We start from the raw sequence: 57,671 nt of genomic DNA, 5'->3' as shown, positions 1-57,671 counted from the left end.
GCCGCCGCTGAGGATCTGGAGGACGGGCCCCGGGAGCACGGTCAGCACATCGGGAAGAGGAGGTGTCAGGGACCAGGCGGAGTCCGGGCCGGCCGCCGGAGGCCGTACCCACAGTCCGCCGGTGTCGTCCTGGACGGCGATCAGGAGCAGTCCGTAGTCGAAGGGGGTGCCGATACCGCGCCCCGCGTCCGAGCCCATCGTGGAGGGGAAGCGCAGCAGCCGCATATGGTGCCAGCCGTCATCGGTGAGGGTGGTGAGGGCGAGGGGGTCCTCCAGGCCCAGCCCGAGCGCGGTGAGTGCCAGGATCCGTCCGCCCAGTGACTCCAGCTCCGCCAGCAGCGCCCGGACACAGGTCCGGTAGGCGGGGTCCGGCCAGGGAACCGGCCCGTGGCAGGGCCAGCGGGAGAGGGTGCGCTGATCGTCGGCGGGAACGTCCTTGCAGACGGCGAAGGCCTCGGGCAGCGCGCGCCCGTGCGCCGGGCCCGTCTCGCCGGAGCCGGTGTATCCGCTGTAGGTGAGGTCGTTGCGGTGCCGCTGCTTGTGGGCGAGGGGCTGATGGAAGAACCGCCTGCTCTCCCGCAGGGCCGCCGCCATGAGATCCCGCTGTGCCCTGCGGGTGGCCAGCTGGATGATCCCCCGGGTGCGCCAGATGTCGATCAGGGTGGCACCGAGCGCCCGATCGGCGGCCGAACCGGTGACGGTCTCCGGAAGTTCTAGGACGGATAATACGGACATTCGGCTCTCTCCTCGGCGGCGTGCGGGCCGCTCGGTGACCGGGTGTGGGCCCGGGGCGGCCCCGGGTAACCGTTTCCACGGGCGCCGGAGGCGTTCGGGTCAACGCGGGGCGGCCGACTGCCCGTGAGGCGCGGCCGGCTCCCCGCGAGGCGTGGCCGGTCGGGCCGGAGTGCTCCGGGCGTGCGCCCGCGCGCCCGCGTCGACCGGTTCGGGGTGCGGGGAGTTGCCCCGTACACCTTAATTGGTATTTCAGATTCGCATTAAGCTACGGTGGGACCGTGCGACTGACCAAAGGCACCGATCTGGCGCTGCGCATCGCGATGCGACTCGCGGTGCTCGGCGACGAACCCGCCCCGACCACCCGCGAGGTGGCCGACGCCGTCGGCGTTCCCTACACCCACGCGGCGAAGGTCGTCACCCGCCTCCAGCACCTCGGTGCGGTCGAGGCGCGGCGCGGACGCGGCGGCGGGCTGGCGCTCACCACCGCCGGGCGCACCGGCTCGATCGGTCGGCTCGTGCGGGAGCTGGAGGGGACCGGCGATGTCGTCGGCTGCGAGGACGACCCGCCCTGCCCCCTGCGCTCCGCCTGCCGGCTCCGTTCCGTACTGCGCACCGCGCAGGAGGCGTTCTACGCGGTCCTCGACCCGTACACCGTCGACGACCTCGTGACCTCGCCCACCGGCCCGGTCCTCCTCGGTCTGCCGCTGGGTCCGCCAGGGCCCCGGAGCTGACACCCCCCGCCGTACCGGCCCCGCGCCGGTGCGGGTGGACCGGGTGTCCGGCGCGCACATCCCCGTACCCCTATCTCGGGAGTCCGACGATGCTGTCAGAGAAGTCCGCCGGGACGATCCGCGCCACGCTGCCCGCCGTGGGCGGCGCCATCGGCGAGATCACCAGGACGTTCTACGACCGGCTCTTCACCGCCCACCCCGCCCTGCTGCGGGACCTGTTCAACCGGGGCAACCAGGCCAGCGGCGAGCAGCAGCAGGCGCTCGCCGGCTCCATCGCGGCCTTCGCCACCGCGCTCCTCGACCACCCCGACACCCGGCCGGACGCGATGCTCGCCCGGATCGCCCACAAGCACGCCTCCCTCGGGGTCACCCGCGACCAGTACGCGATCGTGCACACCCATCTCTTCGCCGCCATCGCCGAAGTCCTCGGCGACGCCGTCACCGACGAGGTCGCCGCCGCCTGGGACGAGGTCTACTGGCTGATGGCGAACGCCCTGGTCGCCCTGGAGGCCCGGCTCTACGCGGAGGCGGGGGCCGACCCCGGCGCCACCCTGCGCGACCATGTGGTGATCGCCCGCCGGGAGGAGACCGACGAGGTCACCACCTTCCTGGTCCGCCCCGCCGACGGCGCCCCCGTGCCCGCCTTCCGGCCCGGTCAGTATGTCTCCGTCCAGGTCGAACTCCCCGACGGCGCCCACCAGATACGTCAGTACTCGCTCTCCGGTGCCCCCGCCGACGCCTTGCAGTTCAGCGTCAAACGGGTCCTCGGCACCCCGGCCCAGGGACCCGACGGCGAGGTCTCCCACCACCTCCACGACCGGGTGCGGGAGGGCGACACCCTCCGGGTCGCCACCCCCTTCGGGGATGTCACCCTCGCGGACGGCGACGGGCCGGTGCTGCTGGCCTCCGCCGGGATCGGCTGCACCCCCATGGCCGCCATGGTGGAGCATCTCGCCGCCACCGGCTCCAAACGCCCGGTCACCGTCGTCCACGCCGACCGTACCCAGCGCACCCATGCCTTCCGCGCCGAGCTGCTGCGGCAGCTGGCCGTGCTCCCCGACGCCACCGCCCACCTCTGGTACGAGGCCCCCGAGGGCGACTGGCCCGCCGACCGCACCGGACGTGCCGATCTCACCGCCGTCCCGCTGGCCCCGGGCACCACCGCCTATCTCTGCGGCCCGCTGCCCTTCCTGCGCACCGCCCGCACCCAGCTCCTTGAGCGCGGGGTGCCCGCCGCCGACATCCACTACGAGGTCTTCGGCCCCGACCTCTGGCTCGGGCAGGACTGACCCGGCGGACCGCCGTAGGGGCCGCCCGATGTTCCGGGCGGCCCCTACGGGGAGTCAGGGGGAGTTCAGGGGAGTCGGCGACCGGAACCGCGTTCGGCCCGGCGGCCGGACCGCGTTCTACCCCGGCAGCCGGAACTGCGTGGCGAGCACCGCCGCCTGGATCCGGCGCTCCACACCCAGCTTGGCCAGCAGCCGCGAGATGTGGTTCTTCACCGTCTTCTCCGCCAGATAGAGCCGCTTGCCGATCTGGCGGTTGGTCAGCCCCTCCCCGATCAGCTCCAGGATCTGCCGCTCCCGCTCCGTCAGCTCGCTCAGCCGCTCCGCCTCCGGATCGGGCTCCTGGGGCGCCCGCAGACTGTTCATCAGCCGGGCGGTGGTCGTCGCGTCCAGCATCGACTGGCCGGAGGCCACCGTACGGACCGCCGCCACCAGGTCCGACCCCTTGATCTGCTTGAGCACATAGCCCGAGGCGCCCGCCATGATGGCGTCCAGCAGTGCGTCGTCGTCATCGAACGAGGTCAGCATCAGACAGGCCAGCCCCGGCATCCGCGACCGCAGCTCCCGGCAGACGGTGATCCCGTCCCCGTCCGGCAGCCGGATGTCCAGCACCGCCACATCGGGGCGCAGCGCCGGGCCCCGGACCAGGGCCTGTTCACCGGAGCCCGCCTCCCCGGTCACCTCGATGTCCGGCTCGGCGTCGAGCAGATCGCGCACCCCCCGCCGGACGACCTCGTGATCGTCCAGAAGGAAGACCCGGATCGGGCGCTGCGGGCTGAAGGCGGGTGTCGAGGTCACGTCGAAGGCTCCCTGGTTCTCGGTGGTTCCCCTTCGAGGGTGCCGGGGGGACGATCCCGGCGACAGGGGCCGAACGTCCCCATCCTGCCCGGCCGCCCCCGCGGGTGCCCCGCCGGTCCCGACCCGGCGCTGTCCCCGTCCGGCGCTATCCCCGGACGCCGGTGACGCGCGGCGCGGCGTACAGATCGAGCAGCCGGGTCCGCGCCGCCTGGAGCCGGCGCGCCAGCACCGACCCCACCCACATCCCCACCTCCTGGCCGAACCAGGGGTCCGCCTCGCAGAGCCGCCGGGCCTCGGCCGCGTCGAACTCCAGCGCCCGTACCGGGGTCATCGCCTCCGCGCCCATCTGCCAGGGCGACGGCGGGAACAGCCAGGACCAGCCGACCAGCTCACCGTGGGAGAGCGACTCGATCACCCTCGGACGGCGCCCGGGAACCCGGAGGTCCAGGGTCACCAGACCCGTGCGCACGATCCAGAACGAGTCCGCGGGCCCGCCCTCCTCGAAGAGTCTGGTGCCCTGGTCGAAGGAGACCTCCCGTGCGATGTGCGTCAGCCGGCCCCGGTGCTCCGTCGACAGCGTGCTCAGCGTCCTCATCCGGCCCACCCTCCCCTTCCCGCCCGTCCTCACCGGGTCCATCACGGCCCGTACGAGAAGGATCCGCCGCGCCGCCCCGGGAGCGGAGGGGCCGGGCGGGGACGGACCCCGCGCCGAACGGCCCTGCCGGACGGGTGTGTTCCGTCGGACGGTACGGTGAACCGGCCCCGGGAACGGGCCGAACGGGCGGGCGGACGAGCACGGAGGGTCGATGGGCGGGGACGAGCGGGCCATGGGCCCCCGGAGCGGGGAACGCCTCCCCAGACTGCGGCTCGACGAGCTGATCGACGAGTTGCAGTCCCGCATCGACGAGGTGCGCGGCAGCCGGGACCGGCTCAACGGACTCCTCACCGCCGTCCTCTCCGTCGGGCGGGAACTCGATCTGCCGCAGGTGCTGCGCGGCATCGTGGAGGCCGCGGTCGTCCTGGTCGACGCGGAGTACGGCGCCCTCGGCGTCATCGGCGACGAGCAGCGGCTCGCCCAGTTCCTCCCGGTCGGGATCGACGACGACACCCGGCACCGGATCGGCGAACCGCCCTCGGGCCACGGGCTGCTCGGGGAGCTGATCCGCCACCCCGAGGCGCTGCGCCTGGCCGATCTGGCCCAGCACCCCTCCTCCTCGGGCTTCCCGGCGCACCACCCGCCGATGAACTCCTTCCTCGGGGTGCCGATCCGGGTCCGTGACGCGGTCTTCGGCAATCTCTATCTGACCGAGAAACGCGGGGGCGGCGAGTTCGACGCGGAGGACGAGGCGGTGCTCGCGACCCTGGCGGTGGCCGCCGGGATCGCCATCGAGAACGCGCGCCTCTTCGAGACGGTACGGCTGCGGGAGCGCTGGCTGACGGCGAGCGCGGACTTCACCAGCGCACTGCTGTCGGGGGCCTCGGAGATCCAGGTCCTGGAGATGATGACCGACCGGGCCCGCCGGATCACCGCCAGCGGACTCGGTGTGGTCTACCGGGTGGAACGCGGGGGCGCGCTGCGCGAGGCGCTGGCGCTCGGCGAGGACGCGGAGGTCCACCGGGGCTCCGCGCCCTCCGTGGGCGGCACCCTCGCGGCGGCGGCGCTGGAGCGGGGCGCGCCGGTCACCGTCGCCGACATCGCCCGGGACGAGCGGTCCGCCCCGGAGGCGGAGCGCTGGCGGGGGTACGGGCCCGCGGTCGCCGTCCCGGTGGGGCGCACCGGCCAGGCGCGCGGGGTGCTGGTGCTGGCCCGCGCGGCGGGCAGTACGCCCTTCACCGACGCCGAGACCGCGCCGCTCTCCGGCTTCGCGGGACAGGCGGCGCTCGCCCTGGAACTGGCGGACCGGCGGCGCGACGCGGAACAGATGGCGCTGCTCGCGGACCGCGACCGGATCGCCCGCGACCTCCATGACCTGGCGATCCAGCGGCTCTTCGCGACCGGGATGACCCTCCAGAGCGCCCGGCGCTTCGTGGAGCACCCGGAGGCCACCGAACGGCTGGTGCGGGCCATCGACGACCTGGACGACACGATCAAGATCATCCGATCGACCATCTTCGGGCTGCGGGAGCGCGAGACCGCCACGGCGGCGCCGGGGCTGCGGGTCCGTACGGTACGCGCCCTGGAGGACGCGGCCCGCACCCTGGGCTTCGCGCCCGCGCTGCGGATGGAGGGGCTGATCGACACGGCCGTCCCCGGTCCCGTCGCCGACGAGGTCGTCGCCGTCCTCGGCGAGGCCCTGACCAATGTGGCCCGGCACGCCGCCGCCGCCCGGACCGAGGTCGCCCTGCTGGTGCGCTCGGGCACCCTCACCGTCCAGGTCACCGACGACGGCAGGGGCCTCGACACGGCCACGGTCACCCGCCGCAGCGGTCTGCGCAACCTCACCGAACGCGCCACCCGCCTCGGCGGCACCCTCACCGTCACCCCCGCCCCGCCCGGCGGCACCCGTCTGGTGTGGACGGTCCCCCTGGACCCCGGCGACTGACGGCCGGGGCGCGCCGGTACGGGCGGTAGAGGCGATACGGACGGTACGGGTCCGGCGGTACGGGCGGTAGGCGGTACGGGTCCGGCGGCGCGGAGCGGGTCAGCCGGTGACGGTCGCCGGGTCGCTCACCCCCGGGGTGCCGTTCTCCACATGCCCGGCGAACCGCCGCAGAAAGCGGGTGTCCCCCCGGGAGACCACCGTCACGTCGTACCAGCGCCGCCGCCCCCGCAGCCGCACGGTGTGCCGTACCGTCGCCCCCGGCCGTACGGCGAGGGTGCGCCGGCCGCCCCCGTAGGCCTCGGAGAGGGTGAGCAGGCGGGTCGTCCCGGTGGGGTTGGTGAAGGTCAGCTCCAGCCCCCGGGAGGCCCGGTGGCGGGCCGTCACCTCGGGCCCCGGCGTCGTGTTCCGCCCCCGGAAGGTCCGGAGAAAGCCGTTGGGACCGTACACGGTGAGGTCGTACCCGTCCTGCGGGTGGACCGGGTTCCAGGTGTCGGAGATCCGTCCCCCGGCGGCCGTGGTGTAGGTCCACGGACCGTCGTCGCGGTCGGCGGCGGTGACGATGAAGCACGCCCCCGCGCCCGGCCCTCCGCTGAAGGTCAGGGTGAACCGCCCGGTGTCCGGTGCCGACTCCCCGTCGACCAGCGGCGCGTACGGCAGCGGCCTGGCCGGCCGGTGGCCCCGCTCCTGTACGGGCATCGCCGGGTCGGCCGGCGGCACCGGCACATAGTCCGGGTGCCGCTCGCGGTCCGGCGGCTCATAGGCGTCGGTGTCCGGCAGCCGCACCGGTCGGGGCCTGCGCAGCGAGAAGTCGAACGCCGAGGTCAGATCGCCGCAGACGGCCCGGCGCCAGGGCGAGATCTGCGGCTCGGCCACCCCGAACCTCGCCTCCATGAACCGGATCAGCGAGGTGTGGTCGAAGGTCTCCGAGCAGACATACCCCCCGGTGCTCCAGGGCGAGATCGCCAGCGTGGGCACCCGGGGGCCCAGCCCGTAGGGGCCCGCGCCGTACTTCCCGCCGCCCGGGAAGTTCTCCAGGGCGGCGTCCACCCCGGAGCGGCCCTGCGCGGCGGAGGCCGGGGCGAAGGGCGGCGGCACATGGTCGAAGTAGCCGTCGTTCTCGTCGTAGGTGACGAAGAGCGCGGTCCGCCCCCACACCTCGGGGTTCGCGGTCAGCGCGTCCAGGACCCGTGCGATGTACCAGGCGCCGTAGTTCACCGGCCAGTTCGGATGCTCCGAGAACGCCTCGGGCGCGATGATCCAGGAGATCCGCGGCAGGGTGTCCGCCAGGACATCCGCCTCCAGCCGGTCGAAGTACCCCTCGCCCCGGCGGGCGTCCGTCCCCGTCCGCGCCCTGTCGTACAGGGGGCTGCCGGGGCGCGCGGTGCGGTACTGGTTGAAGTAGAGCAGTGAGTTGTCGCCGTAGTTGCCCCGGTAGGCGTCCTTGATCCAGCCCCAGCGCCCGGCGGCGTCCAGACCGTCCCCGATGTCCTGGTAGATCCTCCAGGAGATCCCGGCCCGCTCCAGCCGCTCGGGATAGGTGGTCCAGTCGTACCCCACCTCCTCGTTCCCGAGGACGGGCCCGCCGCCCCGGCCGTCGTTGCCGGTATGTCCCGACCACAGGTAGTAGCGATTGGGGTCGGTGGCACCGATGAAGGAGCAGTGGTACGCGTCGCAGACGGTGAAGGCGTCCGCGAGGGCGTAGTGGAACGGGATGTCCTCGCGGGTGAGATGGGCCATCGTCCGGACGGACTTCCCCGGGATCCACCGGTCGCAGCGGCCGTTGTTCCGGGCGAGCTGGCCGTCCGGCCAGTTGTGGGCGAGGCCCGCGATGAACCGCATCCCGAGGTCGTCGCTGTCCGGGCGGAACGGCAGCACCTCCCGGGCTCCGTCCGGCTGGTGCCAGACGGGCTTCCCGGAGCCGAGGACGAACGGCCGGGGGTCGCCGAAGCCGCGGACTCCCCTCAGCGCGCCGAAGTAGTGATCGAAGGAACGATTCTCCTGCATCAGGACGACGATGTGCCCGACATCCTCGATGGTGCCGTGACGGCCCTGCGCCGGAAGGGCGGCGGCCCGCTCGATGCTCCCGGAGAGCGCGGTGAAGGCCGCGGTCGCTCCGGCTGTCCGAAGAAACCGGCGGCGATTGACATCTGCCATGGGATCGCTCCTCAGGGGTTTCGGTCCGGGGGAGTTGGAGCACGCCGATGGAGTGTCCGTGAGGAGCGAACGCGGCGGAAGGGGACGCGGGACGACCGCCTCACGACATGGCGCGGTCCGCACGCCGGACGCGCCACCGTGCGATCTCCCCGGCGATCGGGGGGCGATGGGGCCCGCGGGTTCCTTGAGCACGCGGGCGGTCGGTCGGCGCGCCCGGAGTGCCCGGGCGGCCGGGGCGGCCGGTGGATTCACACCGGACAGGGCGTGAGCCTCCGGGTGGCCCATTCGTGATACCGCCGGTCCTCGTCGGTCGGGATCCAGAAGGCGCGGCACCCGGAGCAGTACCACCGCCATCGGTCCGGGTGCGCCCAGGTGGCCGTGCTGGTGTCCCGCCACAGCAGGGGCATGGGAGGGCAGGTGGGGCAGCAGGGGTGGATGTACTCGTACTGACCGGACGTCATTCCCCGACGGTATCGGGATGATCCATGACCAAGGGGAAATATCCATCGATCGGGTGACAGGACCGGGCAGCACCGGGCAGCACCGCGCAGGGCCGGGCCCGGGCAGGGCGGTGGACCGGTGTCCTGCGGGGGCGGCGCCCGTACCGTCAGGGGAAGTACTGCCGGGGCGTCAGGCCCACGATCCGGTGGAAGGCGGCGACAAAGGAGCTGGCGGAGCCGTAGCCCACCCGGCGGGCCACCGCCTCGATCGGCAGATCGCTCGCGAGCAGCGGCATCGCCGCCTGCATCCGCAGCCGTTCCCGCCACTGGCCGAAGGTCAGGCCGGTCTCCGCGATGAACAGCCGGGCCAGGGTGCGCGCGCTGGCGCCCACCTCGCGGCCCCAGGCGGCCAGGCCCCGGCTGTCCTTGGGGTCGAGGGCGAGCCCCCGGGCCACCGCACGGGCCCGGGGGTCGCGGGGCTCACCCGCGGAGACCGCTATCACCGGCAGGGGTTCCAGGACATCGAGGACGACCGCCTCCGCCCGACGGCGGGCCTCGGGCGGCGGCCCGGCGCCGTCCAGATGGTCGATGAGCGCGCCGAGCAGCGGCCCCACCCGGACCGGTGTCGGCTCGGACCAGCTCCCGGGACCGGCCGCCGGATCGATCGCGGGCATCCGGACCGGCGCGGCGGGATCCGTCAGAACGGCGGTCGCGTGCGGCACTCCGGCGGGGATCCACAGCGCCGTCGACGGCGGCAGCAGCCAGGCGCCCGCTCCCGTCCGGACCGCGAGCAGCCCGTCGGGCACCCGCGCCAGCCGGTGGTCCGGGCGCCGGTGGGCCGACTGCCAGATGTCCGGCGGCAGGGTGAACGCACCGACGACGATCGCGGCCCCCGGACCGTCCTCGCGCGGCAACGGACGGCCGTTCTGCGACATGGGTCGCCAGCGTAGCCCCACCGGGCCTGCTGTGGACCCCACTTGCCGACCGCTTATGCCCAGGGCATCTCCGGGGGCAGGGTCAGGGGCAGGGGAGGGGGCCAGGGGCTCGGCATCGATGAACCGCACGCCGTCAGCGGCGCACCGCCCATGGCCCCGCGCGGAGTCCTCCCGTACCGGCCGGCCGGCGGGAAACCCTCCCGGACCGCCCGGGCACCCGCCCGGTGCCGCTCAGCGGTGGTCGGGGGAGGGCGGGGCGGTGACCGGCGCCGGGGAGACCGCGAGGGAGAAGGAGTGGCCCGCCGGGTCGGAGTAGCGGCGGACCTCGCGCGGGCCGCCTCTCTCACCGGTCTCCACCGGGCGCGCCCCCAGCCCCACCACCTCCCGCTCCGCCTCGTCCAGATCGTCCCGGCCCACCAGGATGCGGAGATGGGACTGGAGCGAGTCCTCGGGGCGGGGCCAGCTCGGCGGGGCGTGGCCGAGGTCCCTGCGGATGGCGAGATGGACCCCGCGATGGCCGATGATCTCCACAAAGTCGGGGTCGTCGCCCCGGTGGATCTCCGCCCCGAGCAGGGCGGCGTAGAACTCGGCCAGTTCCAGGGGTTCCGCGCAGTCCAGTACGAGCACACTTGTCTTCGCGACCGTCATGTCCGGGCGCCTACCCCCGGTTCCCCCGGCCACTCCCCGTACCGGATGCGGGTGCCGGCGGGTGAGACGGTGTCAGGTCCCGGGCGCCCCACCGGTGTCAGGGCCGGGGTGCCCCGCCCGGCCCCGTGCTCCCGGTCCAGGCGAGCAGCTCCCCGGCGCTCCAGGTGTTGATCACCCGTTCCGGCGGTACCCCGGCCCGTTCCGCCCGGTCGCAGCCGAGGATCTGCCAGTCGAGCTGGCCCGGCGCGTGCGCGTCGGTGTCCACCGCGAAGTGGACCCCCGCCGCGACGGCCACCGCCAGCAGCCGCATGGGCGGATCCAGCCGCTCCGGCCTGCTGTTGATCTCCACGGCCGTGCCATGGGCGGCACATGCCCCGAAGACCTGCTCCGCGTCGAACCGTGACTCCGGCCGGGGTTCGGCGGTCCTCGGCCGGCCCCGCCCGGTCGTCCGGCGCCCGATGAGCAGCCGGCCGGTGCAGTGCCCGAGCACATCCACCCGGGGGTCGGCCACCGCCGTCACCATCCGCCGGGTCATCCTCGCGGGCTCCATCCGCAGCTCCGAGTGGACGGAGGCGACCACCACGTCGAGCCGGTCCAGCAGGGCGGGTTCCTGGTCGAGCGAGCCGTCCGCCAGGATGTCGACCTCGATCCCGGTCAGCAGCCGGAACGGCGCCCAGCCCTCGTTCAGCTCCGCCACCACATCGAGCTGGTGCCGCAGCCGCTCCGCCGTCAGCCCCCGGGCGACCGTCAGCCTCGGCGAGTGATCGGTGAGGACCGCCCACTCATGGCCCAGCGCCCGTGCCGTGCGGCCCATCTCCTCGATCGGGCTGCCGCCGTCCGACCAGTCCGAGTGGAGATGGCAGTCGCCGCGCAGCAGGGCCCGCAGCGCCTGTCCGCCCGCCGCGCCCGGCCATGACTCCAGCGCCTCCCGCTCCAGCCCCCGCAGATACTCCGGCACCTCGCCCGCGACCGCCTCGCGCACCACGGCGGCCGTCTTCGGGCCGATGCCCTTGATCCGTTCCAGCGCCCCGGAGGCCGCCCGGTCGGCGATCTCATCGGCGGTCAGCCCGGCGAGCGCCGCCGACGCGGTACGGAAGGCCCGTACCCGATAGGTCTCGGCCAGGGAGCGCTCCAGCAGGAACGCGATCCGGTCCAGCGCCTCCACCGGCTCCATGCCGCTCCTTCCCGGCGCGTACCCCGCCCGTAACGCCCCCGCCCGTATCCGAGCCGTGCCGCTCGTACCGGAGCCGGGTCCCTCGCGGTGGCGCCGTACCGCCCGTGCCCCTCCCACTCTCGCCCGCCCCGCCCCGGGCGGCACCCCGGCGACCCGACCCGCCCGCGTACGGGGAGCGTGCGGAGCGCCCGGCGGGAAACCCGGCCCGCGCACGGGGAGCACCCCGGCGGGAACGGGCTTAGGCTGATGCCGCCGGAGACCGGGAAGGCGGCCGTCCCGGGCCGCCCGCACCCCCATCCGGCCCTGGGACCTGTCCGGAGACAGACGGGGGCGGCGGTGGCCGAGACACGACATCCGGCCCGCGCCGCGTCGGCCGGACCGCTCAGGCGGTACCTCCATGAGCCCGCGGTCGTCCAGACCCTGCGCGCGACCGCCGCCGCGACCCTCGCCTATGCCGCCGCCCTCTGGCTCAGCGATGAACCGGCCCCGCTCACCGCACCCCTCACCGCCCTGCTCGTGGTCCAGGTGACCCTCTACTCCACCCTCACCACCAGCGTCCGGCGGGTGAACTCCGTGGTGGCGGGCGTCCTCATCGCCAGCGCCTTCAGCCTGCTGGTGGGGCTCTCCTGGTGGAGCCTGGGACTGATCATCCTGGCCTCCCTGGTGGTGGGATATCTGGTCCGGGTGGGCGAGTTCGTCCCCGAGGTCGCCATCAGCGCCATGCTGGTCCTCGGCGTCACCCGGGTGGCGGACACCGCCTGGGACCGGGTCCTGGAGACCCTGATCGGCGCGGCCGTCGGACTCCTCTTCAATGTGCTGCTTCCCCCCGTCTGGGTGGGCAGCGCCGGGGAGTCCATCGGCGGTCTCTCCCGGCGGATGCGCCGGCTGCTCCTGGACATGGGGGAGGGCCTGAGCGCCCCCGGACCCCCGGCGGCGGGGACGGTCGTCCGGTACGAGCAGCGGCTGTACGAGGCCCGCCGGCTCGACAACGACATCGCGGAGGTCGACGCGTCGCTGCGGCAGGCCGAGGACAGTCTGCGGCTCAACCCCCGGGTCCGTGAGGGGCTGCTCAACCGGGTGGTGCTGCGGACCGGCCTGGACACCCTGGAGATCTGCGCGGTGGTGCTGCGGGTGATGGCCCGTACCCTCACCGACCTGGCCAAGGGGCGCGGTGGTGAACGGCTCTTCGACGACGAGGTGGCCCGGGCCTTCGAGGAGCTGTTCTCCCGGACGGGGGACGCCCTGGTGAGCTTTGCCGCGCTGGTCACCAGCCAGGTCAGCGAACGGGCCGAGGAGGCGGAGCGACGGCTGACCGAGGGGCTCGCCGGGGCCGTCGCCGCCCGGGAGCGGGTGGCCGGACCGCTGCTGGAGGGCATCCGCCGGGACCCGCGCCACTGGCAGCTGGCGGGCGCGCTGCTGGCCGAGGCCGACCGGATCCTCGCCGAACTGGACCCCGAGCACCGCAGCCGCCGCCTCCTGGAGGAGCTGGACCGCAGCGCCCGGGAGCAGCGGGAGAAGCACCCCCGCCTCGCCGCGGTGCGCCAGTGGGCGCGGGGCGAGCGGCGCGGGCGCTCCCGGCGCCGGAAGCGCTCCGCCGCTCCGTGACGCCTTTGCGCGCCGCGCCCGTCCGCGCCGGATCACGCGCCGGGGCGTTTGACCCGCGCGGGGGCGGGCACCGTCGGGACATGCGGTCCTCCCGGGCGGTCCGGCCCCCGCTGGCGCGGGTTCTCGCGCCCTGTCACGCTCGACAGAGCGCGGCGGGCGGGAGCGAAGGAGCACCGGGAGCGGTCACGGCGGAGGAACGGATGGGCACTGGCCTCCGGAGGCAGAGCCAGACACGGCGGCTGACGCTGTCCGGTGTCCGGGGCACGGTCGCCCGCTCGCGCGACTTCACCGCGCGCGCTCTCGCCGACTGGGGCTGGGCGAGCGTCGGCCGTGAGCCCTGCGACGATGTCCTGCTGATCGTCTCCGAGCTGGTCACCAACGCCTGTCTGCACGCGGACGGGCCGACCGGTCTGGTGCTGCGGCATACGCCCGAGGCGCTGCGGATCGAGGTCGCGGACACCGGCTCCGAGCCGCCCCGGGTCCGGCCCAGCGCGGTCACCCTGCCCGGCGGCCACGGTCTGGTGATCCTGGAACGGCTCGCCCGGAGCTGGGGGTCCACTCCGCTGGAGGGCGGCGGCAAGGTGGTGTGGGCGGAGGTCGCACCCCCCGAGGCGCCCACCGCACCAGGGACCCCGACCCCGCCCGCGACACCCACCGCACCCGGACCGCCCGACCCGGACCCGGGCGCGGACCCCGAAACCGGCGCGGACCCGGAGCCGCGTCCGTAGCGCGCGCGGCGCTTCACCGGTGGCGCTTCACCAGCCGGCGACCGCCTCCGCCACCACGGACACCGCGCCGACCACCGCCCCGTACCCGGGGATCATCAGCAGGGGCCACGGGACCGGCCGAGGGGTCAGGACCTTCCAGTGGAATCCGTAGTCGCGGTACTCGGCCATCCCCTCCGTGCCCGGCAGCACCATGAACCGGGGCCGTACGGTGCAGAAGAGCCACCAGTCCAGGACCACCAGGTCCACCAGGGTCAGGGTGAGGAAGCCGATCGCCCCCAGGGCGAACGGGGGCCAGAAACCCAGGGTGCCCCCGGTGCGGCCGTGCAGATCCAGGACGCCCAGGACCGGTACGCCGATCATCGCCGCGGTGTTGAGCAGCCCCATCACCCCGGCGGTGCGTCTGCCCCGGGGGCTCTGCGGGCCGTGGCGCTCCCGGATGGCAGGTGGACAGTCATGGAGCAGGGAGTCCGGCGCGACCATCAGTCCGCCGATCACGATCGCCATGAACAGCGTTGTCAGCAGTAATGCGTACCCCGTGCCGACCGTTGCCACTTCCGTCCAGTCCATGACAATACAGGGTAGTCGCAAAGATCGGCCGGAAATGATCAACGTCCCGGCGTGTAAGGGGCGTTCAGCGGCTGATCAGGGTGAAGAGAGCGCCGTCGGGGTCGCTGACGGCCACCTCGTCCCGGCCGTTCGCCGTCCGGTGCCGGCCCAGCACCGTGCCGCCGCGGTCCTCGGCCGCACGTGCCGTCAGATCCACGTCGTCCACCGGGAAGTGGACGTCCCAGCGGGGGCGGTCCATCGGGTCGGGGGCGGCACCGCGGGCTCCCGAGCCCAGCCGGGCCAGTACATGACCCCGGTTCAACAGGACGACCTCCTCGTTCTCATAGGTCACCTCGCAGCCACCGGGCCCATCGCTCGCCCAGTCCAGCACTTCTCCGTAGAAGATCGCGGCGTCGAAGGCGTTGCGGGTCCGCAGCAGCAGCCACGCGGGCGCGTCCTTGTGCCCCGACTGCCAGTCGGGGATGAGCGCCCCCTCCCAGATGCCGAAGACCGCCCCGTCCCGGTCGGCCGCCAGCGCGCCCCGGCCCAGGGTGAAGGCGAGCGGCCCGACCGCGACCGTGCCGCTGCGCTCCCGGATCCGCGAGGCCGCCACATCGGCGTCCGGGGTGGCGAAGTACGGCGTCCAGGCCACGGCGACCTGGAGGGTACGGGCCAGCGCGCCGATGCCCGCCACCGGCGACCCGTCGAGCAGCGCGACACTGAAACCGTCACCCAGCTCACCCGGGCGGAAGTCCCACCCCAGCACCGCTCCGTAGAAGTCCTGCGACGCGGTGAGGTCCCGGGCCATGAGACTCACCCAGCAGGGAGCCCCGGCCTTCGCGGCACTGGATGTCATCCCCGGCGCCGTGGCCGGGTCGGTGGTCTCGTTCATCGCCCTCATGTCCTGGAGGTGGTCCGGGGGTGTCGTGCGGCGCCGACCGGGGGACAGGGGCGCCGTACCCCGGTCGGCGCCGGGGGCGGCGGCCGCTCCACGGTGACCACGGGACCCGGCCCCATCCTGCCCCCGCCGACGCCGCCCCGCGACTCACGCACCGCCCCGCGACGCACCCGGCCGGTCGGCGCCGCGCCCGGGGCGGCCCGCCCCGGGTTGCGCGGTGCCCCGGGGACGGGCCGGATGGTGCGCAACCGAGCGGGTACCCGCCCAGGCGTCGGGAACACCCGCACGGAACACCGGCACGGAAGGCGCACCGAAGGCGCACGGAACGCGCACGGAAGGAGAACGGCCGCCATGACGGAGCCCGATAACCAGCACCGGGGCGTCGACGCCGCTCGCCTCAAGGAGCATGAACTGATCAAGGAACTGGAGAACATCCACCGCAGCCGGCACGACACCCTGCTGCACGCCTCCCCGGCCGCGCTCGCCGCGCACACCACCCGGATGGCGGAGCTGGAGGAGGAATATCTGCGCCGCCATCCGGAGCGCCCGGTCTCCTCGGGCCGGACCCGCAGCGGCGCCCGTGCGCGTACCCCGAGGGAGTGACGGGCCGCGTCCTGACGGGTGCGCCCGCGCACTCCCCGTAACCCCCGGTCCCGTAACCCCGCCCCGTAACCCCCGGTCCCGGTGTCCCCGGCCCGTGCCCCGGGGGGTTGTGCCCCGGGGGTGTGCTCACGCCCCGTGGTGGGCCGGGCGCCGGACGAACTCCTCGGTGACCGTCGCCGAGAACAGCGGCAGATCCGCCGGCTTCCTGCTGGTGATCAGGGTGTTGGGGCCGTCCCGGCAGATCCGTACCGCCTCGTCCACCCAGACACCGCCCGCGTTGCGGATGTCCGTCCGCAGACTGGGCCAGGAGGTGAGCCGCCGCCCCCGCACCACATCCGCCTCGATCAGGGTCCACGGCGCATGACAGATCGCCGCCACCGGACGGCCCGTGTCGAAGAACTCCCGGACGAACGCGACCGCCTTCGCGTCCATCCGCAGCGCGTCGGGGTTGGCCACCCCGCCCGGCAGCACCAGACCGCTGAAGCCGTCGGCGGAGACGGCGCCCACGGTCTCGTCCACCGGGAAGGTGTCCGCGCGGTCCAGATGGTCGTACGCCTGGACCCGCCCCGGCCGGGTGGAGACCAGTGCCGGTATCCCCCCGCTGTCCAGGACCGCCCGCCAGGGGTGGGTCAGCTCCACCTGCTCGATGCCCTCGGGGGCGACCAGAAAGGCGACTCTCATCCCGTCTCACTCCTTCGGCTCCGCTCACTCCCCGGGCCGGGGCACCGGCGCCCCGGCCCGGCCGGTCCGTACCACCGCCCGGGTACCCCGGGGGCGCCGTCCCATCCGGCCCCGGCCGCCCCCGCCGCCCCGGCCCCGGCCGCCCCCGCCGCCCCGGCCCGGCCGCCCCCGACGGCCCGGTCCGCTGCGGAGGCGGGGGACAACCAGCAGAATGGAGACAGCAGCGGCCCCGGGCCCGTACCACCCGGTCCCGCGCCGGAGGGCCCCCGCGGACCCCCGGCCGGGGTCGCCACCGGCCGGGGTCGCCACCGGCCGGGGTCGTGAGCGGCCGGGTTTGCCACCGGGGCACGCGGGCAGCCGCATGCTGTGCCGGCACCGGAGGCGTACCGTCCGCCCCGGGCCCGGGACATCGCGGATCCGTGGATCCCGCCGCCCCCGGGGGTGCGGCGCGGGACAACCGGACCGGACCGGATCCCCGTGGTCCGGCCGGAGCGGCCCCCGGGCCCGCGGTCGCCAGGAGCAGTCCCCACCGCAGAGGGGTGGCGCGCAGATGCGCACTCGGACCAGCACCGCACAGACCGCCCGTCCCCGCCATGGGGCCGGGCCCGCCCGGCACTCCCACGAGGACGCGCCCGACACCGAAGCCGCCTTCGCCCGGTTCGTCACCCTGCCGGAGGGGCCCGAGCGCGAGGCGCTCCGCCAGGAGCTGGTGCACGCCTGGCTGCCCATGTCCGAACGGATCGCCGGGCGGTTCAGAAACCGGGGCGAGAGCCTGGAGGACCTGCGCCAGGTCGCCGCGCTCGGGCTGGTCAAGGCCGTCGACCGGTACGACCCCGCACGCGGCTGCGCCTTCGCGAGCTTCGCCGTGCCCACCATCACCGGCGAGGTGAAACGGCACTTCCGGGATCACACCTGGACCCTGCATGTCCCCCGGCGCGTCCAGGACCAGCGCAACCGGGTCCGCGCCGCCCAGCAGGAGCTGGCCCAGTCGGTCTCCGGACGGGCCCCCACGGAGGCGGAGATCGCCGAACGGGCCGGGCTCACCCCCGACGAGACCCGGGAGGGACTGGCCGCGATCGGCTCGTACCGCGCCCTCTCCCTGGACGCGGAGGTGACCGGCGGCGACGACGGCTGCACCCTGGGCGGCGCGTTCGGCGGGCCCGATCCGGCCCTGGACGCCGTCATCGACCGCGAGGCGGTCAAACCCCGGCTGCGGGCCCTCCCCGAGCGCGAACGCAGAATCCTCTACATGCGGTTCTTCCGCGATATGACCCAGAGCCGGATCGCCGAGGACCTGGGGATCTCCCAGATGCATGTCTCCCGGCTGATCAACCACTCCTGCGACCGGCTGCGCCGGGAGATCATGCGGGACGCGGCGTGAGCCAGGGCGGACGAGGCGGCCGCACCGCCCGTACGGGCGCCGGCCGCAGTGAGACGGAGGAGGAGCGCGCCGACCGCCGGTGGACCGAACTCCTCCAGGAACTCCGGGTCGCCCAGACAGGGGTACAGATCCTCTTCGGCTTTCTGCTCACCGTGGTCTTCCAGCCCCGGTTCACCGAACTCTCCGATGTGGACCGGAGCATCTATCTGGCCACCGTGATGCTCGGCGCAGCGGCCACCGGGGCGCTCATCGGGCCGGTCGCCTTCCACCGGCTGCTCACCGGGCGGCGGTTGAAGCCGCAGACGGTGGACTGGGCCTCCCGGCTGACCCTCGCCGGGCTGGCGCTGCTGCTGGGCACGATGGCCTCGGCGCTGCTGCTGATCCTGCGGGTCGTGCTCCATGACCCGCTGGCGGTGTGGCTGGTGGTGGGGATGGTCGTCTGGTTCGTGCTGTGCTGGGTGGTGCTGCCGCTGTGGGTACGGGTCCGTTACGCGTCCGACCCCGAGCCCGACGCGGTCCCCGAATCCGAACCGGCCCCCGGGGCCGGGCCCCCGGCCCCGCCCCGCTGAACCCGCCCCTGGCCTTCGTCCCCGGCCCTCGGCCCATCGGCCCTCGGTTCCCGCCTGCGCGCGGGCCGGGGGCCGCAGATGTGCGGCGGGCCCGCGCGTGTCCGGGCCCGGATCTGGCGCGGGCGGACCCCCGACCGGGATCCTGTCCCCGGAGAGCCGTCGCTCTCCGTATGTGTCATGCGCCCGACCGTCCACGACCGGGAGAACCCGTGCGCAGAGACCACCCGGCACCCCCGCGTGCCCGCCGTGCCGCCACCCTGCTGACCGCCGCCCTCGCCGCCCTCCTCATCGGACCCGCCGGACTCGTCTCCCCGGCCACCGCGGACTCCGGCGGTGACGCCGACCCCCGGCCCGCGAACCCCGCCGAGGTACTGCGCCCCGTCGCACCCCCGCCGCCCAGCGCCCCCGACCCGGGCGGCGCCCCCGCCCCCGCCCGGCAGCGGGGCGTGGTGGACGGCGACGGGGTCGAGACCGCCCGTACCGCCCGCCCCATCGCCCCAGGGATCCGCCTGACCTCCTTCGACCGTCTGGAATCGGACAAGTGGCTACGGGTCGACACCCTCTCCGTCGACCTCGACGGCGCTGGGGCAAGGGGGGTAGGCGCCGACTACCTCTCCCCGGGCCGGGTCGCCGCCCGGGACACCGTCTCCGCCCTCGCCGCCCGGCACGACCCGGGACCCGGCCGCCGCACCGTCGCCGCCTTCAACGGCGACTTCTTCGACATCAACCAGACCGGTGCGCCCCAGGGCCCCGGCATCGCCCGGGGCGAGATCACCCACTCACCCGCCCCGGGCGCCCACCGGGCCGTCGGCATCGGCCCCGACGGCGCCGGACGGGTGCTGCGGCTCTACTTCGACGGGACCCTCACCCTGCCCTCGGGCCCGTACCCGCTCACCGCGTACAACGCCGCCGACGTCCCCGCCGGGGGCATCGGCGCCTACACCCCCGCCTGGGGGAGCGCCGACCGTGCCCTCACCGTGGACCGGGCCCGCCCCGTCGCCGAGGCGCTGGTCCGCGACGGCGCCGTCGTCTCCGTCACCGACCGGCCGGGCAGCGGGCCCATCGAGGACGGGACCACCGTCCTGGTCGGGCGGGAGGCCGGCGCCGACCGGCTGGCCGCGCTCCGCCCGGGGGACAGGGTGGGCATGGCGTACCGCCCCCGTACCGACGACGGCGGACCCGTGCCCCGTACGGCGGTCGGCGGACGTGAACTCCTCGTCGTCGACGGCGTACCGCAGAACCACGACGGCCAGGGCAACAACGCCACCGCCCCGCGCACCGCCGTCGGCTTCTCCCGGGACGGTCGCGCCATGACCGTCCTCACCGTCGACGGACGCCAGGCCGACAGCGGCGGGGTGACCCTCACCGAACTGGGGGTCATGATGCGCCGCGCGGGCGCCCACAACGCCCTCAACCTCGACGGCGGCGGCTCCTCGACGCTGCTCGCCCGTACCCCCGGCAGCGACACCCTCCAGGTGGAGAACAGCCCGTCCGACGGCAGCGAGCGCACCGTACCCAACGGTCTCGCCCTCACCGCGCCCGACGGCAGCGGGCGGCTGCGCGGCTACTGGGTCACCACCCGGATCCCCGCGCTCGCCGCCCCCACCGCCGACCCCGTCCGGGGCGGCCGGCCCGACCGGGTCTTCCCCGGGCTCACCCGCCGGCTCACCGCCGCCGGACACGACGAGACCCATGGCCCCGCCGCCGGGGCCCCGCACTGGCGCTCGCTGCGGCCCTCGGTGGGCCGGGTGAGCGCGGACGGCACCTTCCGGGCGCGGCGTGGCGGCACCGCCGTGGTCACCGCCGAGCGCGCCCGCGCCCGGGGCCGGATCCAGCTGACCGTCCTGGACGACCTCACCCGGATCGCCCCCACCACCCGGCGGCTCTCCCTCGCGGGCGCGGGCGCCACCGGCCGGTTCGGTGTCGTCGGCTTCGACACCGACGGTGACAGCGCCCCGGTGGAGGTCTCCGATCTGCGGATCGGCCATGACCCGGAGCTGTTCGACATCCGTGACGACGGGGCCGGCTCCCTCGCCGTCACCTCCCGCGCCCCCGGCGCCGCGGGCCGGATCACCGTGTCGGCCGGAGGGGCGACCACCACCCTCGCCGTCGTCGCCGGACTCGCCCAGCGACCCGTCGCCGACTTCGAGGACGCCGGGCAGTGGACCTTCAGCCAGGCACGGGCCGACGGCTCGGTCGCCGCGACCCCCGACGGCCACAGCGGCACCGGTCTGGAACTCACCTATGACTTCGGCCGTTCGACCGCCACCCGGGCCGCCTACGCCCATCCGCCCCGGCCCCTCCCCGTCCCCGGCGCGCCCCAGTCGTTCACCCTCTGGATCCACGGCGACGGCCGCGGCGCCTGGCCCACCCTCCACCTCAAGGACGCCACCGGCTCCGATCAGCTGCTGCGCGGGCCCTATGTCACCTGGACCGGCTGGCGGCAGGTGACCTTCGCGGTGCCGCAGGCGGCGCCGGTCCCCCTCGCCGTGCACCGCTTCTATCTCGCCGAGACGGCCGCCGCCCGCCAGTACACCGGGCGGATCGTCATCGACGGTCTGGTGGCCCAGGTGCCGCCCGATGTCGAGCTGCCCCCACCACCGAGGGTCATCGATCCGCTGATCACCGGGGCGGCGGCCACCGCCCGCCGGGACTGGCGCTTCGCGGTGATGTCGGACGCCCAGTTCGTCGCCCGGGACCCCGACAGCCTCCAGGTGCGCCAGGCCCGGCGCACCCTGCGCGAGATCAGGGCGGCCCGCCCCGACTTCCTGCTGGTCAACGGAGATCTGGTGGACGAGGGCAGCCCCGCCGACCTGGCCTTCGCCCGCCGGGTCCTCGAAGCGGAGCTGGGCGGCGAGGTGCCCTGGTACTACATCCCGGGCAACCACGAGGTGATGGGCGGACGGATCGACGACTTCATCGCCGAGTTCGGCCCCGCGCACCGGGTCATCGACCACCGGGGCACCCGGGTGCTCACCCTCGACACCTCGCGGCTGACCCTGCGCGGCGGCGGGATCGCCCAGATCGCCGCCCTGCGGGAGCGGCTGGACGCGGCGGCGGCCGATCCGGACATCGGCTCGGTCCTGGTGGTCCAGCATGTCCCGCCGCGCGATCCCACCCCGCAGCAGGGCAGTCAGCTCGGCGACCGCAAGGAGGCCGCGCTGCTCGAACGGTGGCTCGCCGACTTCCGCCGGACCACCGGCAAGGGCGCGGCGTTCATCGGCGGACATGTGGGCGTCTTCCACGCCGAACGGGTGGACGGAGTGCCGTATCTGATCAACGGGAACTCCGGGAAGACCCCCGCGGGCCCCGCCCATGAGGGCGGATTCACCGGCTGGACCCTGCTGGGCGTGGACGAGATCGCCCCCGCCGAGCGGGCCGCCGCCCGGCACCGGCCCGGACACCGGGGGCCCGACTGGCTCTCCGCGCACACCCGCGCCCATACCGACGGGCTCACCCTGGCCGCGCCGGACTCCCTGCCCGTCCAGGGCTCGGGGCCGGTCCGTGCCACAGTCCTCCAGGGGGTACGGGAGGTACCCGCCGCGTTCCCGCTCGGTGTCGACTGGACGGGCTCCCGGGGGCTGTACATCGGCCCGCCGGGTGAGGCCCGCGCCCGGCACCGGGCCGCCTTCGACCCCGCGACCGGGGTGCTCACCGGGTTGCGGGCGGGGGAGGTGACCCTGACCGTCACCGTCTCCGGTCACAGCCGGTCCACGGTGGTGACGATCGCGCCCGGTGCGGTGGGTTCCGGGGGGCCGGGGCGGAGCGGGTGACACCGCCGGTGACGGGCCGGACCCGGCCCGGCAGGGGCGCGGTGAGGGGTGCGTTCCCGGGCTCGCCGTGCGAGAAGGCGCGGCACCCGGCAGCCTGAGGGGGAGCCCCGGGAGCCCCGGGGAGAGGAGGTGGTCACGCCATGGGCGGGCCGCAGCCTTCCGCCGCGGGAGCGGCGGGCGGGGAGCCCCAGGCGGTGCGGCCGGTGCTGGCGCTCGCGCTGGCGCGGATGATGGACGATCTGCACGCCCACTCGGGCGCGCTGTATCTGCTGACCGCCGCGCTGGAGGAGGCCGCACCGCCCGGATCCGCGCCGCCCGGGTCCGCGCCGCTGGGAGCCGTTCTGCCCGGATCGGACCTGGCCGACCTGGCCGGTCCAGTCGGTCCGCACGGTCCGTCCGGTCCAGCCGGTCCGTCCCCTGCCGTCCCGCCCGGCGTGGCGCCCCTGGGCCCCCCGGGCGGCACCGACCGTTCCGGCGGCGGGACCGGCCCCTCGGGCGGCGGCACCGGCTTCCCCGAGGGCGGCGCCCGGCGCCCCGTCCCCGTCCTCGACATGGCCGTCAAGGCCGGACTGCCCCGCTCCTTCACCACCCCCTGGGAGCGGATCTCCCTCGCCTCCCCCCTCCCCGTCGCCGACGCGGTCCGCGAACGCCGCCTCGTCTGGGTCGCCGACGAGGAGGAGATGGCCCGCCGCTACCCCCGGATCGCGGTGGCCCTCCCGTACCAGTACCGCTTTGCCGCACTGCCGCTCACCGACGGTGACGACATTCTCGGCGCGGTCTATCTGACCTGGCCCGTCTCCCATCCCGCCGCACTTTCCCCGGCCGAGCTGGCCCGGCTGACCGACGCCTGCGAGCGGCTGGCCCGCCGGCTGCGCCGCGCCGTCCGCGACCCCGGGCCCGCCGAGGAGCCCCAGTTCCTCGGCATGGAGTCCCCCGAGTGCGGCGGCGACCGGGGCGAGGCCCTGCGCACCCTCCTCCGACTGCCGGACGGCATCTGCGCCCTCGATGTGAACGCCCTGGTCACCTGCGCCAACCCGGCCGCCGGTGAACTGCTCGGCGTTGATGTCACCTGGCTGACCGGGCGGGTGCTGTGGACCGCCGTACCGTGGCTGAACGACCCGGTGTACGAGGACCGTTACCGCGCGGCCCTGCTCAGCCAGGAGACCATGGAGTTCACCGCGCTCCGCCCGCCCCGGGACTGGCTGGACTTCCGGCTCCACCCCGGCCGGGACGGCCTCACCGTCCAGATCACCCCGGCCCATCCGGCCGTCACCACGGTCACCGCCGCCCCGCCCGCCGACCCGGCCGCCGATCCGGAGTCGCCCCCGCGACCCGCCCCCGAACGCGGCCCCACCTCCGAGCGCAGCCCCGCCCGGCTGGTCACCATCGCCCATATCGCCAATCTGGCCATCGCCCTCACCGAGGCCGTCTCCGTCTCCGATGTGATCGACCTGGTCGCCGACGAGATCATGCCCTCGCTCGGCGGCAGCGCCCTGGTGATGCTCGGTTCGGAGAACGGCCGCCTCCGGGTCCTCGGCCACCGCGGCTACCGCGACCCCCATCTCGTCGAACGGTTCGACGGCGTCCCCCTCTCCGCCCCGCTCCCCGGCGCCCAGGCGCTGGTCACCGGTGTCCCGTCGTTCTTCGAGTCCCGGGCGGAGCTGGAACGGGTCTATCCCGAGCGCAACGCCACCCCCGACGGCCTGCACGCCTGGGCCTATCTCCCGCTGATCGCCTCCGGACGGCCGGTGGGCACCTGTGTGCTCGGCTTCGACCGCGAACACCGCTTCACCACCGACGAACGCGCCGTCCTCACCGGACTCGGCGGGCTCCTCGCCCAGGCCCTGGAGCGCGCCCGGCTCTATGACACCAAGCACCGGCTCGCCCATGGCCTCCAGTCCGCCCTGCTGCCGCACTCCCTCCCCGCGATCCCCGGCCTGGAGGCCGCCGGCCGCTATCTCGCGGGCACCCAGGGCATGGACATCGGCGGCGACTTCTACGACCTCGTCGCCCTGGGCCGGGGCGCCGGGGCCGTCATCGGGGACGTCCAGGGCCACAATGTCACCGCCGCCGCCCTCATGGGCCAGGTCCGTACGGCGGTCCGCGCGTACACTGCCGTCGGCCAGCCGCCCGGCCAGGTGATGGAGTCCACCAACCGGCTGCTGATCGACCTGGAGGCGGATCTGCTGGCCTCCTGTATCCACCTCCGCCTCGATCTGACCGGACACGCCGCCCATATCGCCCGCGCCGGACACCCCCCGCCGCTGCTGCGCGACCCCGACGGCACGGTCCGGGTACTGGAACTGACCGGCGGCCCGCTGCTCGGCGTCGACGCCCGCTCCGTCTACCCCACCACCTGGCTCCCGCTGCCGCCCCGGGCCGTCCTGGTGCTCTACACCGACGGGCTGGTGGAGACCCCGGACACCGATATCGACGACGCCCTCGCCGCCCTCGCCCGCCTGCTCTCCTCGGCCGCCCCCGAACGGTCCCTCGAAGAACTCGCCGATCTGCTCCTCGGGCCGCCCGAGGTCCGTGAGCGGCGCGGCGACGACACCGCGCTCCTGCTGCTGCGCCCCACCGGCTGACCCGGGAGCCCTCCCGGGCCCGCCCCCTCCGCGTTCCCGGAACCCTTCCGCATTCTTGGAACACGTTCTACCGTGTGCGCGCGCCGGGGACACCGCCGGGCCGGACCACTGGACCCTGGAGGGGCCGTGCACCTCGCCTACACCTCCGCACAGCAGCAGCTCCGCGCCGAACTGCGCGCCTACTTCGCCGGCCTGGTGCCGGACAACGCCTACGCCCGCCATGCCGACCCCGCCGAACAGAAGCGCTTCTACCGCGCCACCCTGCGCCGGCTGGGCGCCGACGGCTGGCTCGGCGTGGGCTGGCCCAAGGAGTACGGCGGACGCGGACTCGGCCCCGTCGAGCAGTTCATCTTCTTCGACGAGGCCGCCCAGGCGGGGGTGCCGCTGCCGCTGATGGCCCTCAACACCGTCGGCCCCACCCTGATGCGCTTCGGTACGGCGGAACAGAAGGCGTACTTCCTGCCCCGGGTCCTCTCCGGCGAGATCGACTTCGCCATCGGCTACAGCGAGCCCGGCGCCGGGACCGATCTGGCCGCCCTCACCACCCGGGCCGTCCGCGAGGGCTCCGCCGAGACCGGTCACTACACCGTCCACGGACAGAAGATCTGGACCACCAACGGCGACACCGCCGACTGGGTCTGGCTCGCCGTCCGCACCGACCCCGACGCCCCGCCGCACCGGGGCATCACCATGCTGCTGGTGCCGACCGACGACCCCGGCTACTCCTGCACCGTGATCCGCACCCTCGCCTCCCACGACACCACCGCCAGCTACTACGACGGCATCCGGGTCCCCGCCTCCCGCCGGGTCGGCGAGGAGAACCAGGGCTGGCGGCTGATCACCACCCAGCTCAACCATGAGCGGGTCACCCTCGCCGCCCATGGCACCGTCGCCCTGCGGGCCCTCGCCGACGTCCGCGACTGGGCGGCCCGCACCCCGCTCACCGACGGCCGCCGGGTGATCGACCTCCCCTGGGTCCGCACCCGCCTCGCCCGCGCCCACACCCGCCTCGACGCCATGAAGCTGCTGAACTGGCGCATGGTCAGCTCCCTCCAGCAGTCCGCCCTGAGCCCCCAGGACGCCTCCGCCGTCAAGGTGTACGGCTCCGAGACCCGCCGCGACGTCTACGCCTGGCTCCTGGAGATCACCGCCGCCGCCGGCCCCCTCAAGGAGGGCTCCCCCGGCGCCGTCCTCCACGGCGAACTGGAACGCGGCTACCGCTCCGCCGTGATCTTCACCTTCGGCGGCGGGAACAACGAGATCCAGCGGGAGATCATCTCCTGGATCGGCCTGGGCATGCCCCGGGTCCGCCGCTGACACGGGCGACACCGCCGGTACGACACGGCCGGTACGACACGGCCGGTACGACACGGCCGGTACGGCACCGGTGCCGCACCGGTGCGATGACGGTGCGATGACGGAAGGCTCCGACCCTGACCCGGCGTCGGAGCCTTTCCGTATGGGGACGTGCCCCACGGTCCGCCCCGGCGGACCGTTCGGCCGTTCGCCGAGGTGGTGGGGGCAGGGGGCGGACGGCCCTCGGGTCAGGTCCCGCGTATACCGCCCCAGCAGCGGGTTCGCGGATTCGCGCCGTGTGGGTGCGCCCCCCTGGCGCGGGGCGGTCGGGCGCGGGGCGGTGGTGGCTGCGGTTGTGACACGTACGGGGGGAGCGGAGGGTTCACCGCCGACCGCTCGACCACTCGTCCCTGCGGCGAACGGTCACCGCCGTCCGCTCGACCGCTGGCCGACGGGTCCTGCCAACTCCGCCAGTCGGCGGATATCCGGTGCACCCCACCCGACGCAGGCTGTCCGAACCCCCGACAACTGAACGACCGTACAGTGCTCGACGCCAGACGAGGAGCGCAGTCGTGACCGCACCCGCCCCGCACCAGGCCGCCCCGACCGCCCCCGAGCGTGCCACCGAGGAGGAACTCGCGCAGCTCCAACGCGAACACGGACGCGCCGTGTTCGGCCTCTTACTCGGGCTGACCTACGGCGACACCCAGCGCGCCGAGGATCTGCTCCAGGAAACCATGATCCGCGCCTGGCGCCACCCCGAGGCCCTGCACACCCGTCATGAGTCCATGCGGCCCTGGCTCTTCACGGTCGCCCGCCGGCTCGCCATCGACGCCCGCCGCGCCCGGCTCTCCCGCGCCCGGGAGGCCGTCCACGGGGTGGAGAACTCCCTGATCCCCGCCGAGGACCCGATCGAGCCCTCCATCCAGGCGCTCGACGTCCAGGCCGCGCTGGCCCGGCTCACCCCCGATCACCGCGCGGTGCTCCTCCAGGTCTATTTCCGGGGCCTGTCGGTGAGCGAGGCGGCCCACGCGCTCGGCATCCCCCCGGGTACCGTCAAGTCCCGTACCTACTACGCACTGCGTGCCCTGCGCCGGGTCCTCCAGGAGTACGGGACCCTCGGCTGAGGGGGCCCGGGGCGGCGCCGTGACGGGCGCCACGTCCGCGCACGGCGGTCCCGCTGAACGCCCGGGACGGCGGGTCCGTACTCGACGGCACACCCCGGACACCACCGAGGCACGGCACCGGGACCACCGGGAGACCGCCGCGGCCCGTCCGGATCCGCCGCGATGAGGAGCGCGTACGTGGCACACCACAGCGGGGACCCCGTCCCCACCGGCCGGGAGGCCCAGGTCCGCCGCGTCCGCGAACTGGTGAAGGAGGCCGCGGCCGGCCGCGGCGGAAGCCTGCTCGTGGACGGCGAACCGGGCGCCGGGAAGACCGCCCTGCTCTCCCTCGTCGTACGGGAGGCCGAACGGCTGCGCTGCCGGGTGCTCACCGGGGCCGCCCGTGAACTGTGCCCCACCCCGCTCGGCGCTCTGCTCGACTGCCTGGAACCCCATGCGCCCACCGACCGCATCCGGCGGGCGGCACTCGCCGCCGGGACCGCGCCCGGCGGCCATCCCTCCGTCGCGCTGCGCCATGTCTTCCGCCTGATCGCCCAGTTGTGCCGGGGCGCCCCCGTCGTCCTCGTCCTGGACAATCTGCACGGCGCCGACGAGGCCAGCCTGCTGGTGTGGCGGCGGCTCACCGAGACCGCGGGGCGCCGCCCGCTGCTCCTTGCCACCGCCGTCCGCAGCGCCCCCGGCCGCCCCCTGGCCCGTGCCGGGGCGGCCCTCACCGACGCCGGCGCCACCCGGCTCACCCTGCCGCCGCTCGGGCTGCGGGACACCGCCCGGTACGCGGAACGGGTCCTCGGCGCGCCACCGGGGCCGGGGCTGCTGCGGCTCCTCGGGGACGCCGCCGGCAACCCGCGCCACCTCGGTGAACTCCTGGACGCGCTCACCGCCGACGGCGCGGTACGGGTCACCTCGGACACCGTGGAACTCGCCCGCCCGGCCGGACCGGAGGCACCGGGCGGACCGGGCGGTGTCCCGGGTGTCCTGGGTGTCCCGGGAGATCCGTTCACCCGGGACACCCGGGGTCTCCCCGGCGACATCCCCCTCCGGCTCCCGCCCGCCCTCGCCGCCTCCCTCACCGACCGGATCGGCCGGCTGTCCGCCGAGGCCCGTACCGCCCTGCGGATCGCCGCCCTCCTCGACGCCCCCTTCACCCGCCGGGAACTCGCGGTCTGTCTCGACCGCGCCCCCGACGACCCGCTGCCCGCGGTGGACGAGGCCCTCGCCGCCGGGGCCATGACCGCCGACGCCCCCGGGGAGGACGAAGCTCCCGGGGAGGACGAAGCCCCCGGGGAACGGCTGCGGCTGAGCCAGGAGATGCTCCGCGGCGCCCTGCGCGACAGCGTCCCCGCCACCTTGCGCGCCGCCCTCCACGGCCGGGCCGCCCGCGCCCTCGCCGCCGTGGACGCCCCCGCGCGGCGGGTCGCCGCCCACCTCCTGGCGGCCGATCCGGCCGATGACGACTGGACCCTCCCATGGCTGCTGCGCCACGCCGACGAACTGCCCGGCCGCCACCCCCGGGCCGCCGCCGAACTCGTCGAGCGCGTCCTCGAACGGATCCCCGCCACCCACCCCGACCGCGCCCGGCTCCGCTTCGCCGCCCTCAGGGGCGCCTATCTGCTGCACCACCCCGACGCCGCCGCCCGCGCCCGGGACGCCTACGACCGCACCGCCCACCCGGCCCACCGGGCCCGCCTCGGCGCCCTCGCCGTGCTCGCCCTGCTCCAGGACGGCCGCCCGGCCCACTGGGTGATCGACGACATCCTCGCCGCCACACCCCCCGCCCGCCGGCCGGTCCGGACCGTACGCTTCCTCGCCCTGCGCGCCACCCTGCTCTGCGCGGGCCGCCGCCTGGACGAGGCCCGCGCCCTCGCCGACCGGGTCCTCGACCGGGCCCTCGCCCTCCGGGACCCCGTCGCCGAGGGGTACGCCCGTGCGGTACGCGCCCAGATCCTCACCCACACCGGCGACCTCACCGGAGCGTTCCAGGAGTCCGGCCACGCCCGCGATGCCGCCCGCCACCGCCCCTGGACCCAGGACCTCCTGCTCTCCCAGACCCTGCTCGGCGCCCATCTCCTCGGCACCCGCGACCGCGACCGCGAGGGGCGCGCACTGCTGGGCCGGGCCCGCGCGCTCGCCGTCCGCACCGGCTCCCCGGCCCGCCGGGCCTGGACGCACACCGTCGCCGCCCGCTTCCACTACCGGGCCGGCCGCTGGGACGAGGCCCTGGACGACCTCGACCGGGGCCGGCAGCCCCCCGCGCCCTGGCTCCCCGTACCGCCCCTCGGCCTGGACGCCGTGATCCTGGTCGGCCGGGACCGGCGGGACGCGGCCCGCGCCCGGATCGCCGCCGCCCGCGCCGACCTCCCCGCCGGGGCCGACCCCGCCTATCTCCCCCTGGCACGGGCGCTGCTCGCGGAACGCGACGGAGACCCGGACACCGCGCTGACCCTCCTCGCCGGCGCCCTGGGCACCGGCCCGGCCGGCGCGCCGGGGGCCCGCGCCGCCCACCGGTCCGCGCGGCTGCCCGACACCCTGCGGATCGCGCTCGCCCTCGGCGACACCGCACTCGCGCGCGCCGCCGTCGACGCCGCCGGGACCGCCGCCGGGTCCACCCCGGGCGAACCGGGCCCCCACGCCCTCGCCCACCGGCTGCGCGGGCTCCTCGACGGCGACCCCGGACCGCTGCTCGCCGCCGCCGACCACTACCGGCACCAGGGCATGCGGCTCTGTCTCGCCCGTACGGAGGAGGATCTGGCCGCCGTTCTCGCCCGCCGGGGCGACAGCGACGGCGCCCGGGACCACCTCAACCACGCGGTCGACCTCTACCAGGAGTTCGGCGCCCACTGGTACACCGCCCGAGCCGACGCCCGGCTGCGCTCCCTCGGGGTGCGCCGGGGCCCCCGGGGCACCCGGGGCCGCCCCCGTACCGGCTGGGACGCCCTCACCCCCACCGAGCTGAAGGTCGCCTTCCTCGTGGCCGAGGGCCGCTCCAACCCGGAGGCCGCCGCCGAACTGCTGCTCTCCCCGCGCACGGTGCAGACCCATGTCTCGCACATCCTCGCCAAGCTCGGCGTCCGCACCCGGATCGACATCGGCCGCGAGGCGGGCCGCCGCCGCCCGCCCCCGGGGCCCACCCCCGGCACCCCCCACAGCCGTGAGCCGCCCCACCCCCGTGACACCCCCACCCGCACCACCGGCCGCCCCCGCGATGCCCCTCGTACGGATGATGCCCGCGCAGCCCCGTGATGCCCGCGCCGCGTCGTGATGCCGGTGACGCCCGTGATCCCGGCGACACCCAGGAGGCCTCCGGGGAACGGGGCGACCCGGAGGCTTGCGGTGGTCGCGGCACGCGCGGTACGCAGGAAGCCCGCCGGGACCGCGCCACCGGAGACATCCGCGGCACCCGGGAGGCCCCCGATACGCGCGACACGCGCGACAACACGGGGTGTCCGCGATGACGGCAGCCGCACTGACCACCCCCGGGACGGAGACCATGACACCCGCGAACCCCATCCGCCCCACCGGCCCGGGGACCGAACCGGAGCCGCAGACGGACCCGGCCCGGCGGACAACCGGTGTCGGCGGCGGCGGGTGGACCGGCAGGGGTCCCGAGACCCGGGTGCTGGAGCGGTACGTCAGGGACCTGGCGAACGGCCGGGGCCACTCCGTGCTGATCGAGGGCGAACCCGGCATCGGGCGGACCGCCCTGCTCCACCGGGCCCGGGACGAGGTCCGCCGGGCCGGCCACGCCACCCTCGACCTCGCCGTCCGGAACCCCGGCCCCGGCGGCCCCCTGCGGACCCTGCTCGAAGCCGCCCTCGCCCGGCCCGGATCCGCCCGGCGCGCCGAGGCCGCCGGAATCCCGCGCGGCACCCGCACCCGCCCCGCCGCGCCCCCCGAACCCGCCCTGGCCGAGCGGGTGACCCGGCTGATCCGGGACATGGCCGACGACGCCCCCCTCGCCGTCCTGCTCGACGACGCCCACCTCGCCGACGGCACCACCCTGCTGCTGTGGCAGCGGCTCAGCCGGCTCACCGGGGAGCGCCCCCTGCTGCTCCTCGCCACCGCCCGGCCCGGACACACCGCCCGGCCCGGACACACCGCACCCGACCCCGGCGACCTCGGCCGCCTCCGGCGCGATCTGCTGGACGGCGGCACCACCCTGCTCACCCTGCCCCCGCTCGCCGACGACGAGGTCCGCGACCTGGTCACCGCTCTCACCGGCGGGGCCCCCGCACCCGAACTCCGCGCACGGCTCGCCCGCGCGCACGGCAACCCCCGCCGGGTGCACCAGCTCTTCGCGGAGGGCTCCGGCGCGGACCGGGGCGACCCCGTCACGGCCGTCACCCTCCTCCTCACCCCGTCCGCCCTGGAAACCCTGCACGCCGCCGCCCTGCTCGGTACGGGCGTCACCGGCGCCGAACTCGCCGCCGTCACCGGGCGGTCCCCGCTCGAACTGCTCGACCCCGTCACGGAGGCCATCGCCGCCGGCGTCCTCACCGACACCGGCGACCGGCTGCGCTTCCGCGACCCGGCGCTGGTCGGCGCCCTGCGCACCGCCGTACCCGCCGCCGAACGCGCCCGGCGGCACCGTGCGGCGGCCCGCGCCCTCCACCGGGCCGGCTGCACCGTCGAGAGCGTCGCCGCACAACTCCTCCCCATCGCCGGGACCCTGACCGTCCCCCGCGACGCCTGGGCCCTCGACTGGCTCGCCGCCACCGCGGGCGAACTCGCCGAACGGGCCCCCGGGACCGCCGTCGGCCTGCTCCGCCGCTGCCTCACCCGGCTGCCCCCCGACGACCCCTGCCACAGCACCCTCAAGGAACACCTCGCCCACGCCGCCCTGCTGCTGCGCGGACCCGCGAGCACCGCCACCCTGCGCACCCTGCTGGACGAGATCACCGAGCCCGAGGCCCGGATCCAGCTCAGCGCCGCCCTCGCGCACGGCCTCTTCGTCCAGGGCCGCTGGAGCGACGCCCTCGCCGCCCTCGACCGGGCCGAACGGGCCCTCCACCGGGCCGAGCCCCCCGCCGACCACTGGGCCCCCCTCCTCCAGGGGCTGCGTGCCGTCGTCCACCACGGCGCGGGCCGGAACGAACGGTGCGCCGTCCTCGCCCGGCAGGTCATCTCCCGGGCCCGGGACGGCCGGTACCCCTTCGGCGAGGCCTACGCCCGGCACGCGCTCTCCTGCGCCCTGCTGCGGGACCGCCGCACCGAGGCCGCCCTCGCCGAGAACACCCTCGCCCTGCGCGCGTCCGACCGCGTGGACCGGGCCGCCGCCCACTGGCTCACCTGCTCCCTCGCCGATCTGAGGATCACCCTGCTGCTCTATCACTCGGTCATGCTGGGCCTGGTCGACCGGCCCGGCGAGGCCCGGGCCGCGCTGGCGCGGGCCCGTGCGGAGACCGGGGCCGAGGGCACCGGCGGCCAGCTCGGCGGCATCGTCGCGACCACCGCGATCCTCGACTACCGCACCGGCCACTGGGACGAGGCCCTCGCCCGCCTCGACACCCTCGGCGACCCGCCGGGGGACCCCTGGCTGCCCTGGCTGCGCCATGGGATCGCCGCGCTCGTCCAGGGCCATCGCGACCGGGGGGAGGACGCCCGCGCCCACTGCGACGCCGTCCCCGACCGGGCCGAACCCACCCGCGCCCGGCGCAGCCGCGCCGGATATCTGCTGATGGCACGGGCGTTGCTGGCGGAGCGCGCCGGGCGGCCCCGGGAGGCGCTGACGGTGCTGCTGCCCACCCTCGACCCCGCCTACGCCCGCGACCTGGACCAGCGTTTCCAGTGGATGCCCGATATCGTGCGGCTCGCCCTGCGGCTGGGCGACCGGGCCACCGCCCGCGCGGCGGCCGTCATCAGCGCGGGCGAGGCCGACCGCGAACAGCATCCGGTCCGGGTCGCGGCGGCGGGGCGCTGCCGGGGGCTCGTGGAGAACGACCCGGGGGCGCTGGCCGCCGCCGTGGCCTACTACCGGGAGGCCGAACGGCCGCTGGAGCTGGCCCAGGCGCTGGAGGACACCGCCGTGGTACGGGCGTCGCTCGGCGACCCGGCGCACGCCCGGGAGGCGCTGGAGGAGGCGCTGGCGCGGTACGAGGCGCTCGGCGCGGCCTGGGACGCCAAACGGGCCGTCAACCGGCTGCGGACGCTGGGGGTCCGTACCGGCCTCCGCACCCTCCGCGACGGCCGCCCGCCCACCGGCTGGGACGCCCTCACCCCCGCCCAGCTGAGGGTGGCCCGGCTGGTGGCCCGGGGCCGCTCCAACCCGGAGATCGCGGGCGAGCTGTTCCTGTCCCCGCGCACGGTGCAGACCCATGTCTCGCACATCCTCACCAAGCTGGGCGCCCGCTCCCGTACCGAAGTCGCCCGCCAGGCCGCCGAACGCGCCGCCGTCCGCCCCTGACGCCGGGGGCCGCGCCGGTCAGTCCCGGCCGGCCCTTCGGAGCGCCTCGGCGGGGAAGGGGGTCTCCCGGCTCTCCCCCCGGAACCGGCGGTAGAAGTCCACCATCACGGAGGCCACCGGCGCGTCCCGCAGCAGCAGCGCCGCGACCGGCGCCGGGATGCCCTCCGGCGGAACCCCTTCGGCGCAGGCGCGCACAAAGGCCGCGCGTTCCTCGGGCCCGTACCCGTACAGGGCCACCGCCAGCCAGGTGGCCAGATGGGTGGCGGTGTACCACCGGTCGTAGGCGCGGTGTCCGTCGAAGAAGGCGGCCTCGTCCTCGGCGAGCGCGAAGCGGGAGGAGATCGCGAGGCCGTAGTCGGCGAAGAAGAGCCGCCGGCCGTCGGTGAGGATGTTCTGGAAGTGCGCGTCGAAGTGGAGCAGCCCGCGGGCGTTCATGAAGGCGACGCCGGCCGTCAGCTCCTCGTCCACCATCGCGCAGGCCCGCTCGGCCGCCTCGTCACCGGCCCCGATCCGCTCGCCCAGCCAGTCGTGCAGATTCCCCGGGATGTACTCCAGGAACAGCGCCAGGCTCGCCGAGGAGTCCCGGAGGGCCTCGATCCGACGGCGCACCTCCGGTCTGCCTCCCCAGTGGTCGACGGCCCGTTCGATATCCATGAGTTCCTCGGGAAGCGGCTCGCCGGAGCCCGGCAGGACCCGCCAGTGGTGCATCAGCGGGAAGCCCTCGTGCTCCCCCGCGATCACCCAGTCCGTCGTCATGGTGTGCGCGGCCAGCTCCCGCCAGGCTCCGAACCCCGGGCCGCCGATGGTGCCGACACCGTAGTGGCAGAAGACCGGCAGTCCGAAGAGATTCGCCGTGGAGCGGACGTTCTCCGGCCGCAGCTCCAGATCGGTCAGGGGGATCCGCTTGACGAAGACCGGGGTGCCGCCGACCTCCAGCAGAACGGTGGTCCCGCCGATGCCGGAACCGATGGGCGCGGCGGCGGCCACGAGTTCGCCCAGCGCGTGGTCGCTGTGGAGCGCCAGCGCCGTGGAAACGGCGCCATGGGCGGCCAGTCGGGCACCGCGGGACAGGTCAGGGCTCTTCACCTATGCCTCCAGCCGGACACCCGCCTCGCGCGCGAGCGGAGCAACTGGCTGCCGGGCAGGTGCTGTTGTCAGCCTCTCACGCGGGTCGGCGATGATCCACACGGGCCGTCCGGGGAGCGCCGCCGGACCGAGGTCGCGTGAACCCCGGCCGGTGCCCCCGCGTGCTCCCTGGCGGAGCGCCGTCCCGCGACCTGACCTGTGAGGATCCCCTATGGAACCGCACACATCCCCGATCCTGTCCTGCCATCCGCGACCGCGCCGCGCGACGGGTGCCGTCGCGGTGGTGCCCACCGTGCCCACCGGGCCGCCGGCCGCCGGGGGAGTGCCCGCGCGCGGAGCCGCCGCCGGTGCCCGGAGGGCGGGCGCGGCGCACCGCGTCACCGGCGACGGGCCCGGCGGGGAGCCGGAGATCCTCGCCGCCGTCGCCCGCCGCACCCTCGGGGGCAGCCGGTGCCACCCCGGGATCCCCGGCCTCGACCAGGGGCGGCGGCGGTCGGACGGACGGAGGGCGGTGGAGGGCACCGTCACCGTGCCGGCGGGCCGGTATCCGCGCCTTGCGCCGGAGGCGGATGGTCCGGAGGTACGGTACGGGCCGCTGCCGCTGCCGGAGTCGTTCCCGGGTGCCGCCCGGCCCGCCGCCGCGCGCGGTGTCCCGGACGGCCCCGGCGCTCTCCTCACCGAGGGCGACCCACTCCTCCTCGGCGCGGTGGCCGTCCGCCCCCGTACCCGGCGCGCGGCCCGGAGGGAGCGGGGCGCGGCCGGGAGCTGACCGTCGATGAACACACCCCACCGGACCCGACCGTGGTCCCTCCGGCCCTTGTTGACGCCGGGGCCATGTCCGCAGAATGGCCCGGGTACGGGGGTGTCCCCGAACGCGGCGGAGCACAGGGAACGGGGGCCTGCGTGACGGAGCCGTACCGGGCGGACGCCCATGTGAGGCTGATGCTGGGCGCGTATGTACTCGACGCGCTCACACCCGAGGAGAACCAGGTGGTCGCGGCGCATGTCCAGTGGTGCGCCGACTGCCGGGACGAATATCTCGAACTGGCGGAGATGCCGCTGTTCCTGGCCGCCTACGACGGGCCCGAGCTGCTTCCGCCACCCGCGCCGGAGCCGCCGAGGGCCCGCCCGGAGCCGGACACCGGCCCCGGCGCCACGGGGCCCGGCTGACGGGGCCGGGCCGGGCCCCCTCCGGCCGGGTCCGGCCACGGCGACGGCCTCCGGGGGACGCGGGGTTGACGCCGGGGCCGTCCCGGGACAGCGTCATGGGAACACCCGTTCGTTAAGGCGTACCGCTCCGCAGGGATGTCCCGTCCCCAGGGGGTCACCTATGTCCACGACAGAACCCGGTCCCACCGCGGCCGACCCATCCGGTTCCGGTTCCGGCATCCCATCCGGCCCCGGCACCCCGTCCAGCCCTGGTGCCCTACCCGACCCCGGCCTCTTCGGCCCCCGCTCCGTCACCTGGCGGATGCACGGCGACCCGATGATGTGGATCGCCGGAATCCGCGCCCTCTACCTCCAGGCGCTCCACCCACGCGCCGTCCGGGGGGTCCTCCAGTTCTCCGACTTCCGCGACGACCCCTGGGGCCGGCTGATGCGGACCGCCGACTATGTCGGCACCGTCACCTACGGCACCACCGACGAGGCCGAACGGGCGGGCGCCCGGGTCCGCGCCCTCCACGCCCGGCTGAAGGTGACCGACCCGGCGACCGGCGAACGCTACGGCGTGGACGAGCCCGAACTGCTGCTCTGGGTCCACTGCGCCGAGGTCGACTCCTATCTCCAGGTCCTGCGCCGCTCCGGCTTCCCCTTCGGCGCCGACGGAGCCGACCGCTGTGTGGCCGAGCACCGGGAGCGGACCCGGCTGATCGGCCTCGACCCCGCGCTGGTCCCCGCGACCACCGGCGCTCTCGCCGCCTACTTCGACCGGACCCGACCGCTGCTGACCGCCGGACCCGACGCCCGCGCCGTCGCGGCGTTCCTGCGCCGCCCCCCGGTCGCCCCCCTCCTCGTCCCCGCCCGCGCGGTGCTCTGGCGGGCCGTCAGCACCCTGGCGTACGGGACCCTGCCCCCCTGGGCCCAGGCGCTGTACGGGAGACCGGGCCCCGACCCCGATCGGGTCACCCGGGCGCTGACCGCCACCGGCCGGCCGGCCCGCGCCGTGCCCGTACGGCTGCGCGGCCCGCTCGCGTCCGCCCATCTCCGGGCGGCGGTGGCCCGACTCGGCCCGCAGGCCCGCCCCACCCCGTACAAACAGCGCGGCCCCAGGGCCATACTGGACCCGGGAGAGCGGAGCACAGTGACGGGGGCGACAGCGCGCGATGGCGGAAACGGAGACGGAGACCAGGCTGATCCAGGGCCGGTACCGGCTGCTCGATGTCATCGGCCGAGGTGGCATGGGCGAGGTCTGGCGGGCGGTGGACGAGGCGCTGGGGCGCCAGGTCGCGGTCAAATGCCTTAAACCGGTGGTTCCGCCCCGCCAGGACGCGGGCTTCACCACCGTGCTCCGGGAGCGCTTCCGGCGCGAGGCCCGGGTCGCCGCCGCCCTCCAGCACCGGGGGGTGACCGTCGTCCATGACTTCGGCGAGTACGAAGGGGTGCTCTATCTCGTGATGGAGCTGCTGGAGGGGGAGAACCTCAGCCAGCTCCTGGACGGCAACGACGGGCGCCCCCTGCCCGTCGCCGAGATCGTCGACATCGCCGAACAGGTCGCCGACGCCCTCGCGTACACCCATGACCGGGGCATCGTCCACCGGGACCTGAAACCCGCCAACATCATGCGGCTCGCCGACGGCGCCGTGAAGATCTGCGACTTCGGCATCGCCCGCCTCGGCCAGGGCGTCGGGCTCTCCTCCCGGCTGACCGGCGTCGGGATCGCCATGGGCACCCCGCACTACATGTCGCCCGAGCAGATCGGCGGCGGCGAGGTCGACCACCGCAGCGACCTCTACTCGCTGGGATGCGTCCTGTACGAGATCGCCACCGGGTCACCGCCCTTCGACCACGAGGACGCCTGGGCGGTCCTCGTGGGGCACCGGGACACCGAGCCGCAGCCGCTGCGCGCCCATCGCGCGGACATCCCCGGCCCGTTCGAGCGGATCGTGCTCGACCTCCTCGCCAAGGAGCCGGGGGCCCGCCCCGCCGACGCCCAGGAGCTGCGGGGCGCCATCGCCCGGGTGCGCGGGGCCGCCCTCGCCGGCGGGCGCGGCCCCGGCACCGCCGAGCCCGCGCTGCCGCCCTGGGCCCGGGGCATGGCGGCGGGCCACCAGGCGGTCGCCACCGGGCTGCGGATCGTTCTGCCGGACCACACCGCGGGTCTGACCGGGGAGTGGACCACCACCCTCGACCCGCGCGGCGCCCTGCCGCCCCGCCCCGACAGCGGCCCGCCCCGCCCCGCCCCCTCGGCGGACCTCCTCGACCAGCTCGCCGGCCGGCACAACGCCGGGCTCAGCCTCGGCCGGCTCGCCCGCTGGGAGGAGGCGGGCGAGGTGCACCGGGCCGTCGCCGCCGAGCGCGAGCACGCGCTGGGCCCGGACCACCCCGACACCCTCGCCAGCCGGTACGAGATCGGCTTCAGCCTCGCCAGGACCGGCCGGGCCGAGGACGCGCTGCGCGAGTTCGCCCGGGTCGCCGACGGCCGTGAGCGCTCCCTCGGCCCGGACCACGCCGAGACCCTGGCCGCCCGTCAGGAGACCGCGTACGTCCTCGGTCAGCTCGGCCGGCACTTCGAGGCCAACGATGTCTACACCGCCGTCCTCGCCGCCCGGGAGCGCACCATGGGCGCCGACCACCCGGACACCCTGCGCTGCCGCCACAACCTCGCCTTCAACCTCAGCAGGCTGGGGCGTCTCGAGGACTCCTTCCGGATGGCCCGGGGGGTGGCCGCCGCCCGGGCCCGGGTGCTGGGCGCGGACCACCCGGACACCCTGGTCACCCGGTACGAGGTCGCCTACGCCCTGGGGCGGCTCGGCCGCTGGACGGAGGCGTTGGACGCCTATCGCGAGGTGGCCGCCGCCCGGGCCCGCGCGCTGGGCCCGGACCACCCCGACACCCTCGCCGCCCGCTACGAGGTCGGCATCAGCCTGGGCCGGCTGAGCCGGGGCGCGGAGGCGCTGGAGCTGTACCGGGGGCTGGCCGCCGACCGCGCCCGGGTGCACGGGCCCGACGACCCGGAGACCCTGCGGGCCCGCCATGGCATCGGGGTGAACCTCGGGCGGCTCGCCCGCTGGAGCGAGGCCCTGGCCCAGGCGGGCGAGGTCAGCGCGGCCCGTGCCCGGGTGCTCGGTCCGGACCACCCCGACACCCTGGTCAGCCGCCGGGAGGCGGCGGTGGGACTGGGCTGGCTCGGTCGCTGGGAGGAGGCCCTGGCGGTCTACCGCGAGGTCGCCACCGCCCGTGAGCGGGTCTTCGGCCTCGACCACCCCGAGGCGCTGGCCAGCCGGAACGACGAGGCGCACTGTCTGGAGCAGCTGGGGCGGCAGGCCGAGGCGGTCGAGCTGTACCGCAGGGTCGCCGCCCTGCGCGAGCGGCGCGCCACCCACGGCGGCCGGGGGGCGCCCCGGTGAGACCGGGCCCGGGCGCCGGGCGGGAGCCCAGGGGAAACGGGTCAGCGGAAGTGACAGCAGGGGACGGACCGCGAGAGGGAGACACCGACGGATGCCCGCACACTCCTCGTACGACGCCGTCATCGTCGGCGGTGGCCACAACGGCCTGGTCGCCGCCGCCTATCTGGCCCGCGCCGGGCGCTCGGTGCTGGTCCTGGAGCGCTCCGCGACGACCGGCGGCGCGGCGGTCTCCACCCGGGCCTTCGCCGGGGTGGATGTCCGGCTCTCGCGCTACTCCTATCTGGTCTCGCTGCTGCCCCGGAAGATCGTCCGCGATCTGGGGCTCTCCTTCGCGGTCCGGCGCCGCTCGGTCTCCTCGTACACCCCTTACGGCGACGGCGGACTGCTGGTCGGCGGTCCGGGTACCCGGGAGTCCTTCGCCCGGCTCCCCGGCGGTGAGCGCGAGTACACGGCCTGGCGGGAGTTCGGCGAGCTGACCGGGCGGGTGGCGGCCCGGGTCTTCCCGACCCTGACCGAGCCGCTGCCCGAACGGTCCCGGCTGCGGGCCCTGGTCGACGACGCGACGGCGTGGCGGGAGCTGTTCGAGGAGCCCATCGGGGCGGCGATCGAGCGGCGGTTCGCCGCTGACCTGGTCCGGGGGGTGGTCCTCACCGACGCGCTGATCGGCACCTTCGCCGACGCCCATGATCCCGGGCTGGCGCAGAACCGCTGCTTCCTCTACCACGTCATCGGCGGCGGCACCGGGGAGTGGAACGTTCCGGTGGGCGGCATGGGAGCGCTCACCGACGCCCTCGCGGACCGTGCGCGCGCCGCCGGGGCGGAGATCCTCACCGGGCACGAGGGGCGGTACATCCACCCCGGGGCCGGGGGCGCCGAGGTGGGCTACCGCACCGGCGACCGCGAGGGCGCGGTGGCCGCCCGCCGGGTGCTGGTCAACGCCTCCCCGCAGGAGCTGGCGGCCCTGCTGGGCGAGGAGCCCCCACCGCCCGCCGAGGGCTCCCAGTTCAAGGTGAACATGGTGCTGCGGCGGCTGCCCCGGCTCCGGGACACCTCGGTCGACCCCCGGGCCGCCTTCTCCGGGACCTTCCATGTCTCCGAGGGGTACGGGCAGCTGGCGACCGCCTACCGTGAGGCGGCCGGGGGCGGGCTGCCCACCGCGCCCCCGTCGGAGATCTACTGCCACACCCTGACCGACCCGTCGATCCTGGGCCCGGGGCCCGCCGCCGAGGGATACCAGACGCTGACCCTCTTCGGGCTGCACACCCCCGCCCGGCTCTTCGCCGCCGACCACGACCGGGTCCGCGCCGAACTCCTCGCGGCCACCCTCGCCGAGCTGGACCACTATCTCGCCGAGCCGATCGCCGACTGTCTCGCCCGCGACGCCGACGGCGCGCCCTGTGTGGAGGCCCGCACCCCGCTGGACCTGGAGCGCGAACTGCGCCTGCCGGGCGGGCACATCTTCCACCGGGACCTGTCCTTCCCCTACGCCACGGAGACCACCGGCCGCTGGGGCGTGGAGACCCACCACCCGGCGGTCCTCCTCTGCGGCGCGGGCGCGGTCCGCGGCGGCGGCGTCAGCGGGGTCCCCGGCCACAACGCGGCGATGGCGGTGCTCGGGCACTAGGCGGTGGCCGCGAAGGTCCCGGCCGGTCGGCGGGGCCCGCCGGGCAGGGGCCCCGGGGTCTCACTCCGCCGAGCGCGTCCAGCCCGCCGTCTCGATCAGGGCGGCGTCGGCGGGCCGGGCGTCGTCGAAGAGGGTCCGCCCCCGCTCCGTCACCCGGACGGCGTCGACATAGACGCCCCGTCCGGTGGGCGGACCGGCGGCGGTGTAGCGCCAGCGCAGCCGGGCCCCGGGGGCGCGCAGGGCGGAGAGGTCGGCGTCCAGCCGGTGCCAGCGGCGGCCCGACCAGCCGGAGACGGTCCCGGAGGGGTGCGCGGTGGGCGGGGCGTCCTCGGCGTCGGCCGGGGCGGTGGTGAAGGGGACCGGCAGCCAGCCGGCGCCGCCGTCGATGGAGCCCTCCAGGACCAGGGTCTCGCTCTGCGGCTCGGTGTCCCACCAGAGCGCGCAGCGCAGCCGGGGCCCGGCGGGTCCCAGCTCCAGCGGGGGCAGGGTGAGGGTCGCCGGGCGGGCGGCGATCTGTCCGGAGAACCACGCCGTACGTCCCCGGTACGGGGGTACGGGCACCGCGCGCGCGAGGTGTCCGGCGGCGGTGGCCCGGGGCGCGCTGCCGGAGCGCCAGCGCCGCACGGGGTGCACGGAGTTGCCGAGGACGACGAGGAAGGAGTCGGTGGTGGGGTCCATGACCAGGCTGGTGCCGGTGAAGCCGGTGTGGCCCGCGGTGTACGGGGTGGCCATCGCGCCCATGAACCAGTGCTGGTTCAGCTCGAAGCCGAGCCCGTGCTCGTCCCCGGGGAAGGCGGTGTTGAAGTCGGAGAGCATCAGGGCGACGGAGGCGGGCCGCAGGATCCGGGTCCGGCCGTAGGCGCCGCCGTTGAGGAGGGTACGGGCGAGCACGGCGAGGTCCCAGGCGTCGGAGAAGACCCCCGCGTGTCCGGCCACCCCGCCGAAGGCATACGCGTTCTCGTCGTGGACCTCGCCCCACACCATGCCCCGGTCCAGCCCCGACCACGGCGGCCGGGAGTCCTCGGTGGCGGCGATCCGGGGGCGCCAGGAGGCCGGGGGAGCGAAACGTGTGCGGTGCATCCCGAGCGGAGCGGTGATCTCGTCGTGGAGCAGGGTATCCAGAGCGCGACCACTGATCCGTTCCAGGAGCAGGTGCAGCGCGATCAGATTCAGGTCCGAGTAGAGATAGGCGCTTCCCGGGGGCTTCGCCGGGACCTCCTCCCACAGCATCCGCAGCCTGCCCTCCCGGGTCGGCTCCCGGTGGAAGGGGATCCACGCCCGCAGCCCCGAGGTGTGGGTGAGCAGCTGCCGTACGGTGATCTCCGCCTTGCCCGCCGCCCCGAACTCGGGGAGATAGCGGGCGGCCGGGGCCTCCAGCGCCACCTCGCCGCGCTCGATCCGCCGCACCACCAGGAGCGCGGTGCAGAGCTTGGAGACGGAGGCGAGGTCGAAGACGGTCTCCCGGGTCATCGGGATCCGTTCCCCGGGCGGCAGTTCGACCCCGGTGTCGGTGGTCTCGTCGTACGCCGCGTACCGCACCGCCCAGCCGATCGGGTGGTGCAGGGCCACCGTGCCGCCGCGCCCGGCGAGCAGGACCGCCCCCGCGTACCAGGGCCGGGTGGGGGAGGGGTCGAGGAAGCGCTCGGCGCCGGAGACCAGATCGGCCAGCGGGCCGGGGAGGAGCCCGGCGTGCTCGGGGGTGCCGTACCGCAGGGTGGTCCGGCGCCGTCCGCCCCACACCGGGGGCGGACCGCCGGGGGCGCCGGGCCCGCCACCCGTCGCTCCGGGTCCGCCGCCCGGGGCGGCGTCCGCGAAGGGGACCGGGGCCAGGGCGAGCGCCCCGCCCAGGGCCAGCACCCCGCCGCCCAGCCGGCGCCGGCTGATCCCGGCAGGGCCACCGGCCCCGGCTCCCGTCTCCCCGCCCGCTTCCCGGCCCTCGGTCATCCGCACCACTCCCGACAGTCTCCGGGGCGGCCCGGCCCGCCCGGGCCACCCTCTTCCGCGCCCCGGGGGCTGTCAACCACCCCGGCCCGCGCGGCGGGCCCGGGGCGACCGCGGCCGGCGAAGAGCCGGCGAAGAACTGACGAAGCATCAGGAAAACTCTTCCCTCGGCCGGACCGCTGCGGCATCCTGCCGCCCATGGAGACGGAGCTGAGCCAGGAACTCGGGATCGAGCACGCCCTCTTCGGCTTCACGCCGTTCCCCGCGGTCGCCGCCGCCCTCAGCCGCGCGGGCGGCTTCGGCGTCCTGGGCGCCGTCCGCTACACCGACCCCGACGACCTCCGCCGCGATCTCGACCTGCTGGCGGAGCAGAGCGGCGGCCGGCCCTACGGCCTCGATGTCGTCATGCCCGCGAAGAAGGTCGAGGGAGTGACCGAGGCCCAGGTCGAGGCCATGATCCCCGAGGAGCACCGGCGCTGGGTACGGGAGCTGCTCGACCGGTACGGAGTGCCCCCGCTCCCCGACGGCGAGCGCTCCGGCTGGCGGATCACCGGCTGGATGGAACAGGTCGCCCGCGCCCAGCTCGATGTCGCCCTCGACTACCCGATACGGCTGCTCGCCAACGCCCTCGGCTCCCCGCCCGCCGATGTAGTCGCCCGCGCCCAGGAGCGGGGCATCAAGGTCGCCGCCCTCGCGGGCAGCGCCCGCCACGCCCGCCGCCACGCCGACGCGGGCCTCGACATCGTCGTCGCCCAGGGGTACGAGGCGGGCGGCCACACCGGCGAGATCGCCACCATGGTCCTCACCCCCGAGGTGGTCACCGCCGTCGACCCGCTGCCGGTCCTCGCCGCGGGCGGCATCGGCAGCGGCGCGCAGATCGCCGCCGCCCTCGCCCTCGGCGCCCAGGGCGTCTGGCTCGGCTCCCTCTGGCTCACCACCACCGAGGCCGAACTCCACTCCCGGGCGCTCACCGCCAGACTCCTCGCCGCCGGCTCCGCCGACACCGTCCGCTCCCGCGCCCTCACCGGCAAACCGGCCCGGCAGCTCCGTACCGACTGGACCGACGCCTGGGACGACCCCGGCGGGCCGGGCCCCCTGCCCATGCCGCTCCAGGGGCTGCTGGTCGCCGAGGCCGTCTCCCGGATCCAGCGGCACGAGGTGATCCCCCTGCTCGGCACCCCCGTCGGACAGATCGTCGGCAGCATGACCTCCGAGCGCTCCGTCCGGGCCGTCGTGGACGATCTGACCCGCGGCTTCGACCGGGCCGTCCGCCGGCTGAACCGCATCGCCCGCCAGGGGGACGACCGATGACCGTACGCGCCGAAGTCCCACGGGGGGAACGGCCGGGGGACGGCCGATGACCGCACCACCGCCCGACGGCTCTGGAGGCGACCGATGACCGTACCGCCCAACGGCTTCTGGGCCCAGGCGGCCGCCGACCCCGACCGGGTGGTCCTGACCACCCCCGACGGCACCCCCTGGAGCGCCGGACGGCTGCACGCCGACGCCAACCGCATGGTCCACGGCCTGCGCGCCGCCGGGCTCGAACGCGGTGACGCCCTCGCCGTCGTCCTGCCCAACGGGGCCGAACTCCTGACCGCCCATCTCGCCGCCGCCCAGGCGGGCCTCTACCTCGTCCCCGTCAACCACCATCTGACCGGATCCGAGATCGCCTGGATCGTCGCCGACTCCGGGGCCAAGGTGCTCATCGCCCATGAACGGTTCGCCGACGCGGTGACGGCCGCCGCCGGGGAGCCGGGGCCGCCCCCGGAGCACCGCTACGCCGTCGGCTCCCTGCCCGGCTTCCGCCCCTACGGCGAGCTGCTCGACGGCCACCCCGCCACCCCGCCCGCCGATCGCACCCTCGGCTGGGTCATGAACTACACCTCCGGCACCACCGGACGCCCCCGGGGCATCCGCCGCCCCCTGCCCGGACGGCTCCCCGAGGAAACCCATCTCGGCGGGCTCCTCCGCTTCTTCGGCATCCGGCCCTTCGACGGCCATGTCCATCTGGTGTGCTCACCCCTCTACCACACGGCCGTCCTCCAGTTCGCCTCCGCCGCCCTGCACATCGGCCACCCCCTGGTGCTCATGGACAGATGGCACCCCGAGGAGATGCTGCGGCTGATCGAGGAACACCGCTGCACCCACACCCATATGGTCCCCACCCAGTTCCACCGGCTGCTCGCCCTCCCCTCCGAGGTGCGGGCGCGCTACGACACCGGCTCGATGCGCCACGCCATCCATGGCGCCGCGCCCTGCCCCGCCCAGGTGAAACGGGCCATGATCGACTGGTGGGGGCCCTGTATCGAGGAGTACTACGCGGCGAGCGAGGGCGGCGGCACCTTCGTCACCGCCGAGGAGTGGCTGAAACGGCCCGGCACCGTGGGCCGTCCCTGGCCCATCAGCGAGATCGCCGTCCTCGACGACGACGGCGTCCGGCTCCCCCCGGGCCGCCTCGGCACCGTCTACCTCCGCATGTCCACCGGGGACTTCCGCTACCACCGCGACGACGCCAAGACCGCGAGCAGCCGCGTCGGCGACTTCTTCACCGTCGGCGATCTCGGAGTGCTGGACGAGGACGGCTGGCTCTTCCTCCGCGACCGCAAGATCGACCTGATCATCTCCGGCGGGGTGAACATCTACCCCGCCGAGATCGAGGCCGCGCTCCTCTCCCACCCCGCCGTGGCCGACGCCGCCGTCTTCGGCATCCCCCACGCCGACCGGGGCGAGGAGGTCAAGGCGGTGGTCGAACCCGCCGACGGACACCCGGGCGGCGAGGAACTGGCCGCCGACCTCCTGGCCCACTGCGCCCGGCTGCTCGCCCCCTACAAACGACCCAGGACCGTCGACTTCATCGCCGCCCTGCCCCGCGACCCCAATGGCAAGCTCTACAAACGCACCCTGCGCGCCCCTTACTGGGAAGGGCACGACCGCCCCATCTGACCCCCCGTTGGCGCAGCACCCCGCGCGCTCCGGCGCCCCGGCTGGCACCGTGGCGGCATGACGACCCGTACGGCGCGGCAGTGGACGACCTGGGTGCCGCTCCTCGCGGTGGTCGCCCTCGCGCTCGCCTGGGGCCGGGAGCTGCCCGGCTGGGCGACGCTGATCGTGGGCATCTGCCTGATCGGCGCCGTCCTGGCCGCCGTGCACCACGCCGAGGTCGTCGCCCACCGGGTCGGCGAACCCATCGGCTCGCTGGTGCTGGCCGTCGCCGTCACCGTCATCGAGGTCGGACTGATCGTCACCCTGATGGCCGACGGCGGCGACAAGGCCTCCACCTACGCCCGCGACACCGTCTTCGCGGCGGTCATGATCACCTGCAATGGCATCGTGGGCCTCTCCGTCCTCGTCGGCGCCCTCCGCAACCGGGTCGCCGTCTTCAACGCGGAGGGCTCCGGCGGCGCCCTCGCCACCGTGTGCACCCTGGCCACCATGACCCTGGTGATGCCCACCTTCACCACCGGCCACCCCGGCAAGGAGTTCACCGGCGACCAACTGGCCTTCGCCGCCGTCGCATCCCTCGCCCTGTACGCGCTCTTCGTGGGCGTGCAGACCGTACGCCACCGGGACTACTTCCTGCCGGTCCCCACCGACGGCGGCAAGGTGGGCCCCGACGACCACGCGCCGCCCCCGAGCGACCGCGAGACCTGGTGGAGCGTGGCCCTGCTGCTGATCGCCCTGGTCGCCGTGGTGGGCAACGCGAAACTGGTCTCCCCGGCCATCGAGAGCGGGGTGGAGTCCGCCGGGCTGCCCAACGCCGTCGTCGGTGTGGTGATCGCCCTGCTGGTGCTGCTCCCGGAGACCCTCGCCGCGGTCCGCGCGGCCCGCCGGGACCGGCTCCAGACCAGCCTCAACCTCGCCTATGGCTCCGCCATCGCCAGCATCGGGCTGACGATCCCGGCCATCGCGCTCGCCTCCATCTGGCTGCCCGGACCGCTGGTGCTGGGCGAGGACGCCACCCATGTGGTCCTGCTGGCGCTCACCGCCGTGGTCAGCGCGCTCACCGTGGTGCCGGGCCGGGCGACCCTCCTCCAGGGCGGGGTCCATCTGGCGCTCTTCGCCGCCTTCGTCTTCCTCTCCTTCAGCCCCTGAGCCCGTTCAGCCCCTGAGCCCGGCCGGGCCCCTCACCCCCACCGCGCCGTCTCCGGGTCGACCCCCTGGGCCCGCGCGCTGGCGAAGAACACCTCCCGCAGCCAGACGGCCAGCCCCGGGGCGAGCGCCTCGTAGTTCGCCGCGAACCCGGGATCCTCCACGAACATCCGCCCCATGCACACCTGCATCGCGGGGGTGCAGTCGAAGTACGTGGACATCAGCTCCCGGTGCCGCGCCGCCAGCGCCTCGGCCTCCGCCGAACCCGGGACCACCCCCGCGCGCAGCGCCCGTACCAGATCGGCGTTGAGGGTCTCCGTCGTGGCGGCGACCTCCGCCCACCGGGCCGGGGACATCCCGGCCGCGCGCTCCGCGTACTGGGCCCACTGCGGGCTGTCGCCCCACCGCTCCTCGGCCTCCGTCACCCAGGAGGGCTGCCAGCCGGAGCCGAAGATGTCGATCTGCTGCTGCGGGGTCAGCCGCATCCCCGGCGCCGACGCGGCCATCATCCGGTCCACCGCGCCGACCATCCCTTCCAGCCGCTCGATCCGTGCGAGCAGCAGCCTCCGCTGACGGCGCAGCTGGCCCCGTGCCCCGGTGTCCGGGGCGTCGAGGATCCGGCCGATCTCGGCGAGCGGGAACCCCAGCTCCCGGTAGACCAGGGTCCGCTGGATCCGGGCGATGTCCTCGGCCGAGTAGACCCGGTACCCGGCCCAGGTGCGTCCGCTCGGACGCACCAGACCGATCGCGTCCCAGTGGTGCAGTGTCTTCACACTGATCCCGGCGTGCGCGGCCACCCTGCCGACCGTGAGCCCTTCCGTGAGGTCGTCCGGAGGACCGTCCCGCCCGGCGACCGCGGTCTCCCCTGTACGGGTGTCGTCCGTCATCCCCTCACCCCTTGCTCAAGCCCCGGGTCCCAGGAGCGCCCCGGGTACGGTCCCGCCACCACCATGTTCATGATCCGGGACCGTAAACCCTTCCCTTGGGGGAGGGACAAGTACGGGGCCGCTCACTCCTCCGGTTCGCCCAGGGACCGCACCGGCCCGCTGATGTCCAGGACATCGACCGAGCCCAGGATCTCCATCGCGGGCACCCCCGGCCCGCGGACCGTGATCCCCCCGTCGATCCGGATCCGCAGCGCCCGCGCGCCGGGCAGCAGACTCAGCGCGGTGGCCGCCAGCTTTCTCAGCTCCCCCTTGACCAGGCTCTCGCCCACCGCGCCATGGGTCTCGACCCCCCGGTGCACGGTCAGCGTCCCGAACGGCTTGCTGATCTGGATGCCCACGGCCGCGTCCGCGTGGGTGACGATCCGGTCGAAGTCGGCGCTGTCGACCGTACCGTCGTAGATATTGAAGCCCCGGGCGCCGACCCCGAAGGTTTCGATGGGCGCCTCCACCGTCAGCCGCCGGATGGCGCCGAAGGTGACGAACCCGATGCCGCTGGGGCCGTGGGAGGTGACCGGACCCCGGGCCGTCCACCCCTCCACCTCGCCCCAGAGGTCCAGCACCATGTCATTGACGCCATAGGTGGTCACCGGACCCTCGTTGACCACCTCGCGGAAGGCCGCGTACACCACGAAGACCCCACCGCTGATCAGCCCCGGGGTGCCCGCCGGGATCCCGCCGTCGGAGTGCACGGTCTCGGTGTGCAGCCGGCGCCCCTCCACCCGCCCGCCGTCCGGGGTGCCGGAGACAAAGACCCCGCTGCCGCGCACCGGGGCCCCCTCACGGCCCGCCCCGATCCCCGCGAGATCGCAGGTGATCAGCGACTCGGGGGACGACTGCTGGTTGTAGAGGGTGAACGCGCCCTGGAGCACCTCGACGTTGTACCCGCTCGGGCGGGGCAGGGCCTCCCGGGCGTCCGCCTCCTCGATGTCCAGACCGTCGATCCGCACATGCCCGCCGGTCACCCGGTCCCGGGCCACCAGCTCCACCCGGCCCACGATGGACAGCTGGGACAGCTCCAGGGTGCCCAGCTGCTCGACCGAGGTGTCGTTGTGGAGGGCGCGCGCGGTGGGCGCGGTCTCCAGCCGGACCCTGCTGACGTGGTTGTCGCGGGAGAGCCGCAGACCGTCCCCGCCGTCGAAGACCAGACCGGCGCCCGGCGCCGAGCCGGTGAGCGCGGCCCCGGGCGGCAGGGTGAAGCCCGGCACACCGGTCAGCCGCTCGTCGAGCCCGATCACCGGAGGTCCCCCGCCCGCCGCCGCGTCCACGGCGGCCAGCAGCTCCGCGACCGTGCCGACCGTGACCGTCTCCGCCGCGGGGGGTGTCTCCTCCGTCATGGCGTGACCCTAGGCCACCGGCCCGCCGCCCGGAGCACGACACATACCCCTGTACGGGTGGAATATCCCGCGGCGGCACCGACAGGGCCCCGCCGCGCCGCGGCCCGTACGCCCGGGTGGCCCGGCACCATTGCCGTGGCCACCCCGGGCGGGCAACGATCGGGGCATGCCGAAGTTCACCGCATACGACGGTACGGAACTCGCCTACCACCTGAAAGGAGCGGGAGAGCCGCTGATCTGCCTGTCGGGAGGTCCTGTCCGGGCAGCCGCCTACTACGGGACCCTCGGCGGTCTGGACGCCCACCACCGGCTGGTCCTGCTCGATCTGCGCGGCACCGGCGGCTCGGCGGAGCCCGCCGACCCCCGGACCTGCCGCTGGGACCGGCAGACGGACGACATCGAGGCCCTCCGCGAACATCTCGGCCTGGACCGGGTCCACCTCCTCGCCCACTCGGTCTCCGGCAATCTGGCCACCCTCTACGCCGCCCGGCATCCGCTGCGGGTCCGCTCCCTCACCCTGATCGCCCCCGGCGCCCGCCCGGGGGACGGAAAGCCCGAGCAGGACGGGGTGGTGTGGCACGCCGACGGCTTCGACCCCGAGCCCTCCCGGGCCGCGCTCGCCACCCTTCAGGCCCCGGTCCTGGTCCTGACCGCGTCCCGCAACGGAGGTCCCCGCCCGCTGCGCGCCGCCGACCTGGCGCCCCTCTTCCCGTACAACGGGCGGGCCGACGTCCACCACCCCTGGCTGGAGGACCCGGGCGGTTTCGTCCGGGCCGTCCGCGCCTTCCTCGATCCCGACATCAGCGAACTGGACGTCGACGGGGTCCGGCTCGCCTATCGCGCCTGGGGCGAGCCCGGCGCGCCGCCCGTCGTCCTCGCCCACGGCCGGGGCGACGACGGCGCCGAGTGGGCCGGGGTCGGCGCCCGGCTCGCCGCCACCCGGCGGGTCTACGCCCCCGACTTCGGCGGCCACGGCCTCAGTGACTGGCCCGGCGACTACGGTTTCCACCGTTTACGGAATGAACTGAGCGGCTTCATCCGGGGGCTCGGTCTGGACAGCGTCCATCTCGTCGGCCACTCCATGGGCGGGCTCGCCGCCCTGCTCCTCGCCGCCGAGGAACCCGAGCTGGTGGACCGGCTGGTGGTCGAGGAGCCACCGCCGCCCTTCCCGCTGGTCCCACCGCGCCCCGCCGGCCCCCGTACGGACGGTGAGGTGCCCTATGACCGGGAGATGATCATCCGGATCGACGCGGAGCTGAACGACCCCGACCCCCGGTGGAGCGGGCGGCTGGCCTCGATCGAGGCCGGCACGCTGGTCATCGGCGGGGGACCGGAGAGCCATGTCGACCAGGAGGCCCTGGCCCGGATGACCGGTCTGGTGCCGGGGGCCCGGCTGCTCACCCTGGGCGGCGGGCACAAGGTGCACGGGAGCCGCCCGGAGGAGTTCCTCGCGGCGCTGGAGGAGTTCGGCGTCTGACCCGCCGGCCGACTCCCGGGTGCCCCTGGGCCCGGGGGTCGGGAGGGGCCGCCGGGCGCAGGGGATCGGGCCGGGCCGCCGGGTCGGGCCCGGGGATCGGGGTCCGGGTGGGCCGCCGGGCTGGTGTCCCGGGGGTCAGGCGGGCTCCCGGGGCCCCGCCGCCACCGACTGGGCCCAGCGGTAGTCCGCCTTCCCGCTCGGCGAACGCCTGATCCGCTCGACCACCACCAGCTGCCGGGGGATCTTGTACCCGGCGAGCCGGGCCCGGCAGTGCCGCTGGATCTCCGCCAGGTCCGGCGCCGCCGCCTCGGCGCGCGGCTGCACCACGGCGGCCACCCGATGGCCCCACACCGTGTCGGGCACCCCCGCCACCAGGGCGTCGTACACCGCCGGATGGGCCTTGAGCGCCTGCTCGACCTCCTCCGGATACACCTTCTCGCCGCCGGTGTTGATGCACTGCGAGCCCCGGCCGAGCACGGTGACGACCCCGGCCTCGTCCACCGTCGCCATGTCGCCCAGCAGCACCCAGCGCTCCCCGTCCCGTTCGAAGAAGGTCTCCGCCGTCTTCGCCGGGTCGTTGTAGTAGCCGAGCGGCACATGGCCGCGCTGGGCGACCCGGCCCGGTGTCCCGGCCGGGACCGGCTCATGGGTCACCGGGTCGACCACCGAGGTACGGGCGTTGACCTCGACCCGCAGGGCGGGGCCCGCCGCCGGATCGCCGATGGCGGTGCCGTTGAACCCGGACTCGGAGGAGCCGAAGTTGTCCAGCAGCAGCACCGAGGGCGCCACCGCCGCGAGGTCCGCCCGTACCGTCGCGGAGGTGATCGCGCCCGACGACGAGACGGTCAGCAGCGAGGAGAGATCGGTTCCGCGCAGCGGTCCGCGCAGGGCGTCCACCAGGGGCCGCAGCATCGCGTCGCCGACCAGCGACATGGCGTTCACCCGCTCCTTCGCCACGGTCCGCAGGGCGTCGCCGGGGGAGAAGCGACGGTGCAGTACCACCCGCTGGCCGTAGTGGAAGGCGATGAACGCGGTCAGGACCGCGGTGCCGTGCATCAGCGGCGGCAGGGGGAAGAAGGTGAGGCCCGCGCCGCCCGCCGCGACCCGTTCGGCCAGCTCACCGGGGGAGGCGACCGGCTCCCCCTTGGGGGCGCCGCCGCCGAGACCGGCGAAGAAGAGATCCTCCTGACGCCACATCACCCCCTTGGGCATCCCGGTGGTGCCCCCGGTGTAGATGATCAGGAGGTCATTCCCCGACCGGGCGGGGAAACCGCGCTCCGGGGAGGCCGCCGACGCCGCCTCGGCGAAGGGCACCGCGTCCGGCACCGGGTCCGCCACCGCGTCCGAGGCCGGGTCCGGCAGGGGGCTGCCGCCGGGCGGCCCCACCCGTAACAGATGGCGCAGCCGGCCCGCCCTCGGCAGCGCCTCGGCGACCCGCCCGCCGAACTCCCCGTCGAAGACCAGCGCCGCCAGATCGGCGTCCCGGTAGAGATGGGCCAGCTCCTCGCCCACATAGCGGTAGTTGACATTGACCGGGACCAGCCGTGCCTTGAGACAGCCGTAGAGGGTCTGGAGATACTCGACGCCGTTGTAGAGATGGATGCCCACATGCTCGCCGGGCCGGAGGCCCGCACCGGTCAGATGGTGGGCGATCCGGTTGGCCGCCGCGTCCAGCTCCGCGTAGGTCAGCCGGCGCTCGGCCCCCGTCCCGGGGAGATCGAGCCAGACCAGGGCCTCCCGCCCGGGGGCCGCGTCCACCACCGACTCGAACAGGTCCGCAAGGTTGTAGTCCACCCGCTCCTCCTGGCCCGGCGTTCCCCGGCAGCCCCGGGGCCGTCGTCATTAGAGCGCCGGGGGGTTCAAGTGGGAAGGGGCACGGCCCAAAAACTGACTGACTGTCAGATCGCGGTCGGATAGCTATTGAACTGACCCCGCCCCTCCTGCACCCTGTTCTCGATCCGGCGACGGGAGGCCCGCACATGCCGCACACCGAGCACCAGCCGCCCCACCCCCATCCGGCACCACCCGGGGACGCCCCGCCGCCGGACCCGCCTCCCGGGGACGGGGGCACCGAACACCTCACCGTGGAGCGCCGGGGCGCCACCCTGGTGCTCACCCTCAACCGGCCCGGGGCGAGGAACGCGCTCTCCCTCCCCATGCTCATCGGGCTCCACGACGCCTGGCTCGCGGCCGACGCCGACGACGGCATCCGCTCCCTGGTCCTCACCGGCGCGGGCGGTGCCTTCTGCGCCGGTATGGACCTCAAGGCCCTCGCCGCCGGGACCGTCGCCGACCCCCGGTACCGGGAGCGGCTGGCGGCCGACCCGGACCTCCACTGGAAGGCCATGCTCCGCCACCACCGCCCCCGCAAACCCCTGATCGCCGCCGTCGAGGGCCCCTGTGTCGCGGGCGGCACCGAGATCCTCCAGGGCACCGACATCCGGGTCGCGGGGCGCGGTGCGGTCTTCGGGCTGTACGAGGTCCGGCGCGGCCTCTTCCCCATCGGCGGCTCCACCGTCCGCCTCCCGCGCCAGATCCCCCGTACCCACGCCCTGGAGATGCTGCTCACCGGCCGCCCCTACACCGCCGACGAGGCCCTGGCCATCGGACTCATCGGCCATGTCGTCCCCGACGGCACCGCCCTCGCGCGCGCCCTCGACATCGCCGAACGGATCAACGCCTGCGGCCCGCTGGCCGTCGAGGCGGTCAAGGCGTCCGTCTACGAGGCCGCCGAACTCACCGAGACCGAGGGGCTGGCCGCCGAACTCAAGCACGGCCGGCCCATCCTCGCCACCGAGGACGCCCGGGAGGGGGCCCGGGCCTTCGCGGAGAAACGCGACCCCGTCTTCCGCCGCGCCTGATCCCTGTGCCCGCCCCGCCTGATCCCGCAAGGCCCAGGACCCGCAGGAGGCACCGATGACCCAGCCGCTCCGCGCGCCCCTCGTGGTGGAGTTCCCCTTCACCCGCTCCCTCGGACCGGTGCAGAGCGCCTTCCTCACCGGGCTGCGGGAACGTACCGTCCTCGGCGTCCGTACCCGCGCGGGCCAGGTGCTCGTACCCCCCGTCGAATACGACCCGCACACCGCCGAGGAGATCGGCGACCTCGTCCGGGTCGGCACCAGCGGCACCGTCACCACCTGGGCCTGGAACCCGCACCCCCGCCCCGGCCAGCCGCTCGCCACCCCCTTCGCCTGGGTCCTGGTCCGCCTCGACGGCGCCGACACCGCCCTGCTGCACGCCCTCGACGCCCCCGGCCCCGGAGCGGTCCGCACCGGGCTGCGGGTACGGATCCGCTGGGCCGCCACCCGTACCGGCGCCATCACCGACATCGCCTGCTTCGTCCCCGACGGCACCGCGACCGACCACCGGGCACCGCCGCCGGCCACCGCCGTCCCCCATGACGGCGTCTTCGACGACCCCGTCACCGGCATCCTCGCCCCCGCCCGGCTGGAGTACACCCACACCCCCGGCCGCGCCCAGGGCGCCCATCTGCGCGCCCTCGCCGAACGACGGATCACCGGCGAACGCTGCCCCCTCTGCCGCAAGGTCCATGTCCCGCCCCGGGGCGCCTGCCCCACCTGCGGTGTCGCCACCCGCGAGGAGGTCGCGGTCGGCCCGCGCGGCACCGTCACCACCTTCTGCGTCGTCAACATCAAGGCCCGGAACCTCGCCATCGAGGTGCCCTATGTCTACGCCCATATCGCCCTCGACGGAGCCGATCTCGCCCTCCACGGCCGGATCGCCGGCCTCCCCTGCGACCAGGTCCGTATGGGGCTGCGGGTGGAACCCGTCTGGGTCCCCGGCCTCCGCCACCCCGACCACTACCGGCCCACCGGGGAACCCGACGCCGCCTACGACACCTACAAGGAGCTGCTGTGACCACCCCCGCCCGGGAGACGGCTGCCCCGCCGAGGGAGGTCGCCGTCGTCGCCTTCGCCCAGAGCGACCACCGGCGCCACAGCGAGGACAGCTCCGAGGTGGAGATGGTCCTGCCGGTGATCCAGCGGGTCCTGGCGACCACCGGACTCGGCCGCGCGGACATCGGCTTCACCTGCTCCGGCTCCTCCGACTACCTCGCCGGACGCGCCTTCTCCTTCACCCTGGCCCTCGACGCCGTCGGCGCCTGGCCGCCGATCGCCGAGTCCCATGTCGAGATGGACGGCGCCTGGGCCCTGTACGAGGCATGGGTGAAGCTGCTGACCGGTCAGGCCGACACCGCCCTCGTCTACGCCTGGGGGAAGTCCTCCCCCGGGGCGCTGCGCGAGGTCCTCACCCGCCAGCTCGACCCCTACTACCTCGCCCCCCTCTGGCCCGACTCCATCGCCCTGGCCGCCCTCCAGGCCCGCGCCCTCATCGACAGCGGCGCCACCGACGAGAGCGCGCTCGCCGCCATCGCCGCCCGCAGCCGCACCGACGCCGCCCACCATCCGCACGCCCAGCTCAAGGGCGCCGTCCCGCACGGGGACCCGGTGGTGTCACCCCTGCGCACCGGCGACTGCGCACCCATCGGCGACGGCGCCGCCGCTATGATCATCGCCGCCGGGGACCGCGCCCGCGAGCTGTGCGACCGCCCCGCCTGGATCCGGGGCATGGACCACCGGACCGAGCCCCACGCCCTCGGCGTCCGCGACCTCACCGACTCGCCCTCCACCCGGCTCGCCGCCGAACGCGCCGGAGCCTTCGAACGCCCCCTCGACACCGCCGAACTCCACGCCCCCTTCACCTCCCAGGAGGTGGTGCTGCGCCGGGCGCTGCGCCTCGGCCCCGAGGTACGGATCAACCCCTCCGGAGGGGCGCTCGCCGCCCATCCGATGATGGCGGCCGGGCTCATCCGGATCGGCGAGGCGGCCTCCCGGATCCAGCGCGGCCGATCCGGCCGGGCCCTCGCCCACGCCACCTCCGGGCCCTGCCTCCAGCAGAATCTGGTCGCCGTCCTCGAAGCGGACCCGCCGCCCCCGGGACGCGCCCCCCGGGAAGGAGCCCCCCGTGTCCGGTGAACCCGTCGCCGTCGTCGGCATCGGCCAGACCCGGCACGCCGCCGCCCGGCGCGATGTCTCCCTCGCCGGACTCGTCCGCGAGGCGGCCCGCCGCGCCCTGGACGACGCCGAGCTGGACTGGGCCGACATCGACGCCGTCGTCATCGGCAAGGCGCCCGACTTCTTCGAGGGCGTGATGATGCCCGAGCTGTATCTCGCCGACGCCCTCGGCGCCGTCGGCAAACCCCTGCTCCGGGTGCACACCGCCGGGTCCGTCGGCGGCTCCACCGCACTGGTCGCCGCGGATCTGATCGCCGCACGGGTACACACCACCGTGCTCACCCTCGCCTTCGAGAAACAGTCCGAGTCCAACGCCATGTGGGGGCTGTCCCTGCCGGTCCCCTTCCAGCAGCCGCTGCTCGCGGGGGCGGGCGGCTTCTTCGCCCCCCATGTCCGCTCCTACATCCGCCGCAGCGGGGCCCCCGACACCATCGGCTCCCTCGTCGCGTACAAGGACCGCCGCAACGCCCTGCGGAACCCGTATGCCCATCTCCATGAGCACGACATCACCCTGGAGAAGGTGCGGGCGTCCCCGATGCTCTGGGACCCCATCCGCTACTCCGAGACCTGCCCCTCGTCCGACGGGGCGTGCGCGATGGTCCTCACCGGCCGCGCGGGCGCGGCGCGCGCCCCCCGGCCGCCCGCCTGGATGCACGGCGGAGCGATGCGCAGCGAACCCACGCTCTTCGCGGGCAAGGACACGGTCTCCCCCCGGGCCGGGCGCGACTGCGCCGCCGAGGTCTACCGCAGGGCCGGGATCACCGATCCGCGCCGGGAGATCGACCTCGCCGAGATCTATGTCCCCTTCTCCTGGTACGAGCCGATGTGGCTGGAGAACCTGGGCTTCGCCGCCGAGGGCGAGGGCTGGCGGCTCACCGCCTCCGGGGCGACCGAACTCGACGGCGATCTCCCCGTCAACCCGTCCGGGGGAGTCCTCTCGACCAACCCGATCGGCGCCTCCGGGATGATCCGCTTCGCCGAGGCGGCGCTCCAGGTGCGCGGCGCGGCGGGCGAGCACCAGGTGGACGGGGCGCGCCGGGCACTGGGGCACGCCTACGGCGGCGGATCGCAGTTCTTCGCCATGTGGCTGGTGGGCTCCGACCCGCCACCGGGCTGATCCTCCGGCCCGCCCCCTCGGGCGTAGAGGGGTGGGGGTACCGTCCACGTCCCTCGGACGTCGGGTTGGGGGTACCTCCCACGCCCCCAGGGGGGCGTAGGGCGGGGGCACCTCCACGCCCCTTGGGCGTCGGGTTGGGGGTACCTCCCACGCCCCTTGGGCGTAGGGGGAAGGTCCGCCGCCCCCTCCAGGCCACGTACCATGGCGGTATGTCCTTTCTCCGCCGCCGCAGCGCCCCCACACCCGCCGGCCCGGACTTCGATGTCCTGGCCATGGACCCGGGGGACTGGCCCGGCAATCTCGGCGCGGGACTGCTGCCCGCACCCGACGGCACCTGCCAGGGCGTCTTTCTGCGGTACGACCTGTTCGGCGGTCGCGGCCCCGCGATGATCATCGGCAATCTGCCCCAGGGCTCGCCCGCCCGTGAGGTGGGGGAGGGCCAGATCCCCTTCGAGGTGGCCCAGCTGCTGCTCGCGCTGGAGAACGACGAGCAGGTCGAGGTCGTCGGCACCGAGGACGTCCCGGTGATGCAGGGCGACAATCTGCTGATCGTGCGGCGGTTGAAGCTCTCCGAGAGCCGGATCTCCTGCGTCCAGTTCGACCGCAGCGACGATGTCCTGGTCACCATCGCCAGCTGGGACCGGCCCATCACGGACGATCTCTACGCGCTGCTCAAGCCGCTGCCCGCGGAACTCTTCCAGCAGGGCTGACCGACACCACCCGGCGGGGGGGGGGGGGGGGGGGGGGGGGGGGGGGCCCGCGCCCCGGGCCGGGCCGCCGCCCCCGCCGCCCCCGCGGCCGGGCCCCGGCCCG

Annotated in this window: 42 protein-coding genes and 1 pseudogene (1 of these 43 running past the window's edge); 28 read left to right on the top strand and 15 right to left on the bottom strand. The window is 75.2% G+C overall.

What is annotated here, in order from left to right:
* Positions 1-735, bottom strand: the 5' portion of a protein-coding gene (locus ABT354_RS22170; protein ID WP_351496410.1) for a 2-oxoglutarate and iron-dependent oxygenase domain-containing protein. 285 nt of this gene lie to the left of the window's left edge; the window shows 735 of its 1,020 coding nt (coding positions 1-735); it begins with the start codon at positions 733-735; the stop codon falls past the left edge of the window.
* A gap of 278 nt (positions 736-1,013) precedes the next feature.
* Between ABT354_RS22170 and ABT354_RS22165 the strand changes: the two genes are divergently transcribed.
* Both ABT354_RS22165 and ABT354_RS22160 read left to right on the top strand, forming a co-directional pair.
* Positions 1,014-1,466, top strand: coding sequence for an RrF2 family transcriptional regulator (locus tag ABT354_RS22165; RefSeq protein WP_351496408.1), 453 nt, complete (start codon positions 1,014-1,016; stop codon positions 1,464-1,466).
* A gap of 89 nt (positions 1,467-1,555) precedes the next feature.
* Entirely contained in the window at positions 1,556-2,755 is a 1,200-nt protein-coding gene (locus ABT354_RS22160; protein WP_351496405.1) for a globin domain-containing protein, read from the top strand.
* Positions 2,756-2,872: 117 nt separating this feature from the next.
* On the opposite strand, the gene ABT354_RS22155 is transcribed toward ABT354_RS22160, so the two are convergent.
* Positions 2,873-3,550, bottom strand: coding sequence for a response regulator (locus ABT354_RS22155; protein ID WP_351496403.1), 678 nt, complete (start codon positions 3,548-3,550; stop codon positions 2,873-2,875).
* Positions 3,551-3,695: 145 nt separating this feature from the next.
* Positions 3,696-4,145 carry a Crp/Fnr family transcriptional regulator gene (locus tag ABT354_RS22150; RefSeq protein ID WP_351496401.1) on the bottom strand — a complete coding sequence of 150 codons (450 nt, stop codon included), beginning with the start codon at positions 4,143-4,145 and terminating at the stop codon, positions 3,696-3,698.
* A gap of 211 nt (positions 4,146-4,356) precedes the next feature.
* Between ABT354_RS22150 and ABT354_RS22145 the strand changes: the two genes are divergently transcribed.
* Positions 4,357-6,093 carry a GAF domain-containing sensor histidine kinase gene (locus tag ABT354_RS22145; protein ID WP_351496399.1) on the top strand — a complete coding sequence of 579 codons (1,737 nt, stop codon included), beginning with the start codon at positions 4,357-4,359 and terminating at the stop codon, positions 6,091-6,093.
* Between the two features lie 99 nt (positions 6,094-6,192).
* On the opposite strand, the gene ABT354_RS22140 is transcribed toward ABT354_RS22145, so the two are convergent.
* From ABT354_RS22140 to ABT354_RS22125, 4 genes are all read right to left on the bottom strand, one after another.
* Positions 6,193-8,247, bottom strand: coding sequence for a phosphocholine-specific phospholipase C (locus ABT354_RS22140; RefSeq protein ID WP_351496397.1), 2,055 nt, complete (start codon positions 8,245-8,247; stop codon positions 6,193-6,195).
* A 607-nt stretch (positions 8,248-8,854) separates the two neighbouring features.
* Positions 8,855-9,622 (bottom strand): helix-turn-helix domain-containing protein, encoded by a 768-nt coding sequence (locus ABT354_RS22135; RefSeq protein WP_351496395.1) that lies wholly within the window; start codon positions 9,620-9,622, stop codon positions 8,855-8,857.
* A 231-nt stretch (positions 9,623-9,853) separates the two neighbouring features.
* On the bottom strand, positions 9,854-10,270 hold the full coding sequence (locus tag ABT354_RS22130) for a VOC family protein (RefSeq protein WP_351496393.1): 417 nt from the start codon (positions 10,268-10,270) through the stop codon (positions 9,854-9,856).
* Between the two features lie 97 nt (positions 10,271-10,367).
* Positions 10,368-11,444: a PHP domain-containing protein gene (locus tag ABT354_RS22125; RefSeq protein ID WP_351496391.1), complete on the bottom strand. Its 1,077-nt coding sequence runs from the start codon at positions 11,442-11,444 to the stop codon at positions 10,368-10,370.
* A gap of 336 nt (positions 11,445-11,780) precedes the next feature.
* Here ABT354_RS22125 and ABT354_RS22120 point away from each other — a divergent pair, with 336 nt between their 5' ends.
* Together ABT354_RS22120 and ABT354_RS22115 are read left to right on the top strand one after the other, a co-directional pair.
* Complete coding sequence (locus ABT354_RS22120; RefSeq protein ID WP_502983472.1) at positions 11,781-13,049, top strand: FUSC family protein; 1,269 nt, start codon at positions 11,781-11,783, stop codon at positions 13,047-13,049.
* 200 nt (positions 13,050-13,249) lie between these two features.
* Complete coding sequence (locus tag ABT354_RS22115) at positions 13,250-13,777, top strand: ATP-binding protein (RefSeq protein ID WP_351496389.1); 528 nt, start codon at positions 13,250-13,252, stop codon at positions 13,775-13,777.
* A gap of 27 nt (positions 13,778-13,804) precedes the next feature.
* On the opposite strand, the gene ABT354_RS22110 is transcribed toward ABT354_RS22115, so the two are convergent.
* Positions 13,805-14,344 carry a hypothetical protein gene (locus ABT354_RS22110; protein ID WP_351496387.1) on the bottom strand — a complete coding sequence of 180 codons (540 nt, stop codon included), beginning with the start codon at positions 14,342-14,344 and terminating at the stop codon, positions 13,805-13,807.
* 64 nt (positions 14,345-14,408) lie between these two features.
* A complete protein-coding gene (locus ABT354_RS22105; protein ID WP_351496385.1) occupies positions 14,409-15,215 on the bottom strand; it encodes a VOC family protein in 807 nt (268 codons plus the stop codon).
* Positions 15,216-15,572: 357 nt separating this feature from the next.
* On the opposite strand from ABT354_RS22105, the gene ABT354_RS22100 reads away from it, so the two are divergent.
* Positions 15,573-15,824, top strand: coding sequence for a DUF6158 family protein (locus ABT354_RS22100; RefSeq protein ID WP_351496382.1), 252 nt, complete (start codon positions 15,573-15,575; stop codon positions 15,822-15,824).
* Positions 15,825-15,950: 126 nt separating this feature from the next.
* Here the strand turns inward: ABT354_RS22100 and ABT354_RS22095 are convergent, their stop codons facing one another.
* Complete coding sequence (locus ABT354_RS22095; RefSeq protein WP_351496380.1) at positions 15,951-16,505, bottom strand: type 1 glutamine amidotransferase domain-containing protein; 555 nt, start codon at positions 16,503-16,505, stop codon at positions 15,951-15,953.
* 550 nt (positions 16,506-17,055) lie between these two features.
* On the opposite strand from ABT354_RS22095, the gene ABT354_RS22090 reads away from it, so the two are divergent.
* The 8 genes from ABT354_RS22090 (at position 17,056) to ABT354_RS22055 (ending at position 33,636) form a co-directional block, all read left to right on the top strand.
* Positions 17,056-17,886, top strand: coding sequence for a SigB/SigF/SigG family RNA polymerase sigma factor (locus ABT354_RS22090; protein ID WP_351496378.1), 831 nt, complete (start codon positions 17,056-17,058; stop codon positions 17,884-17,886).
* A complete protein-coding gene (locus ABT354_RS22085; protein WP_351496376.1) occupies positions 17,883-18,455 on the top strand; it encodes a DUF6328 family protein in 573 nt (190 codons plus the stop codon). Before ABT354_RS22090 ends, ABT354_RS22085 begins: the two co-directional genes overlap by 4 nt.
* A 209-nt stretch (positions 18,456-18,664) precedes the next feature.
* The gene (locus ABT354_RS22080; RefSeq protein ID WP_351496374.1) at positions 18,665-22,228 is read left to right on the top strand and encodes a phosphodiester glycosidase family protein; all 3,564 of its coding nucleotides are present in this window, start codon (positions 18,665-18,667) and stop codon (positions 22,226-22,228) included.
* 140 nt (positions 22,229-22,368) lie between these two features.
* Positions 22,369-24,813: a SpoIIE family protein phosphatase gene (locus tag ABT354_RS22075; RefSeq protein WP_502983471.1), complete on the top strand. Its 2,445-nt coding sequence runs from the start codon at positions 22,369-22,371 to the stop codon at positions 24,811-24,813.
* A 126-nt stretch (positions 24,814-24,939) separates the two neighbouring features.
* Positions 24,940-26,130, top strand: a complete 1,191-nt coding sequence (locus ABT354_RS22070; RefSeq protein ID WP_351496372.1) for an acyl-CoA dehydrogenase family protein — start codon at positions 24,940-24,942, stop codon at positions 26,128-26,130.
* Positions 26,131-26,681: 551 nt separating this feature from the next.
* A complete protein-coding gene (locus ABT354_RS22065) occupies positions 26,682-27,236 on the top strand; it encodes a sigma-70 family RNA polymerase sigma factor (RefSeq protein ID WP_351496370.1) in 555 nt (184 codons plus the stop codon).
* A 177-nt stretch (positions 27,237-27,413) separates the two neighbouring features.
* Positions 27,414-30,476, top strand: coding sequence for an AAA family ATPase (locus ABT354_RS22060; RefSeq protein ID WP_351496368.1), 3,063 nt, complete (start codon positions 27,414-27,416; stop codon positions 30,474-30,476).
* A gap of 208 nt (positions 30,477-30,684) precedes the next feature.
* Positions 30,685-33,636 (top strand): helix-turn-helix transcriptional regulator, encoded by a 2,952-nt coding sequence (locus ABT354_RS22055; RefSeq protein WP_351496366.1) that lies wholly within the window; start codon positions 30,685-30,687, stop codon positions 33,634-33,636.
* 18 nt (positions 33,637-33,654) lie between these two features.
* On the opposite strand, the gene ABT354_RS22050 is transcribed toward ABT354_RS22055, so the two are convergent.
* On the bottom strand, positions 33,655-34,722 hold the full coding sequence (locus ABT354_RS22050; RefSeq protein WP_351496364.1) for a protein kinase family protein: 1,068 nt from the start codon (positions 34,720-34,722) through the stop codon (positions 33,655-33,657).
* A gap of 211 nt (positions 34,723-34,933) precedes the next feature.
* On the opposite strand from ABT354_RS22050, the gene ABT354_RS22045 reads away from it, so the two are divergent.
* From ABT354_RS22045 to ABT354_RS22025, 5 genes and pseudogenes are all read left to right on the top strand, one after another.
* Entirely contained in the window at positions 34,934-35,491 is a 558-nt protein-coding gene (locus ABT354_RS22045; RefSeq protein ID WP_351496362.1) for a hypothetical protein, read from the top strand.
* A 134-nt stretch (positions 35,492-35,625) separates the two neighbouring features.
* Positions 35,626-35,892 carry an anti-sigma factor family protein gene (locus ABT354_RS22040; protein ID WP_351496360.1) on the top strand — a complete coding sequence of 89 codons (267 nt, stop codon included), beginning with the start codon at positions 35,626-35,628 and terminating at the stop codon, positions 35,890-35,892.
* 301 nt (positions 35,893-36,193) lie between these two features.
* A pseudogene (locus ABT354_RS22035) lies at positions 36,194-37,077 on the top strand (oxygenase MpaB family protein).
* Positions 37,047-39,290, top strand: coding sequence for a serine/threonine-protein kinase (locus tag ABT354_RS22030; RefSeq protein WP_351496358.1), 2,244 nt, complete (start codon positions 37,047-37,049; stop codon positions 39,288-39,290). The pseudogene ABT354_RS22035 and the gene ABT354_RS22030 overlap by 31 nt, the downstream one beginning before the upstream one ends.
* A 91-nt stretch (positions 39,291-39,381) precedes the next feature.
* Entirely contained in the window at positions 39,382-40,914 is a 1,533-nt protein-coding gene (locus ABT354_RS22025) for a phytoene desaturase family protein (RefSeq protein ID WP_351496356.1), read from the top strand.
* A 60-nt stretch (positions 40,915-40,974) separates the two neighbouring features.
* On the opposite strand, the gene ABT354_RS22020 is transcribed toward ABT354_RS22025, so the two are convergent.
* Positions 40,975-42,858 (bottom strand): serine hydrolase domain-containing protein, encoded by a 1,884-nt coding sequence (locus tag ABT354_RS22020; RefSeq protein WP_351496354.1) that lies wholly within the window; start codon positions 42,856-42,858, stop codon positions 40,975-40,977.
* Between the two features lie 195 nt (positions 42,859-43,053).
* Here ABT354_RS22020 and ABT354_RS22015 point away from each other — a divergent pair, with 195 nt between their 5' ends.
* The 3 genes from ABT354_RS22015 to ABT354_RS22005 all read left to right on the top strand — a co-directional run bounded on the left by ABT354_RS22015 (position 43,054) and on the right by ABT354_RS22005 (position 46,950).
* Positions 43,054-44,166 carry a nitronate monooxygenase gene (locus tag ABT354_RS22015; protein ID WP_351496352.1) on the top strand — a complete coding sequence of 371 codons (1,113 nt, stop codon included), beginning with the start codon at positions 43,054-43,056 and terminating at the stop codon, positions 44,164-44,166.
* Between the two features lie 84 nt (positions 44,167-44,250).
* Positions 44,251-45,801 (top strand): acyl-CoA synthetase, encoded by a 1,551-nt coding sequence (locus tag ABT354_RS22010; RefSeq protein ID WP_351496350.1) that lies wholly within the window; start codon positions 44,251-44,253, stop codon positions 45,799-45,801.
* A gap of 57 nt (positions 45,802-45,858) precedes the next feature.
* Positions 45,859-46,950 (top strand): calcium:cation antiporter, encoded by a 1,092-nt coding sequence (locus tag ABT354_RS22005; RefSeq protein WP_351496348.1) that lies wholly within the window; start codon positions 45,859-45,861, stop codon positions 46,948-46,950.
* A 32-nt stretch (positions 46,951-46,982) separates the two neighbouring features.
* On the opposite strand, the gene ABT354_RS22000 is transcribed toward ABT354_RS22005, so the two are convergent.
* Both ABT354_RS22000 and ABT354_RS21995 read right to left on the bottom strand, forming a co-directional pair.
* Positions 46,983-47,834 carry a MerR family transcriptional regulator gene (locus tag ABT354_RS22000; RefSeq protein ID WP_351496346.1) on the bottom strand — a complete coding sequence of 284 codons (852 nt, stop codon included), beginning with the start codon at positions 47,832-47,834 and terminating at the stop codon, positions 46,983-46,985.
* Positions 47,835-47,956: 122 nt separating this feature from the next.
* Positions 47,957-49,228, bottom strand: coding sequence for a hypothetical protein (locus ABT354_RS21995; protein WP_351496344.1), 1,272 nt, complete (start codon positions 49,226-49,228; stop codon positions 47,957-47,959).
* A 166-nt stretch (positions 49,229-49,394) separates the two neighbouring features.
* Between ABT354_RS21995 and ABT354_RS21990 the strand changes: the two genes are divergently transcribed.
* On the top strand, positions 49,395-50,705 hold the full coding sequence (locus tag ABT354_RS21990) for an alpha/beta fold hydrolase (RefSeq protein WP_351496343.1): 1,311 nt from the start codon (positions 49,395-49,397) through the stop codon (positions 50,703-50,705).
* Positions 50,706-50,840: 135 nt separating this feature from the next.
* Here ABT354_RS21990 and ABT354_RS21985 read toward each other — a convergent pair whose 3' ends face one another.
* Positions 50,841-52,499: an acyl-CoA synthetase gene (locus ABT354_RS21985; protein ID WP_351496341.1), complete on the bottom strand. Its 1,659-nt coding sequence runs from the start codon at positions 52,497-52,499 to the stop codon at positions 50,841-50,843.
* Positions 52,500-52,684: 185 nt separating this feature from the next.
* Here ABT354_RS21985 and ABT354_RS21980 point away from each other — a divergent pair, with 185 nt between their 5' ends.
* The 5 genes from ABT354_RS21980 (at position 52,685) to ABT354_RS21960 (ending at position 57,568) form a co-directional block, all read left to right on the top strand.
* The gene (locus tag ABT354_RS21980; protein WP_351496339.1) at positions 52,685-53,566 is read left to right on the top strand and encodes a crotonase/enoyl-CoA hydratase family protein; all 882 of its coding nucleotides are present in this window, start codon (positions 52,685-52,687) and stop codon (positions 53,564-53,566) included.
* Positions 53,567-53,621: 55 nt separating this feature from the next.
* Positions 53,622-54,584: a Zn-ribbon domain-containing OB-fold protein gene (locus tag ABT354_RS21975; RefSeq protein ID WP_351496337.1), complete on the top strand. Its 963-nt coding sequence runs from the start codon at positions 53,622-53,624 to the stop codon at positions 54,582-54,584.
* Positions 54,581-55,702: a thiolase family protein gene (locus ABT354_RS21970; RefSeq protein ID WP_351496335.1), complete on the top strand. Its 1,122-nt coding sequence runs from the start codon at positions 54,581-54,583 to the stop codon at positions 55,700-55,702. The genes ABT354_RS21975 and ABT354_RS21970 overlap by 4 nt, the downstream gene beginning before the upstream one ends.
* Entirely contained in the window at positions 55,692-56,858 is a 1,167-nt protein-coding gene (locus ABT354_RS21965; protein ID WP_351496333.1) for a thiolase family protein, read from the top strand. Before ABT354_RS21970 ends, ABT354_RS21965 begins: the two co-directional genes overlap by 11 nt.
* Before the next feature lie 209 nt (positions 56,859-57,067).
* Positions 57,068-57,568, top strand: a complete 501-nt coding sequence (locus ABT354_RS21960; protein ID WP_351496331.1) for a hypothetical protein — start codon at positions 57,068-57,070, stop codon at positions 57,566-57,568.
* Positions 57,569-57,671 lie beyond the last annotated feature (103 nt).

The sequence above is a fragment of the Streptomyces sp. NPDC000594 genome, from assembly GCF_040299965.1.
GTDB lineage: Bacteria > Actinomycetota > Actinomycetes > Streptomycetales > Streptomycetaceae > Streptomyces.
The sequence above is the reverse complement of the archived record's forward strand: the minus strand, read 5'-3'. Positions and strand labels throughout refer to the sequence as shown.

What these genes read in the sequence shown, in the direction of transcription:
- ABT354_RS22020 (WP_351496354.1), bottom strand. Translation starts at nt 42,858, where the DNA reads ATGACCGAGGGCCGGGAAGCGGGCGGGGAGACGGGAGCCGGGGCCGGT.
- ABT354_RS22150 (WP_351496401.1), bottom strand. Translation starts at nt 4,145, where the DNA reads ATGAGGACGCTGAGCACGCTGTCGACGGAGCACCGGGGCCGGCTGACG.
- ABT354_RS22140 (WP_351496397.1), bottom strand. Translation starts at nt 8,247, where the DNA reads ATGGCAGATGTCAATCGCCGCCGGTTTCTTCGGACAGCCGGAGCGACC.
- ABT354_RS22005 (WP_351496348.1), top strand. Translation starts at nt 45,859, where the DNA reads ATGACGACCCGTACGGCGCGGCAGTGGACGACCTGGGTGCCGCTCCTC.
- ABT354_RS22135 (WP_351496395.1), bottom strand. Translation starts at nt 9,622, where the DNA reads ATGTCGCAGAACGGCCGTCCGTTGCCGCGCGAGGACGGTCCGGGGGCC.
- ABT354_RS22105 (WP_351496385.1), bottom strand. Translation starts at nt 15,215, where the DNA reads ATGAACGAGACCACCGACCCGGCCACGGCGCCGGGGATGACATCCAGT.
- ABT354_RS22130 (WP_351496393.1), bottom strand. Translation starts at nt 10,270, where the DNA reads ATGACGGTCGCGAAGACAAGTGTGCTCGTACTGGACTGCGCGGAACCC.
- ABT354_RS22055 (WP_351496366.1), top strand. Translation starts at nt 30,685, where the DNA reads ATGACGGCAGCCGCACTGACCACCCCCGGGACGGAGACCATGACACCC.
- ABT354_RS22075 (WP_502983471.1), top strand. Translation starts at nt 22,369, where the DNA reads ATGGGCGGGCCGCAGCCTTCCGCCGCGGGAGCGGCGGGCGGGGAGCCC.
- ABT354_RS22100 (WP_351496382.1), top strand. Translation starts at nt 15,573, where the DNA reads ATGACGGAGCCCGATAACCAGCACCGGGGCGTCGACGCCGCTCGCCTC.
- ABT354_RS21960 (WP_351496331.1), top strand. Translation starts at nt 57,068, where the DNA reads ATGTCCTTTCTCCGCCGCCGCAGCGCCCCCACACCCGCCGGCCCGGAC.
- ABT354_RS21975 (WP_351496337.1), top strand. Translation starts at nt 53,622, where the DNA reads ATGACCCAGCCGCTCCGCGCGCCCCTCGTGGTGGAGTTCCCCTTCACC.
- ABT354_RS22160 (WP_351496405.1), top strand. Translation starts at nt 1,556, where the DNA reads ATGCTGTCAGAGAAGTCCGCCGGGACGATCCGCGCCACGCTGCCCGCC.
- ABT354_RS22125 (WP_351496391.1), bottom strand. Translation starts at nt 11,444, where the DNA reads ATGGAGCCGGTGGAGGCGCTGGACCGGATCGCGTTCCTGCTGGAGCGC.
- ABT354_RS22145 (WP_351496399.1), top strand. Translation starts at nt 4,357, where the DNA reads ATGGGCGGGGACGAGCGGGCCATGGGCCCCCGGAGCGGGGAACGCCTC.
- ABT354_RS22095 (WP_351496380.1), bottom strand. Translation starts at nt 16,505, where the DNA reads ATGAGAGTCGCCTTTCTGGTCGCCCCCGAGGGCATCGAGCAGGTGGAG.
- ABT354_RS22045 (WP_351496362.1), top strand. Translation starts at nt 34,934, where the DNA reads ATGGAACCGCACACATCCCCGATCCTGTCCTGCCATCCGCGACCGCGC.
- ABT354_RS22010 (WP_351496350.1), top strand. Translation starts at nt 44,251, where the DNA reads ATGACCGTACCGCCCAACGGCTTCTGGGCCCAGGCGGCCGCCGACCCC.
- ABT354_RS22090 (WP_351496378.1), top strand. Translation starts at nt 17,056, where the DNA reads ATGCGCACTCGGACCAGCACCGCACAGACCGCCCGTCCCCGCCATGGG.
- ABT354_RS22000 (WP_351496346.1), bottom strand. Translation starts at nt 47,834, where the DNA reads ATGACGGACGACACCCGTACAGGGGAGACCGCGGTCGCCGGGCGGGAC.
- ABT354_RS22030 (WP_351496358.1), top strand. Translation starts at nt 37,047, where the DNA reads ATGGCGGAAACGGAGACGGAGACCAGGCTGATCCAGGGCCGGTACCGG.
- ABT354_RS22015 (WP_351496352.1), top strand. Translation starts at nt 43,054, where the DNA reads ATGGAGACGGAGCTGAGCCAGGAACTCGGGATCGAGCACGCCCTCTTC.
- ABT354_RS22110 (WP_351496387.1), bottom strand. Translation starts at nt 14,344, where the DNA reads ATGGACTGGACGGAAGTGGCAACGGTCGGCACGGGGTACGCATTACTG.
- ABT354_RS21980 (WP_351496339.1), top strand. Translation starts at nt 52,685, where the DNA reads ATGCCGCACACCGAGCACCAGCCGCCCCACCCCCATCCGGCACCACCC.
- ABT354_RS22025 (WP_351496356.1), top strand. Translation starts at nt 39,382, where the DNA reads ATGCCCGCACACTCCTCGTACGACGCCGTCATCGTCGGCGGTGGCCAC.
- ABT354_RS21990 (WP_351496343.1), top strand. Translation starts at nt 49,395, where the DNA reads ATGCCGAAGTTCACCGCATACGACGGTACGGAACTCGCCTACCACCTG.
- ABT354_RS21995 (WP_351496344.1), bottom strand. Translation starts at nt 49,228, where the DNA reads ATGACGGAGGAGACACCCCCCGCGGCGGAGACGGTCACGGTCGGCACG.
- ABT354_RS22115 (WP_351496389.1), top strand. Translation starts at nt 13,250, where the DNA reads ATGGGCACTGGCCTCCGGAGGCAGAGCCAGACACGGCGGCTGACGCTG.